This window comes from uncultured Campylobacter sp., from assembly GCF_938002845.1.
Taxonomy (GTDB): Bacteria; Campylobacterota; Campylobacteria; order Campylobacterales; family Campylobacteraceae; genus Campylobacter_B.
Genome location: NZ_CALKZP010000047.1, coordinates 1 through 57,671, shown reverse-complemented (window position 1 = coordinate 57,671; position 57,671 = coordinate 1). Strand labels below are relative to the sequence as shown.

Below are 57,671 nucleotides of genomic sequence, written 5' to 3'. Positions count from 1 at the left end.
CCTTTGCGGCTTGACTTAAAACGCAACCCGGGAAAAATGCAAATTCGTTATTCATCCTCTCCTCCTTATTCTATCTCGCCGCTAGCTTGAGCTTTGCGTGCGGCCTCTATCATCTTAACGAGCCCTGCATGTCCCTCGATCTCCTCGCCGCCGAAAGCATGAAGAGGATTCATCTTGCCCGCAGCCATTAAATTTGCCGCTACGTCCATCTTGCCCATATTTGCAAATACGCCTTCGCTTCTTAAAGCAAGCTTGATCTCGTTTAGCCTTCCGCTTCCCTCTACGATGTCTAGCAGGAATGCCTCTGCGTGAGCTGGACCGCTTCCTGCGGTAAGTCCTTTTTTCATCGCTAAGGCGCGAAGTGCGGTGATGTCGCTTTGAGCGCTTATGCCTTTAGGGCAGCGATCGGCGCACTCTTGGCAGTGTACGCATAGCCATAATCCGTTTAGAACCGCAGGCTTTAGATGAGGCATAGCGTCCCTGCTTCTTGAATCAAACGCGGCGCGGTTAGCATGCGTGAAAACAAAGGGCTGCATATAATCGCTCGCGTCCGCTCCAAGTTTATTGCATTCGCTAGCGCAACATCCGCAAAGTATGCAATCCCACTGCTTTTTAATTCGTTCCATCTGCTCCGGGCTTTGCTTACAGCCCTTATCGGCGCTAAATTCTTTCTTAGGCGTAATAGTAGGCTTGATCTTTCTTAAATTCTCGATACTAGGCTCCCAATCCACCACTAGATCCGAAATCACTCGGAAATTATTTAGCGGCGAGATCGTAAAACTATCAGGGTTTTCATACTCCGCAAGCAGAGCTTCCATCTTGGTATCGCAGGCAAGATATGAGTGTCCGTTTACCCTTACGGCACAGGCTCCGCATATCGCCATACGACACGCTGCGGTAAAATTTAAAGTGATGTCTAAATTTTGCTTTATAAACTGCAAAACTCCAAGCAGGGTCTTTCCTTTGATCTGCTCTAAACTAAGCTCGTAGGCTTGCTTATAATTTTTGCTTCCGTCGAAGCGGTCTATAATAAATTTCATTGAGGTTTCCTTCCGTCAAGAGAGAATTCCGTAACGACGACCTCTTTGTAGCCCAAGCTTAGCTCGCCTGCGTCGTTCATCGTCACGATACTGTGCTTTAAGAAATTTTTATCGTCGCGCTTCGGATAGTCCTCTCTGGTATGCGCGCCGCGACTTTCAAGCCTCTTTTGTGCAGCCAAACACGCACAGCGCGCAAGCAGGATCAAATTTCCAAGCTCGACGTAGTCGGTAAATGCGGTATTCATAACCGGATTTGCATCCGCAACATGCAGCTCGTCGTAGCGCGCTTTAATGCCCTCTAAATTTTGCGAAAGCAGATCTAGCTTCTCGCCTGTTCTAAAGATACCCATATTGTCCCAAAGCTGCGCGCCTAGCTCTTCGCGTAACTCATACATCTCGTTTGCCTTGCCCGAGCCGTTTGCGATCTGCTTAAATTTAGCCTGCCATTTTTGCGCGAGTTCGCTCGCTCTTTTGCCGTCACCGAAACTCTCCTGCTTCGCGGCATAATCCGCTGCGCTGAGCCCTGCGAGTTTGCCCGTTACGACTGCATCGGTTAAAGAATTTCCACCCAAGCGGTTTGCTCCGTGGATCGAAATACAAGACGCTTCGCCCGCGGTGTAAAGCCCCGAAATTTTAGTACTCATATCGTCAAATTTAGACACTTCGATGCCGCCCATCGAGTAGTGTGCGGTCGGACGAATCGGAATCGGCTGTTCAATAAGATCGATACCCTCAAACAAAATGGCGGTGTGTCTAATCTTAGGAAGGGCTTTTAAAATTTTATCTTTTCCGAGATGTCTTACGTCAAGTAGCACGTATGCGCCGAGTCCCTCGCCATATCCCCTACCCTCGCGAATCTCGGTTTCGATCGCGCGAGCTACTACATCGCGCGGCGCAAGCTCCATCTTTTCGTGGTAGTTTTTCATAAAGCGCTCGCCTTTGTTGTTGAGCAGATATCCGCCCTCGCCGCGCGCAGCTTCGGTAATGAGCGCGCCGCCGCTTTTGATACCGGTCGGATGAAACTGCACCATCTCCGGATCGCTAAATCCAAGACCCGCGCGCAGTGCCGCCGCGATACCGTCGCCGGTAGCGATATAAGGTACCGAGGTGCGGTTGTAAAACATCCTCGTATATCCGCCCGTTGCGATCACCAAGGCTTTGCAAAGCACCGGATAAAAATCGCCGGTTTGGATATTTCGAAGCACGACGCCCTCGCATCTGCCATCAGGTGCGCTGATCTCAAGCAACTCGTGATCGATTAAAAATTTCACGCCGTTGCTGACCGCATCGTCAAAACAGGCGTGCATCAAGATATGACCCGTCTTATCGGCGGAGTAGTTGCATCGTTTTTTAGACGCGCCGCCCATAAAGCGCTGTGCTACGCCGCCCGGGACGCCGCTTTCTTTGCCATCCACGCCGCCGCTAGCGTTTCTGGAAAACAGCGTGCCGATGTAATCCATCTCGGCAATTGTAGGGCCCGCAAGCTCACAAAATTTAATCGCGGCGTCCTGATCTACGAGATATGCGCCGCCCTTTACGGTGTCGTAGGCGTGGAGTTTATACGAATCGCCGCCACTGAAACTAGTAACGCCGTTGATACCGCCTTCCGCCATACAGGTCGCGTTGCGCGAAGGCATCATCTTCGTAGCCACGACGACGCTGAGATTTGGATTACTCTTTCTTACCGCCACGGCTGCGCGCAAACCCGCGCCTCCCGATCCGATAACGAGTACGTCCACACTAGGAAGGCCGCCTTCGTTGCCGCCGTCTGCGCTTTTACTCTTGTCGGTATCCTCACAGCCGCTAAGGCTAAGCGCGCCGACGCTGATACAGGCCGATTTTAAGAAATCGCGTCTGTTGAAATTTGATTCGCTCATTTTCCTCTCCATTTGAGAAATTCTTAGCTTAAGTTTAAAGTTCTAAACTAAAAGCGTAATTTTAGTTTCATTTTTAACATAAGTCAAATATTATTTAGTGTATCATTTCATAAGAATTAAATTATCAATTGGAGAGGCTAAATGAATTTGCATCGCATGGAGCTAGTATTAAAAGTAGCAGAATTCCGTAGCTTTACTAAGGCTGCCGAGGCACTTAAAATCCCGCAGCCGTCGCTATCGCAGAGCATTTTATCACTGGAACGCGAGCTTGGAACGCAGCTTTTTAACCGCACGAGTAATCCCATTTCGCTTACGCACGCGGGAAAAATTTATGCTAGTAAAGCAAAAGTCATTTTTGACGCCATAAACGACCTAAAAAGCGATATCTCTGAAATAAGCGGCGTAAAAAATGATAAAATTCGCATCGGTTTTTCGCAAAACGGCTATAATCTCCTACCGTCGCTACTGCCGATGTTTTGCAAGAAATTTAAGGATTCGGATCTACAAATCACGCAATTTTCTTCTGCGCTTAGCATTCGTGAAACGCTACTTCAGGGCGATCTTGATGTCGGTATGCTGATACTTCCTATCGATATGAGCGGGCTTGACGGGGTTAAAATTCTAACGCAAAAAACCTATGTCGCTCTAAGCTCCACCCATCCGCTCTCGCTTGAGTTTAAAAACGAATCTGTTCCTAAAATTGACATTTCGCGCTTAAAAGAGGAAAGATTCATCCTGCCTAATCAAAGCCTAAGAAGTGCCGAGCAGATAGATGCGTTCTTTACCGCTGCGGGATTTGTGCCGAAAGTGCTGTGTCGCACGGAGACTTTCGACATCGCCAATGCTATCGTCGCAAGCGGCGCAGGAGCGTGCTTTAGCATACCGCAGATGATAAAAGAGGATAAGGCAAGCAGGATAAAGCTCTTTGACGTAGGCGCGCGCGAGCTTGATAATACGCTGATAATTGCCTATAAAAAAGGCAAACGTCTAAACCATCTAGCGCAGGCGTTTATCAAAACTGCACGTAAAATTTCTAATGAAATTTAAAATTCATAGCTCGCAACGATAAATGAGAGATTGAGTTTTTGCAGCACTTTGCCTCTGCATTAGCTTTTGCATAAAAAATTTTAGAGCAGATTTTGCTCAAGTTTAGGTAAAATTTCAAACTAAGCTTAAATTAGAATTTTGCCAATAGAATTTTTTATTGCTAAAATTTCACTCACAATTTACGACGGAATTTAGAGCGAAATTCTAATTTTTCACTCCATTTAAAATATCCAAATCCTTGTTATACACCTTGGTATCTACTTCAAAAATTCCAAGCAGCGTGTGAAAAAGATTATCGTGCGAAAAAGCGTCGTCCTTATGCGATTTAAGTGCGCTTAGATCGTATCTTTCGCGCATTTTTCCCTCACCTAGCCAAACAATCGCACCGATATGCTTTTGCGCCTCGGGAGCGAAAAGATAGGGCATGCCGTGCAGATAAACGCCGCCCTCGCCGAGGCTCTCGCCGTGATCACTCATATAGATCATCGCCGTTTCGTACGTCTTAGAATATGGTTTTAAAAATTCTACAACCTTGCTTAAAAAATAATCCGTGTATAAAATCGCGTTATCGTAGGCATTTGAAATTTCTTGCTGCGAGCAGTTCTCAAGCTCGTTATCGCGGCAAACGGGGCTAAATTTTTCAAATTCTTTCTTATAGCGCTTAAAATATGCAGGCCCGTGATTGCCCATCTGATGCAGCACGATTAATACATCTTTGCCCGCGTTTTCGGCGATAAATTTATCAAGCCCCGCAAGCATCCCCTCGTCCCTGCACTCTACGTCGCAGATCGGATTATTTTGCGGAATTTTAAAATCCTGATATTTCACGCGCAGCGCCACACCTTTGGAATCGGAATTGTTATCGCGCCACAAAATCGCCATGTCATCAGCGCGGTTTAGTATGTCTAATACGTTTTGCTCCTCCGCAGCCTTTTCGACGCTAAATTCCTCGCGATTTAGCAGCGAAAACATGCACGGCACGCTTTGCGCCGTCGAAGTGCCGCAAGAATGGGTATTGCTTAGGCTTACGACACCCTGCTCTTTGGCTAGTAGCGGATTAGTATCTCGCTCGTAGCCGTTTAGCGAAAATCTATCCGCTCTTGCCGCTTCGCCCACGACTACGACGACGAGCTTTTTTGAGCTTGTAGAATTTTCATCGATATGCGCGTCCGTAGCGATTTGCATCAGAGGCTGTGAGCCCTGCTTTTTAGATTTTGCGGCAAATTTAACGCCGCTGTAGATCCAATATCCGGGATTTGCGTAGCTGCGTAAAATTTTATGCTCTCTGAAAAACGACGCGTAGTATTTGCTAAATCCAAAAAGCAGCGCCGCGATGATTATTATGCAAATGCCCGCTACTTTGAGCTTAGCTAAAATTTCAAATTTAAGCGGACGGTAGCTAACGCGCGAGCGAACAATCAGCACGCAGGGTAAGACGCCCAGCACCAGCACGTAAATCGCCAGTCGCAGACTGAAAAGATCCGCTGATTCGGCAAAGTTCGTTTGGGCTGCGTTACGGATCATCTCCGAATCGATTACGACGTTATAGCTATCCATAAAATATGCCGTAAACGACGAAATAAAAAAGCAGATCATCAAAATCGGCTTGGTTGTATAGCGCGAGCTAAAAATCGTAAAAAATAGCGTCAAAAAAGCGATCAAAGCCGCCGCGTCGCAGACAAGATAGATAAAATTTAGCCCCGAGATTCCGTAGGCATTTATGATATTTTTAAAAAACGAGAAGTTAAAAAACGCCACAAAAGCAAGCGAGCTTAGAAAAATAAGTTTCTGCTGCGACGGATTTTTAAAAAAGCTAGGCACGAAGCGTTCCTTGAGATAAAATTTCAAGTTGGAATTTTACGGCGTTTTGGTAAATACTCGGAAATTCCGCGCTTCGTATCTCACAAATCGCAGCAAAATTTTTGTGAAATTTTAAAATTCCGCGCGTATTCATCTTAGCTTCATCTTGGAATTTTAAAATTGCGCCATCCAAAATAAAATTTGGAAATAAAATCAAAAGGATTAAAGATGAAAAATCTTAAAGCTTTAGGCGCGCTCGCCGCTACATTCGCCCTTGTAGGCGCATTAAACGCAGGAAACTTTAGCGAAAAAGATGCTAAAGTTTCATTCGATCAAGCGATAGGGATCGCACAGCAAAACTTTGGTGACGCGACTATAAAAAGCGTAGAAATCGACGATGAGCACGGAAGGCTCGTCTATGAGATCGAGTCGCATAAAGAAGGTAGCGAAAACGAGATCAAAATCGACGCTCAAAGCGGCGAAATTTTAAAGACTCAAACGCAAAAGAAGCTAAAGCCTAGTAAAATTGATTATTCGCAGGTCAAAATCAGTGCCGCAGACGCTCGCGCCAAAGCACTTAGCGCAAACGCCGGCTGGGATTTTCGCGAGGTTGATTTAAAAAGTAACGGCGGTAAGCCTGCATACGAAGTGAAACTGCGCCAAGGCATGAGCAAAAAAGAGGTGCTAATCGACGCTGCTACGGGCGAGCAGATCTCGCAGCGTCAAAAATAAGCAAAGGCGTGAGATGAAAAATCAAAGCTTAAAGGGTGGAGCAGATAACTCCGCCCAAACTAGTGAGGCTTTGAACGCTATGGATTTTAGCATAAACGAAAACGTTGACTATGGTGCCCAAAATGCAGACGCAGCTAAAAATTTAGATGAAAATGCGCAGGATTTTTCGGCAAATTTAGCAAGCGAAACAAGCGAGCGGAATCTCGCGCCCTGCGAGCAAAATTCTAAAGATTTTTCCAGCGTGGAATGTTGCGAAAATCAAAAAATTTCTGCGGATGCGAAAGATTATAAGGACGAGCGGAATTCTTTGCAGACGCAAGACTTATCAAGTGTACGAAATTTCACTAGCGAGCAAAATTTCGCCGATACACAAAATTTTTCTGATACAAGTAATTTCGCAAGCGCGCGAGATTCTGCCAGCGCAGCAAGCTGCGCGGAGGTTTGTAATTCTTGCAAGCCAGTGCTTTGCAGCCACTGCAAACGCGAAATCGCTAAGCAAAATTTCAAGCTTGGCTGCGTAGGATTTGGGCTTTTTGCGCTAAATATCGCAGCAGGCGCACTAAATTTTTTAGGGCGGTTAGGAAGCGTAGCGGATAAAAAGGCAAGCGAGATTAGAGCTAGGCAAAAGGCGCCTGCGAATTAGCGCAGCTCCCAACGCTACTGAAATTTAGTGGTGCATAAAGCGAGCAGGTTTACACATCCAAGGCGCCGCAAAATTTATACGTTTTTGGCTAAAATGGCGGATTAGAATTAGCAAAATTTTAAAGGAGCACTTTGAGAATTTTACTTGTCGAGGATGAAAAAGATCTAAATCAAATCATCGCAAAATGTCTGAAAAAGGACGGCTACAGCGTAGATTGCGCCTTTTGCGGCAAGGAAGCGCTAGAGTTTTTGGATGTCGCGAAATATGACGCTATCGTGCTTGATGCGATGATGCCCGTGATGGACGGCTTTGAGTTTTTGAAGGCGGCGCGGGCACGCGGACTGGGCACGCCGGTTTTATTTTTAACTGCGCGGGACGCCAAAGAAGATATCATCGCAGGGCTTGATCTGGGCGCAGACGATTATATGGTTAAGCCCTTTGATTTTCGTGAGCTTTTGGCGCGGCTTCGCGCAATTATCAGGCGCAAAAACGCTACTGCGGATAACGAAATTATCATAAGGCAAGTGTGCCTAAATCTAAGCAAAAAATCGGTCGTCTGCGCGGGTGAGGTAGTGGAGCTAACGGGTAAGGAATATAGAATTTTAGAGCTTTTGATGCTAAATCGCGGTGCGATTTTAAGCCGCGAACAAATCGGCGAGAGCATTTGGGATTTTAGCGGCGAAGCAAGCTCAAATGTTATCGATGTTTTAATCAAAAATATCCGCAAAAAGCTAGGCGAGCACGGCGATATAATAGAAACGAAGCGAGGGCTTGGCTATGTCGTGGCAAAATAGCAAGATTTGTATCAAAATTTCGGCGATTGCGAAGCAGATTTTTGTCACTACGGCGCTTTTCATATTAAAATTCGTGCGAAATTTTAAACAGAATTTTACGCATAATTTTGCGTGTTTAAAGAAAAGCCGCAAGAAAAATCCCACGCAAAATATCGAGTTAAACCAGACGCTAAATTCTACTCAAAGCCAGGCGTCAAATTTTAAACGGAATTCCACGCAAAATCCGGCATCAAATTCCGCGCCAAATTTTTCTGTTACAAGCGCAACGCCTGATCTAGCGCAAAATTCTAATAGCGTCCTCGCGCAAAGTCAAGAACAAAATTTCGCGTCTAAAATCACAATACAAAATTTTGCTCAAGTTTTATCTAGAGTATTTACAACCGCTAAGGAGAATTTTAGCTCACGCGCGCTACCTATCAGCCTGCGTGTGACGCTTTATTACAGCGTATTTATTTTGGCACTTGCAGGCGCTATTATCGGCATTTGCGGATATATTTTAGACGAAGTATCAGGAAGCTCCGTCAGCCAAAAAAAGCTTGCCCGTCTAGTGCAAAAAGCCGCGCGCGAGGGAAAATTTAACAGCTTTGATGACGGTGTATTTTTCTACGAGCATGACGGGAAAGGCGGCGTGATCGCAGGGTTTGTGCCTAAAGGCTTCGATCCTGCGTCGCCGCTTTCGCCTCAAGGCGCGCGCGAGGTGGAGCTTGATGACGACGAGTTTTTCTATTACGACGCGCAGATCAAAGGGCGCAGTGCATGGATACGCGGCGTCATCGCAGTTAGCGAGTTTGAGCTTGCGATGAAGCGCGTGATGCTGATAGCTCTTATCCTATCGCCGCTATTTGTAGTGCTAGTCATCTACGGCGGCTACGCGATCATAAAAAGAGCGTTTAAGCCCGTGCGCACTATGTCGTGTACAGCTAGCGAGATCGGAGCTAGCGGCGATTTTACGCGGCGAATAGAACTACCGCGAGGCAAGGATGAGCTAAGCGCGCTCGCAGCTACGTTTAATGAAATGCTAGCATCGCTGCAAAGCGCGTTTGAGCGCGAGCGGCAGCTAAGCGCCGACCTTTCGCATGAGCTGCGTACGCCCGCTGCCGTCATACTGGCTCAAAGCGACTACGCCCTAGCCTACGAGCAAGACGCGAGCGAGGCAAAGGAGAGTCTCGTCGTCATCAACAATCAAGCGCGTAAAATTTCGGCGCTAATAGAGCAGATTTTAGAGCTTGCCCGCTTGCAGCGCGGCGTGTGTTTGGTACCCGCAAGCTTAAGTAAGATCGCAAGCGAGTGCGCGCAAGACTTTCAACTTTTGTGCGCACAAAAAGGGCTAAGTTTTAGCTCGCAGATAGCTAAGGGCGTGCGCGTAAACGGCGATGAGCTGCTTTTGATCAGGCTGATTAACAATCTTTTAAGCAATGCTTTAAAATTTACGCGCAGCAGCGTCGTTTTAGAGCTTTGCGTCAGTGCAGACGCGTGCGAACTTAGCATAAGCGACGATGGAGAGGGCATAGAGCCTGCTTTGCAAAATAAAATTTGGGACAAGCTCTATCAAATCGAGCGTTCCAGAAATCGCGAGCAAAATAGTGGCGCGGGGCTCGGGCTAGCCATCGCCTCGCAAATCGCAAAGATCCATAATGCGCAGATTTCGCTGCGTAGCGAAGTAGGACGCGGAAGCAAATTTAGCGTGGAGTTTAAGAAGGTTTAGGCAGTTTTGTGGGCTTGGTGGCGTAAAGAAATGCTGGGCGGCGAAATTCTTAAAATTTTATCGCCTATTGTTGCTTAAAATTTAACGACTATAGCCGTATATAGGGGCGATGGTGTAATTTTAAAATTAGGCCGGCGTCGCCAATAATATCGGATGATTTTTGCGATAGTCGTGCGCTTTTAAATTTAAATGGGCCAAATTTTAAAATTTAGTTTTACCGCGAAATTCCGCGGCGAATTAATAAGGCAAGGCGCAGCATTTTATCCTTGGGCGAAGTGATAAGGCAAGCGCTTTAGAGCTTAAGTGGGCCGGCGCGGGTAATTTAAGAATTTTGAGGTATGCGGCAAAATAAGCCTTCGCTGAAATTTCACGGCGCAGTATTACAGAATAAACCTTTGCTAAAATTCTAAGACGCCACATTCGGCTCTAGAGAATTTAAATTTAGGAGTATCTAGCGACCGAGTAAAAATTTAAATACGGAGCAAAAAAAAGACGGACTGAGATTTAAGGCCGCCTACATAAGCGAAATTTTGTATTTTTGCCTGCTTCGTCCTCGTAGCTTACGGCGATATAATCAAAGCCGTTTGCCTTAACCTCCTGTTACGCGAGGCAGCCCCGCCGTTTATTAGTATGACCCTACTACCGCGCTCGTCGGTCTCGTAGTCGTAGTGGGTGCTATAGCCAAATTTTACGCGGATCTTGCACAGCGGTAGGTTAAATTTCACTAGCTCGCGACGAGTTACTTTTCCTGCGCCATATTCGTTGTAAGACATCGCGCTTTAGCCGTGCGCAGTGCTATCAAAAAGTAAAATTTCCTCGCCCGTTTTTACGCATTTGATTGCTAGCTTGCATGGTATGAGCTCGTCCTCACAAGTCTGCGGCAATGGACTTTTCTAAATTTTTCGCCCTGCCTAGGATCGTAATCGCCTTGTGCTCGCATATATTTACGCACCTGTAGCAAAGCGTGCACTCATCGCCGAATTGCGCCTTTTTGCAAGCGAGCTTTATGTTACGCATCGGGCAGGGCTTGACGCAAGCCCCGCAGCCGCTGCATCGCGATGGATCGAGGCTCGGCTTGCGCTTAGCAAAGGGGCTTTTGTCCCAAATTTTCATCCAAAGCCGCTGTCCTAAAAACCCTGCGATACGACAAAGCGCGCTCAGCCCCTCTTGCGGCGGACGGCCTGCGCTAAGCGCCTCCACAACGCGTCTGACTTTAGCGTCCGCCTCTTTGATTATGCGCTCGTTTTTCGCTTGCGAGTAGCCAAAAATCGCCACGTCGAGGATGAACGCGGGCATTTTGATATGAGCGCCGCCCGTTATGTTTGCGCCGAATTGTTTTAAAATTCTAGCCGCGCACCCTGCCCCGTCGCCGCTGAAGATCTCCATCGTAGCGAGGATGAATACGTTTTTGCCGCTAAAGCTCGCGCCGTTTCGGTAGAGGAAGTCGCGCACGATACGCGGCAGGTCGCTAAAATAGACGGGATATGCCAAGATAACGTCATTGTGGTGCTTTAAAAGCTCATTGCAAGCCTTGCTCTCGATCGAGACGCAAACGCCGCCAAGATGAGCGATGAGCCTATCCACGCAGTGCTTCGTGTTGCCCGTGGCGCTAAAATAGATCGCTATCATGCCCGCCCCCCAAGCGTACTTTATGTGACGAATTTTAGCGAAATTTAGCGTCGTTGATTGTTAAATAGATGAAATTTTACGCAAAATGCGCATGAAATTTTAAAATTTGATCGTGCACTCATGCCGCTACGGCGTCATAAAAGCGGCGTTTAAATTTAGCTTTTACCTAGTGTGCGCGATACGCACAAAACAGGGCTTACGCAGCGCAGACTCGGGCGACGCCGCAGAGTTTTGGCGCTACAAAATTTAAAACTCCCGCGTTATGAAATTTTAAAATTTTATGATTTGAAATTTTACCGTCGCGCCGCCGCGGGCGGCGAACGCACTCTCGTCCTTAGGCGTTACGACTTGGGCAACAAAGCCTTTTATGCTGTACGCATTTTACTGCTTCACGTACCTAGCCTTGTAAACCGCGACAGACCCTGCCGCCGCTCTACGTAGGATTTACGGATTGTGATGTGTCCTACTTCGCGTGAGTCCTTCGTACATCAAGCGTTTCGGCGCAAAGCATGTATGGCTACTTCGTGCCGAAATTTCGCGGGCGTTAAATTTAAGCCCCGATTGTTTCGCCAGCGATCATTCCAAAAACCATACAATCAAGGATCGCGTAGGTTCCGAGCCTGCTCGCGCCGTGCACGCCGCCGGTTACCTCGCCCGCAGCCCAAAGCCCTGGGATCGGCTCGTGATTAAGGCTTGAGATGACTTGAGCTTTGGTGTTGATCTCAAGTCCGCCCATCGTGTGGTGCACCTTCGGCATCGTGCGGCTTGCGTAAAACGGCGGCTTGGAAACGTCGATGCCGTCCAGCTTATCGACAACCTTGCCAAATTCCGGATCTTTACCGGCTTTGACGTAAGAGTTATAATCCGCGACGGTCTTTAAAAACGGCTCCAGCGGCAGGTTGTAAGCCTTCGCAAGCTCCTCTAGCGTGTCAAATTTCTTCACGACGCCCGCTTCTAAAGGCCTTGATGTATAGACCGGATTACGCGCGGCGACGGCTTGAGAGTCGCAGACGTTTACCGGATAGTTGTCGTTTTTCTCGCTCTCGCCGATAACCTTAAAGCAGGCGTCCGCCTTGATCTTGCGCCCTGCGTGCTCGTCCATAAAGCGTTTGCCGGTCTTTGGATCGACGGTTAGACCGTAGGTGTTGCAGCAGTGGTTGGTGAAATTTACTGCAGCGCCGAAGCCCTTTTCGTCGGGCGAGCAATATGGAAGGAACTGAATCCACGATGTTAGAAGGGTAAAAGCGCCGATTCTATTTGCCGCAAGCATCGCTCCTGCCGAGCTTCCCGGATGGTTGGTACTGTCTATCGTAGGTACTACACGCGGATCTTGGATCTGGCGGTACCATAGATCGCGCCCGTATCCGCCCGAGGCTAGCAAAACGCCGTCTTTGGCTTTGTAACTCTTTTTCTCGCCGCTTTTATTTTCCAAATCGTCGCTAAAGAGCTTTGGATCAAATTTATACTCCTCGCGCGCTTCTACGCCCACGACGCGGCCGCTATCGTCTACGATAAAATCGTCAAATTTCGTGCGGGTCTTGATCGTGACATTGGAATCGTTTTGAAGCTTGTTCATCATCGGCTGGATGTAGCCAGAGCCCGAGCCGTTGGTTGATTGCAAGCTTCTTGCGACGCTGTGGCCGCTTTCAAAGATCAACTTATCGCTAAACTCCGCTCCGCAGCCTACCAAAAGATCCACCGCATCGTTGCTGCGATCAAACATCACGCCTAAAAGATCGGTGTGGTTAAGCCCTAACCCGTCTTTTACGGCATCGGCGATAAAAAGCTCCTTACTATCTTTGATGCCCTGCGCTACTTGAAATTTATTCATCGGAGCAGCCATATTTCCGCCGTTGATGACGGAATTTCCGCCCGCGCGACCCATCTTTTCGAGCACTAGCACCTTTTTACCGCGTCCGCTGGCTTTAATCGCCGCGGCAAGTCCCGCAAAACCGGTGCCGATGATGACGATGTCGTATTCCTCGTCAAATTTGACATCCTTGGCGTTTTGTGCCGCGCACGCGCTACTAGCTCCCAGCGCAAGTGCCCCCGCACCCACTGCGCCAATCTTTAAAAAACTACGTCTTGATACGTCTTGCATTTGCAACTCCTTTAATTAAAAGTGTATATTTAAAAGAAATGATAACTCGAATTTAAAGGTAAGTCAAATAGAATAACGTTATAAATAGATAGTAAAAAGCTATAAAATATGGGCGTTGATATAAAATTTTGAAATTCGGCAGGCGAGCGGAATTGAAATTTTAAAATTTTATCAGGCGTTCGTTTACAAATATCTGTCGAGCATAAAAGAGCTCGGCGCGAAAATCGCAATTAATGCAAAATCCGCGCCGAGCCTTAAAATCGCTAAGCCCTTAGCGAGCGACTTTAAATTTAAGCGTTTGCAGATCGTAGTTATTTACCTGCTCGTATTGCATATCCTCGATAGAGATCGCAGGAAGCGCGCACGAGCCAGCCATAATCACGTTTATCGGAGTATAGATGACGCCGCTGCTATTCTCTCCGTCTCGCGGATCATAATAGAAATAGCCGCTTTTTGGGAAGCGAAGCACTCGGTCATACAGATACTCCGTGTGTTCTAGTGCCACGCTATCTTGCATGCCCTCGACTCTAGTCTGCGCAGCCGAGCCCAGGCGCTCATTGACCGCTTCAAAGCAGCTAGGCATAGCCTCATCGATTACGAAATTATAAAGATAATAATTTGCTCGCCAGCTGATCTTAGAGTAAATTTTCTGCCCTACTTTAAGCTTGTTTAGATCGACTATGTTGCCGCGAGCATCGAGAAACTCGCGATAAATTTCAACCTTCTTATCTCGGTCGTTATCAAACGGTCTATTTATGCTAAGCGGATTGTGTTTGACCGCAGCGCTTTCATATCCAAATCCCAGCACCGTAAAAAACAGCTCGCCGTTGCCGCTCATCGGCGTAAATTCTATCGAGCCGTCTTTAACCGCAAGCTTGGTATCCAGCGGCGAATTAAAATTTTTCGTCTCGCCGTCGTATTTCAAAGCAAAGCTAATATCTTTTTTCGCGTCCTTAAAATACGCATCGAATCCGCGTATTACGCTTGCTCGCTCCTGCGTATTGTTTATATTTTTTAGATCGCGAATGATCGCATCGACCGTGCGAGCCGTGCTATCATCTTTGATGCCAACCTTGCCGAATGCGTAGAGCTTAAAGGCGGCGTCTCTTATGTCGCTGGCAAAGGTCAAGCCCGCTCCGTCTTCGGCGTAATCATAATCCATTTGGTTTATTTTTTCACGCATGAAGTTAAACTCGGTCGTCATATTGTGCTTTTTAAGTATCGCAGCCATAGCAATGCGAGCCATCGGCGAGTTATCATAAAGGCCGTTGTCGTAAATGAAATTTATCTCATCATCATCCAGCTTGCCGTATTGATCTAGCACGAAATCCGCGTATATTCGAAGCGTCGCTTGATCTTCGTAGTCTGATTTTAAGGCGCTAAATATCAGCGATCTTTGCTTATTGCTAAGGAATTTATAGCGCGCGTCAAGCTCTAGTAAAACGTCGCTTGCGTAAATCGAAGCGTAGTAATTAGTAACGCCGTGAGCACTCCAGTAGCCGAAACTGCCGCTAGGTTTGAGACGAGATAAAATTCTACTTGCATACTCGTTTACGCGGTTGGTTAAGGTTTTATTGGAGTCTTTGCGTGCGACATAATCAACCGCTACCATCTTTGAAGTAAGCTGCTCGGTGCAGCCGTAAGGATAGAGATATAGCTCGTCCGCTAGGCTAAAAGCATTAGGCGTAGCGCTGATGTGAGTATAAATTTCTTTATAGCTCGGATCGATTTTGAGCGTTACCGGCTTATCGCCATAGCTTACGTGAAATATCTTTGAGCGCGGGAACTGGCTGATTATGTCAAATTCTACATCGTTGCTAAATTTCTGCCCATTTGCGTCAAGATCAAATTTAATATTTGCATCTGCAATATCAAGCGCGCTCGCGGTGAAGTTCGTATGCTTGACCTCAAGCGGTTTGAGCGTGAAATTTGCCTCACCGCCGCTTATAGCAACCGAAGGAGATGAGCTGATCTTCAAGACCGCCTTTTGTTCTTTATCAGTCGTATTGATGAGCGTAAGCGGCACGGAAATTTCATCGCCGCGCACCATGTAGGTTAGATCGGCGGGCTTTATGATCACGTCGTCTCGGACCTTGGCTTCGACGTTTGCCGAGCCAATCGTAGCCGTCTCTCCGATAGCCATGGCGCTTAGTCGGATCGTTGAGTTGAAATTTTTCGGCATCGCAAGCTCAAATTTCGCCTCGCCGTTTGCATCCGCTTTTGCGATCAGCATTTTGATAAATTTTTTCTGCTTTTTGTTTTCGACCGGGCTTAAATTTCGTTTAGCTTTTGCCATAATGCCGTCGCCGCCGAAGCTTAGCTCTTTAGCAGTAGTTTGATACACGCTAAGATCGTCGTAAATGTCGAAGTATCGCAACGCAAAATACGCGCTAACGTCAAACGCCTTAAATGCATCAAGTTCCTCTTGTGAGACGATATCTAAAATTCCAAGATCGACCGCGTAGAGTATGACTTTGGAATTTGGCTCGCTTTTTACGCTGATCTGCGCGTTTTGCCCATTTTTGTAGCTTTTCTCGGCTAGGATTTGCACGTTAGCCTTGTGCGAGCCCGCATCTAGCGCCATCGGCACGTTTGCATAGGCTCTAAGCGGCATTGCAGCGGGTGTCGCGGCGCGCGCGATTACAGCGTTGATGTGTCCGCCGACGAAATTCTCCGGCACGCTAAGCTCAAATTCCGCGCTACCGCCTTTTATGGATAGAATTTTATAGTCGTAAACCTGCTCGCCTACGAGCGAGATATTTAGCACGCCGCTTTCTACCGGAGAATTGATGACGCCTTTAATTTTATCTCCGGCTTTAACCTTGTCGCTTGCGAGTTTGATTTTAGCGCTTTGAACGTCTTTAGCGTTTACCCGTCCATAATATCCCCAGCCGCTTACGTCCACGCGCACGCCAGCACTTGCGCCGCTTGAGTAATCGTTTGCGACGATTAGATAATTGCCGCCGTTTTGGAATTTGTACTCAAACTCGCGCGCATCGGTGCTAACGGCGCTTACGAGATTAAAGCTTTCTTGCTCGACGTATCTGTTGCCGTCATAAACGTAAGTAAAATCGTCGCGGTAAATTTCAACGTCGATCTTGCCTTTAACGTCGGTTTTGGTTTTGGAATCTAGCAGCGCAAAGCCGAATTTTACGCTATCTCCGCTTGAAATAAAATCCTTGCTCGCGCGAATTCCTACGATACGATCATAAGGCAGATAGCTCAGGTTGCGATATGCACTTACGTTTTTGCCCTCCTCGGTTACGCTGAAATTTAGTAGAATATTTATGGCGTTAGAGACATTAAGATCAGCTGCTGCCGGCGAGAGTGCAAGCTCCTTTTTACCGGCGGGGCTTAGTGTAAATTCCGCCCTGCGAAGCTGCGTAGCGCCCTTTTTCTTTAAGCGATCGTTTAGAAACGAAAAGCCCTCGTAGCCTTTAATTTTCAGCTCTTTTTCATAGGCGTTTGCTTCAAGCGAGCCTTTCAAATCTCCAGCCGGCGCGCCTGCAAGATAGTTTGAGCTTAGCTTTAAAGTTATGATCTCATCTGCGCCGTATTCATCTTTGGCAGTGAGAATTTCATTTTTAATGCGGTTTGGGACGAAATTTTCTACGCTGAAGTTTTTAGAAGCGATGATTTTATCCTCATAGATGAGATCCAGGCGGTAAGTGCCGCTTTTTTCACCCATCAGCTCGTCTATTTTAACGCTGCCGAACTCATCGGTGTTTTGCGCGCGCGTGATGACCGCAGTGCCGCTAGGATCGTAAATTTTAAATTTAATCGGCGTATTTTTTAAAGAGCTAAAATCGCGATTTTTCATCACGATCGTGCCTAAAAGCCGCTCATTCGGGCTTATCAGCTCACTCGCGAGATAAACAAACGGACGCTTTGCAGTAATCGTTTTCTCGACGCTTGCTACGGCGTTATTAAATAGCACGAACGCATGCTCATCGCCTTTACTAATCTCGATAGAGCGCGGATTTTTGGCTAGAATTTCCATATTTTCTAATCTTAAAATTCCATCTCCGTCCGTTTTATCCTCTACGATTAGCTCGTTTTTATCACTGTAAATTTTAACCTTCGCTCTACTTAGCTCCTCGCCATTACTAAGCCTAGAAGTATAAATTAGCGCACCGCGCTCAAGCAGCACCACTTGAGCCGTAATGTCGCTAAGATAAGCTACGCGCGAAATCTCTTGCATCTTTTCGCCCACTTTGTAAAACGCCGTGATTTTATAAATTCCATCCTCATAGCCTTTAAAATCCATCGCGATTTTATGCTCCGCGACGGCGTTTTTAGCGCCTCCTATATCAAAGCTCTTAACCGCGATCTCGCTAGCTAACCCACCTACGCTATCTTCGTTGCTTTCAAAGTTTAAAAAATACCTAAAATTTTGCTCAGGGACTTTGGCAATCGAAATTTTAACCTCATTTACGTTTGAGCTTTTAAAAGCTAACGAAGCGGATTTTGGGATGAAATTTTTCTCGTCGCTAAAGGCTACGAAAGGCAGCCTGTCGCCCATTTTTACGCTTTGTTTTATCTCGTCACGCAAAATATATGAGCTATCTCCGAAGCCCTTTAGCAGCCTAATCTCGTAGCTTTTATTCGGCATAAACTCGTCGCTTACTATATCTGCATAGTAGTAGCATGAAGGATCGTCGCTTTCGCCATCCTCTTCATCTTCGTCATAATAATAATATCGCGGCTGAGTGAGGCTAAATTTACTCACGCCTGCGATTCTTACGTATTTGGCGGACAGCTCGTCCATATAGTTAGGAAAACACACTCTAGCCGCGAGCGAGCCGTCTTTTAGAGCCGCAGGGCGGATCTGCACGCCGCTTAAATTTGAAGCGTTAATGCTATCATTAAAAGGCTCCTCGTCCGTGCGCAGCTCCACCGGATTTTGTAGCTTTGCGCCCGCTTTTGAGGTGAGGGATTCTATTTGCAATACGACGTTTTGCGCCTTAGGATCGAAGCTGAATAAAAAATTCCGATCATCGTGCGAGCTAAGCTCGTAGGATATGTCGTTTTGGGCTAAATTCTGCGCGCGGTAAATTCTAGTCGCTTGCTGTAGCACGTCCTTGCTAACCGCATCGTTAAATTTAATTGCCACTAGCCCCGGACGCAGAATCGCGATATGCTCGGTGCTAAAAGGCTCTGTCTCGAACTCAAAGCGCACCCCGCGCGCCTCGCACGAATAATTAACCCCGGCGCTAAGCATCGGCTTTGGATAGAGCCTGATTGAGCTCTCGCTCACGCTTTCGTAGGTGCCCGTGATTTTGGGAGTGCATTTTAAGATCTGCTTTTGCGTGACGCTAAATCCACTGCCGTCCACCCCGCTAATCTCGTAAGCCCCGCTAGCGTATTTGATCTCTACGCCCGCGGCAAAGCTAGCCAAAGCGCAAAATAGCGCTGCGCTTAGTAGTTTTGTCTTCATAAAATTCCTTTGCAAAAATTTTACGAAATTATATACAAATTAACCTTTTATTTTCTTTCATTTACTCTAAAATTTGCTTTAGCGAAATTTGCATTTTCGTCCAGACAGCCAAGCTCAAAATCCCCTGTTCCAAGACTTAGCGTAAAAGCCTCGCCGTTAGTGCGCGCAAAATATTCTCCCGTTTTAACTTTAGAATTTGCAGGCGCTAGGCTTTGCGTGGTAAAATCTCGTGCCGCAGAATTTTGCTGCGAGGAATTTTGATCTGTGAAATTTTTCTCTGTGAAATTTTGAGCCTCCGAATTCTGCTCTGTGGAATTTTGCAAGATAGAATTTTGCGACGCCAAATTCCGTGTGGCTGGATTTTTAGTTATAAAATTCCATCCCGCAGAATTTTGCTTCGTAAGATTTTGTGTTTTTACATTCTGTAACGCTAAATTTTGTCGCATAGAATTTTGTACCGCAGAATTCTGTTCTACAAAATTTTGCTGTGCTAAATTCTGCTTTAAAGTATCTTGCTGCGCCGCGCTAGAATGCTTGGAATCCAAATCCGCGGAATTCTCCCCCGTAAACGCAGTGGAATTTAGCGCTATAAACTCCCGCGAACCGCCGCTTAGCTTGATATATACCCGCTCGCCGAAAACCGCCGTGCACTGCACCTTTAGCCGCAGCGTGCCGTCCGCGCCGGTCTCGTAGGTTTTGGCGTTGATGTCGTTTAGTACGGGCTTTACGGCGGCAAATTTAGCCGCACACCTTCCTGTGCGCACCTTTTGCGGATCGACCAGCCCGTGTTTTAGCAGATAAAAAAGCTCGCTCGTGCCGTAAATTTCGCACTCCTCGTTGGGCTCAACCCCATCTATAGTAAGATCATCGGCGCTTTGAGCGCACTCCTTTTCGCGGTACGCGTCGGTGCATACCCGCCGCAAGCTCACGCCCGTGGGACGCGCAAACTCCGCCTCGCCCAGCATGCCCGATTTATCGAGGAAGGCAAACATATTAAACGCCACTTTCGCCGCACTCACACCGCCGCTAAGATCTCTAGTCTTGGAGCCGTCGAAATTTCCCAGCCAGACGCCGAGTGTAAATTTAGGCGTGAGCGCGACGGTGTAGAGATCGCGCGCATCGGCGCTCGTACCCGTTTTAAACATCAACGGCGGCGCGTTTAGGGTATTTTGCCACACCGAGCCGAGATAGGAGCGCGGCGCGTTTCTTAGCATCTGCGTTACGATGTAGGCGCTCTGCGGGGTTAAAATTTTGGCATCATCGCCGATCTCTGCGCCCGCTATTTCGAGCTTCCGCAGCTTGCCGCCATTTGCAAACGCGCTGTAAAGGCGAGCAAGATCCATTAGGCTCATCGAAATACTGCCCAGCGCGATACCTGCGCCGTAATAATCCTTGCTAAACTCCGCCAGATGCGCGCCGCTAAGCATCTCATACAGCCCGTCGTCACCCAGCATCAAATTTAGCTTCACCGCGGGGATATTTAGGCTCAGACTTAGCGCGTCGGTCGCACTCACCGCGCCCAAAAACCCCTGGTTGTAGTTGCGCGGCACATAGCCCGCGAAGGTTATCGGCGCGTCGATCAGCTTCTTTGAAGGGGTGATGAGCCCGTGCTCAAGGGCTTTAGCGTAGATGAAGGGCTTGAGCGTCGAGCCTACGTTTTTTTGTGAGCGCACGCCGTCGTTTTGCCCATCATTGGCGCTAAAATCGTGGCTGCCGACATAGGCGATCACGCTCATACTTTCGTTGTCGATAAGCACCGCGGCGCCGTTTCTAACGCCCTTGTCGCGTAGGGCGAGGATCTCGCTTTTCAAAAAACCCTCAAGCGCGATCTGGGTTTTTAGATCCAAGCTCGAATAAATTTTACCCTCGTTTAGACGCGCAAGCTCCTGCGCTCGCGCAGTTTGCTCTTTGGACTGCGCGCTCGCTTCGGAATTTGCGAAATTTCCCCGCGCCTTGGCGTTGGGAGCGGAATTTGCCCGCGATTCGGCGCTTGCAGCAGAATCCGTCTGCATTTTGGCGTCTGAAGTAGAATCTGTCTGAGCATTAGCGTTCGACGAAGCGAAATGCGTCTGAGCACTAGCGTCTGAAATGGAATTTGCCTGCGGATCAAAATTTACGCTCGGCCGCTCGCTAGAGTTTGCATCTGCCTGCGGATTTTGCGGCGGATGCGCAGCATCTTGCCGACTATTTAAATTTAGATTTTGCTGATTTTGCGAGTTTTGATGCGGATGTGCGGTACCGACGACATTCTGCCGCTTGTTTAAATTTATATCCGCACTCGGATTTTGCGGCAAATACTCGGTTTGTCGTTTATTTGAATTTGCATCTGCGCTAAAATTCTGCGGCGAATACGCAGCGCCTCGTTGCCCGTTTAAATTTAGACTTTGCGAGTTTTGCGACGGATGTGCGACATCAATTAAATCTCGCCGCTCATCTAAATTTGCGCTCTTTCGTTCATTTGGTTTTACGCTTTTTGGTTCATTCGGTTTTGCGCCTTCCTGCGATTCTACGCCTTCGCGCTCGTTTAAATTTAGCCTCGTTCGTCCGCTAAAATTTAAACTCTTTGGCGCGTCTGTTTTAAAATCCGCCTCTTTGGAATTCATTTCTTTCGAATCCGCTCCCGCCTTCGCGTTTGCGGCATTTGATAAATTTGACTCACTCCTTGTCGCAGCCGTAAAGCCTGATTTGGCACTCGCCGCGTCCGAAAAATCTGACTCTGCCCCCGCCGCGGTTCGGCGTGTAGACGAGCTTGCTTGCCCTGTCGTCGCGCCGGGCGTGCCGCCCTGCTTTAAATTTTGAGTGAAATTTACGTCATCTTTGGCGGTAAAATTCTGCATTTTATAATTGTTAAACGCCAGTAGCGCGTAATGCGGCGCATAATTGGGCGCTGCGTAGCGCCTGGGCGAAAACGGCTCGGCAAGAGCGCGCTCGTACTCACTCTGCGAGATCACGCCGCCCTCTCGCAGCTGCGAAATTAGGCGGTTTTTGAGCGCGTTGATGTTTGATCTGCGGTCTAGGCGGTTTTTGTTCGGGTTTTTCGGGATTACGCTAAGAAGCGCGATTTGAGCGTTGCTAAGCTCGCGCAGGTCCTTTTTGAAGTAAAAATACGCCGCGGTCTTGACTCCCTCGATGTTGCCGCCGTATGGGGCGAGGTTGAAATACATTCCTAAAATTTCATCCTTGCTGAAGTGCCACTCCAGCTGAAAGGCGTTGAAAATTTCGATGATTTTGTTCTTGTAGCTGCGCTGTTTGGGGCGCATCATACGCGCAACCTGCATCGTAATCGTCGAGGCTCCGACGCGCTCGACGTTACCCTCGCTTTTTTTAGTAAAATTTTGCGTAAAATTATACGTAGCCGCGCGCAGGATCGAGGCTGGATTGACGCCGAAATGGTAGTAAAAATAGCGATCTTCGAAGTAGATCGCGCTTTGTTTCAGCCGCGGCGGTATCTCGTCCGCGCTCGCGTAGAAGCGCCAAATTTGATCGTCGCTGATCTGCATATTTAAAATTTCTCCGTTTCGGTCATATAAAATTCTACTCTTCTGCTTATTTAGCATATCCAAATTTAGCGGATAAAGCGCGTCCAAGATCAAAAACATAGCGAATGCAAATGCGCAAAATAGCGCGATTTTTAACGTAAATTTTAGAAATTTCATCGCGCAATTATATCAAAGAATTTTAATGATTTTAGGCTATAATGGCGCCTTTTTGCAAAGGAATAATCTTGGACGCTCTAGCTAAGCTAAACACCGAACAATACGCCGCAGCAACCGCTCCTGCGGGGCACAATCTAGTAATCGCAAGCGCAGGCACGGGCAAAACCAGCACCATCGTCGCGCGCATCGCTCATCTGCTAAATCTCGGCACGAGTCCTAGAAAAATTTTGCTTCTTACTTTTACGAATAAGGCCGCGAGCGAGATGATAGCGAGGCTGCAGCGGCATTTTGATAAAAAAATCACCTCCGCAATCGTCGCGGGCACCTTTCACGCCGTATCCTACGCCCTACTTCGCGAGCTGGGCAAAGGCGTGATCTTAAAGCAGCCCGCCGAGCTAAAAACCCTGCTAAAAAGCCTCGTAGAAAGGCGAAAATTTTATCACGTAAGCGACGCGCGCCCCTACGGCGGGGCATATTTGTACGACGTGTACTCGCTGTATCAAAACAAAGAGATGAGCGCGGATTTTGCGACGTGGTTTAGCAAAAACTACGAGGATCAGGCGGAATTTGCCGAAATTTACGCAGATATTTTGCGCGAGTTCGAAGAGGAAAAGGCGAAATTTAACTACGCCGATTTCAACGACGTTTTGCTAAAAATGCGCCATGAGCTACGAAAGGGCGCGCCGCTGCGGTTTGATGAAATTTTAGTGGACGAGTATCAGGACACGAACTCACTGCAAGGAAGTCTCATCGATGCCTTTGCGACGAAAAGCCTTTTTTGCGTCGGCGATTTCGATCAGAGCATATACGCCTTCAACGGCGCAAACATCGACATCATCGGCAGCTTCGGCAAGCGCTTTGCGGACGCTCAAATTTACGCGCTGAATATTAACTACCGCTCAAGCTCGGCGATTTTGGCGCTTGCAAATCGCGTCATCGCGAATAATCCGCGCCTTTACGAAAAGAAGCTGATCGTGGGCCGTGAGGGCAAATTTAGCGCGCCTAGGCTGCATGTTTACGACGATACGGCGGCGCAATACGCCCACGTAGCCGCACAGATCGCGCAAAGCGGCACCCCGCGCGAAAAGATCGCCGTCATCTTTCGCAACAACTCCAGCGCCGACGGCGTCGAGGTCGCGCTTAAGGAGCTCGGCATCGGCGCGAAGCGAAAAGGCGGCGTGAGCTTTTTTGAAAGTCGCGAGATCAAGGCCTTTACGGACATCTTTGCGATGATAATAAACCCAAAAGATATGATGGCATTTATGAGCACGTGCGAATACGCAAGAGGCGTCGGCAGCGCGCTGAGCAAGGAGCTTTTCGACGCGCTAATCGCGCTTGGACACGGAAGCATTCACGCAGGGCTTTTGCGCCCCGACGAGAGCGTTAAAATTTTTGAAAAAAAGAGGAAAAACTATCAGCTAGGACTTTTTGACGATGTCGATATAATCGGCTCGGTATCGCGCTTTGAAGCTTTGGAATTTGACGAGTTTTTTCGCTCGCATCCGGTGCTAAAACACAATAAAATTACCGAGGGCGGCGCCGTATTTTTGCACGAAATTTATAAAATTTTTAAAAAAAGCGGCTCCGCTGCGAGATCCGTCACGCTGATCTCGCAGATCAAAGACTCGCGCCTTTTCGCGCTCGTGGCGGACTTTATCGCGACGAAACGCGCGACGCTGAAAAACGGCAAGATAGACGACGAGCGCAAAAAGGACGAGATCGCTCGCATCTACGATAAATGCGGCATTTTAGAGCAGATCGCCGGCAAATACGCGGATCCGCAGAGCTTTTATAACTTCATAACCCTGGGCGCAAAAGAGATGAGCGAGGGCGAGGGGGTAAATCTGCTCAGCGTGCACGCAAGCAAGGGGCTTGAGTTTTACAGCGTCTATCTCATCGATCTAGCGCAAAACCGCTTCCCAAACCTCAAGCTAATGGCGATGGGCGGCAGCCTGGAGGAGGAGCGGCGACTATTTTACGTGGCGGTCACCAGAGCGCGCGACGAGCTGGTGCTAAGCTACGCGAAATTTGATAAGATCAGAAAGATTAATTATGAGCCGAGCTGCTTTTTAAGGGAAGCGGGGCTGGTGAAGTAAGCAAATTTTGCTCGATAAATTTTGAAATTTCATTTTAGCGCGGGTGGATCGTTTGGGTAAGAATTTCACCCCTCGCATACGCCTGGCGCGCCGCCCTGACTTTTTTATCGGATCGTTGGGGTAAGAATTTCGCCGCACGATTTTTGCAAATTTTGCGGTTTGTAAATTTTTGCGGCACGGACGTTGTGCGATATTTTGCGGCTCGCTAAATTCTGGAGGTGGTGGCTGAGTTTTAAGCTGCTATGAAAAGCGTGACTGCTTGGAGTTTTTTTGCGAGCTGCGCGCGGGTTATGTGGCAGCGCGATCAGGGGCGGTCTGAAAATAGCAATATTTGCGGTGCGGGCGGTTGCAAAATTTCACGCCGTAAATGCGCGCTAAATTTTGAAATTTTGCTACCGCTTTGCAGAGAGTAGAGTTTTGACGCGGTAAATTCTCTGTGAAATCTCGCACGGGTCGAATTCTGCGGCAAAATTCGACGACAATGAAATTTCACCGCCCTATTTCGCCTTTCATTACTTTGAAATTTGCATGTTTTATACATCACGGAGCTCAAATTTTATTTAATAAATTCCAAAATGCCGCAAATTCTACGACGAGTTAAAATTTTAAAGCGCTTCAAATTTACAGCGCTGCGAAATTTAAAATTTCACTACGTATTGCGCGCGCTGTAAAAAATACGCGCCTTGTCAAATTTACCGCAGCGCGAAATTCCGAGCTGCCACAACCCGCATATTTGATAAATAGATTTCGCATCGCGTAAAATTCCATTGCCGGTAAAGTTTGCTGCCGATCAATTTATCGCCGCGCAAAACACTATCCCGCGCAAATTTAACGCAGCACAAAGTCCTTCGCCGCGTAATTTCACATCGTATTAAACACTCTATCTCCCGCGTCTCCGAGACCCGGCACGATATATTTTTGCTCGTTTAGTCTTTCGTCGATCGCCGCGGTAAAAACCTCGACCTGCGGGTAGATCTCGCTAAATCTATGAAGCCCCTCGGGCGCTGCGATGATGGAGATAAATTTGATCTTTTTGACGCCGTTTTTCAGCAGGAATTTCACCGCATCGATCGCCGTGCCGCCGGTCGCAAACATCGGATCGATGATGATTGCGGTGCGCTCTGCGGCATCTGCGGGCAGTTTGGCGTAAAAAAACTCCGCCTGTGCGGTCTTTTCGTCGCGCTGAAAGCCTAAAAATCCTACGCTGGCATCCGGTATGAGCTTGAAAACGCTATCCAGCATCCCCAGCGCGGCGCGCAAAATCGGGCAGATCATGATCTTCGTGGCGAGCTTATACGCGCTAGTTTGCGCCACGGGCGTATGCACGCTCACCTCGCGCAGCACCAGATCGCGCGTGGCTTCGAACATCATCAGGTAGCTGATCTCATCGACGAGCATGCGGAACTGAAATGGATCGGTCTCCCGATCGCGCAGGATCGTGAGCTTATGCTCGATCAGCGGGTGCTTGATCAGCCTCACGTTGGGCAGCTCGCACGCGGTTTGGTGCGTACATTTTTGGCTTTGGCTCATTTTCTCTCCTTAAATTTACTGAATTTTGCGCCCTTTTAGGCATTTTGATCGTATGTTTTAGCGCGAGCGCTCGCGTCATTTCGCTGAAATTTCGCCGATAACGGCAACGCGATTTTAAATTTAGCTCATTTTAGCTCACAATGCGCGCGTTACGTTTAAATTTAACTCGGCGGCTCGCTTTAAATTTAGCGCTTTTAAAAACGCAGTGCTTTAAATTTAGCTCGCGCGTGCCGCTTTTGATTTAGCCGCCATTTAAACAGGGCGCGCTTTCTATCGGCACGCCGGGCGCTACTTTTCGGCGAGCGCTCGCGGCGTAAATTTCATCTGCGAAATTATCGTCTGAGGCGGCTTTAAATTTACTTAATGCTCGCGCTCGTGAGCCAAATTTTAAAATTCCACGTTATCTTGCGCGCCGATAAAATTTTAATTTATGCACGCTGATTGCCCCGCAAACGAGCTGAAATAAATCTGGCATATCCTCAAATTTAGCCCGCCGCAAGCGGTTAAATTTGCCCTGCCGAAGCGATCAAATTTAACCGCAAAGCCCCTACTCCTTCACCACGCGCAGGAACGAATACACGTCCTGCACCCCAGGCGCGTGCGTCGCATACCAGATCGCGTGCTTTTCGTGCTCGATGTCGCTCACCACGCCGCTAAATACCACGTCGCAGCCCACGATCGCCACGCGCACCGCAGTGCCCGAAACGTCGGTGTCGGAAAAGAGATTTTTCTTTAAATTTGTAAAAATTTCAAACGAATTGCACGGATATTCGGACTTTTTGACGCGCAGATAGGTATGCACGCGCCGCACGCCTTCGGTTTGTCTAGCTAAAGCAAGCAGCGGCTCGCGCATCGCTTCGCTATCCAGCAGCCCGATGAGATAGACCTCGCCGTAGAAGCACTCGACCTCCAGATCCCAGCTGCTAAGGCCTTTGGTAAATAGAATTTTGCTTTGGATTTTAGTCTGGATGAGCTTGTCGCTAGCGACCTCGCTTACGCTGCGGCGGTCGCGTGCTACGGAGTAGATGTCGTATACGCTAAGCGCGTTACCAGCGGGCGCCAGCGGAGCCGCGCACGAGCTAAATAGCGCCGCGCAAGAGAGCAAAAACACCGCTAAAATCGCTAGAAACAAAACTCTCAAACCCTCTCCAATCTCGTTTAATTTCTAATTATCTCAAGCCGGCTGCCGGCGCCGCTTTTTAAATTTAACCCCGCAGGCACCGTTTTACCGCAGCTTAAAATTTTGCGCTGTGAGATTCCGACCAAACCGCACGCCGCAAAATTTTACAATATAAATTTTAAAATTTACGTTGTAATTCGCACAGCTTGCGGAATTCTGCGCTTTCTTCGCTGCGAAATTTCACGCGCAGTATTCATCGCTATAAAATTCTACCCGGTTAAATTTTTCATTGCAAAATTTGCCGCTGCGAATTCTACGGAGTAAATTTCTCGCGGCGGAATTTGCTGCCGTAAAATTTTATATTTCAAAATCCGCGCCCAAAATTCCGCCCAATCGCGGCTAATTCGTCGTAAGCCCGCCGTCTATCGCAAATATCGCGCCGTCCCCTATTTCGCCCCGTCCGACGCCAAAAACACCGCCGCCTCGCCGATGTCCTGCGCGCTGCCGATTTTGCCAAGTGGATAGATATTTTGCACCATTTGCAGGGGCGCCTCGCGTCCCTGAGGGCTAAGCGCACTTAAATTTCGCTCAAACTGCGGCGTTAGAACGCTTCCGGGCGCTATGGCATTAACGCGAATGCCTAGTTTGCCGACCTCGAAGGCAAGCGATTTGGTGAAAGAATTTAGCGCGCCTTTGGTGATTGAGTATGCCGTCGTGGTGCGCCCTACGAGCATTCGGTTCGCAAAATACGACGAGATATTGATCACGCAGCCTTTGCTAGCCGCAAGCGCGCCCAAAAGCCCCTGAGTAAGCAGATATGGCGCTTTGACGTTTAGGTTTAGATGAGCGTCCAGCAGCGCTTCATCGGTCGCCTCAAACGATACGAATTTTCCCAGTCCGGCGTTATTTACGAGAATATCTATCTTAAGAGATAGCGCTAAAATGCGCTCGCAAAGACCTTTTATCGTTTTACTTTGCGCCAAATCCGCCTCTATCGCGTAAGCTTTCACGCCGTAACCGCCCAAGGCCTCCTGCGCGATTTTTAATTTCTCCACGCTTCTGCCAAGCAGGATCAAATTTGCGCCCTCTTCGGCAAAACACTTTGCGATACCAAGCCCTATGCCGCCCCCGTAGTTACGGCGGTTTTACCCTCTAATCGTTTCATACTTTTCCTTTCAATGCGTAAATTTATACTCTAAAAATTTGAGCGAGACTTACGGATCTCGCAAACTTCGAAATTTTGCAGGTTTTAAAATTTTGCTCACTTTAAAATTTTGCGGCGAAGCGAAGTTTCGTCGATAAAATTTTACTAACTTTAAAATTCCATCGATAAAATTTCACGGCAAAATTTCATCGTAAAGCTCGCGGCAAAATTCTATCCATAAATCCGCCAAAATCCCGCCGCTCGGCTTACAGCACCTGTTTTACGCTGCTAGCCGTGATTTCAAGCAATCTCGTAGCAAACGGAAATTTCGCCTTCGTTTCCTCAAACTCCGCGCCACTATCAATAAAGCGCGCCGTGCCCTACGCCAAACCTACCTGCTAGCTCCTTTGTAGCGCTAAGCTCGACATTTGGATTAGCCTCCACGTTGCTTTGCGTCTTTTTCATACCCGCAGCGGGGATGAGGATGCGATCACCCTTAATGACGAGATATCTGTTCCACGTATTGCTGATATGAGCCTCGCCCTGCGCGCAGGTAGCGATACCCACGGCGCATTCATAATTCAGAATCTCCAAAAATTCCTTGCTAAACATTTTCTCTCCTTAAATTTACATTTTAAAGCTCGCGATTTTGGCTGACAAGCCCCGCGCGCAACTGAAATTTTAACTACCTCTGCCACTTTCCGTCTCGGTTAAATTTTATACTTCAAAAGCGCCTCCTTATCGGCTTTGCTTACGCGGAAGCTATCGCGGATCTTCGATATCGCCTTGTTTTGGATAAATTTAAACGCCCGCTTGCTCGCCAAAAACGCAAGCGTGATCTCGCGCTGTTTGATAAACATCTCGGCTATCGCCCACGCCGCGCCCATTTGCACGTAGTACCGCTCATCGCTTTCGGCGGCGCAAATTTCAAAAAACTTCTCGGGCGGGATCGCGTCCATATTTTGCATAAAATAAACGTAGAAAAATCGCCTCTCAAACTCGCTCACGCCGCTTTTAGCCTGCTTTAGTAGCGCGTCCGCGAAAGCAGCATCTCTGAATTTCGGAGCGAACATATCGCAAACCGCCCAATTAGGCATCGTTTTGATAAAACTGCTCGCAAGCGCAAATTTCGTCTCATCCTGCTTCAAAAGCATTATAAAAAAGCCTTTTAGCACGAACTCCTCGTGAAAAACGGGCTTATAATTTTGCAGCTCACGCCGCGCCTCGTCCGCTCCGCCCAAAGCGGCGAAGCTTTTGCGAGCAAGTGCGCGCAGTGCGGGAGTGCGCACGCCCAAAATCTGCGGCGTCGGTATTAGGCGCTGCGAAAATTGTGCAAACTTCTCCTCGCTTAGCGCCCGCAGCTGCCCTAGCATCTTTTCTCGTAAATCCATGGCTTTCCTTTAAATTTCATCGTAAATTTAATCGCGCGCAAGATTGCGATTTTATAACGGCGCGCTAAAATTTCGCCACACAGGGCTTTTATTTAAACAGATCGCGCCGCACGCTTAAACTAATCGCTCGATAGATCGCGTTTAAGTCGCTTGCCCCACTTGCTCAAAGTCTTTTGCCTAAAAATACGCCTGCCAAATCGCGCCGTATGCCGCTCCAGGCGAAACAAGCCGTATCGCCAAAGCCGCTTAAATGAAGCTCGGCGCGTCGTTTGAAAACAAAATCAGATCGCCGCTGTGCGTATTTTCGCTCAAAACCCGCTGCAAATCGCGCTTGTCTTTCAAAACGATAGTCTTTGCGGGGTCGATCCTGCTTTGCAGCACCTCGGAATTTAGTTCGCCCGTAATGATCGCGAGATCAAAAATTTCATCGATCTTAGCGCCTAACGTCTCGTTGTCCTCGCGCGTGCTCTCGACGATGCCCGGCGTGATGATGACCTTGCGCCCGCCGTAGCTTCGCATCAGCTCGTAGCTTTGCAGCATGCCGCTTAGATTGCCGTTGAAGCTATCGTCGATGATGATCTTGCCGCCCGCATCGAGCCGCGCGAGGCGGTGCTCGACGGCGCCGACGTGTGCGACGCGGCTTTTGATCTTATCAGTGCTAAGCCCTAAAAATCGCGCTATCTTTATGCATGCGGCGAGATTTGCAGCGTTGAATTTACCCAAAATCGGCGCGAAAAACTCATGTCTCTCGCATAGCTCTCTCTGCCCGTTTGAAATTTTATGCTCGTTTGAAGCCTCTTGCACGCCCCACTCTTTGACGTTACAAATTTTATCGTCGCTAGCGGCACGGGCGGTTTGTTCGTAAAATTCTTGCTCGCTTTGTTCGGCGCAGGATACGGAATTTGCTTCGTCAAAATCGACGCCGTAATTTTTAGAATTTTTGTCTTTTTTCGCGCATGCCGCACTGCTTGCATCTAGGCTTAAACCGCCCTGCCCTTCGCCACCTGCGGCGGATGTGTCTGCATGCAGCATGGAATTCTCTCCGCTTGCGAGGGGCTCATTCTCGCTCAAGCCAAGGCTAAATTTTATTCCGTCCAGATCTGCGCCGCAAATTTCCAGCCCCTCGTCGTAGATCGTGACGCGCTCGTCCGCGCTTTTTTGCGTGGAGCTGTGCAAAAACGCATGCTTTAGCCGCGCGCTTGTTAGCGCTTCCAGCTTTGTTTTACGGATGTTTTCGATGCTTTTGAAATACTCGATGTGTTGCGCGCCGATCTCGCCCACGACGACGATCTGCGGCGCCAAAAACTCGGTGATCTCGGCGATATCGCCGCTTAGCCTGGCGCCTGCTTCGGCGATGTATATCTGCGTATCTGCGGGTAGCGCCTCGTTTACGTCGCGCACTAGCCCTGCTAGCGTGTTTACCGAACGCGGCGTCTTATAGCAGCGAAAGTCGTTTTTTAAAATTTGATACAAGAAGTTTTTAATGCTCGTCTTGCCGTAGCTTGCGGTGATCTGAATGATCGTAAGGGATGGCATCGAGGCCAATTTTTTGCGTGCGTCGGCCTTAAATTTCGCAGCCTGCGCCCGCTCGTAAGCAAAGCTCGCCGTAAGGCCCGCACCAAGCGGTAAAAAGATCGGCAAAATCGGGCCTCCCGCGGCATAAAACGCGACGCTAAAGCCAAACGCGCAGAGCGCCAAAATCGCAAAAAATCGCTTCACGCGCGGCGTAAAGACAAGCTTTTTATCAAGCCTTCTTTGCCAAAAATAAAGCGCTAGCGCATAGGCCGCGACGATTAGAATTTTAGCGGCGTGCAAGGCATAAAGGCACTCGGCGCCGAATTTAGCCGCACAGAGGCTCGCCGCGATCTCGCAGCCAAAATACGCCGCTAGCGGCAAAATCAAAAAATAAAGGTGCCACACGGGTTTGGTGAAGTGAAAGATGATGCGCGCGGGCTTGTACGAAAACCACTGCAGGCAGGTGATCAGATAAAAGCCCAGCAGCAGGACGAATGCCGCGTGCGCGATCAAAAATATTATATTCATCTTTTAAAATTCCTTTTTATAAATTTGCGCGCCCGCTTTGCGAGCCTGTGCGGGCAAAAACGCGGCGAGCTCGAGCTAACCGACATTCGGCGTCATTTGCAAATTTTACGAATTTTCGCTTTGCAAATTCTATTTTTGCAAACTTGCACGCTCATAAATTCACGCCCTCGCGAAAGCTGCACGAGCCACGCTAGATAAATTTACGCTGCCGCGCGCCGCCCCCATTTTCGATACCGCACCGTATCTATCTTTCGCGACCTGAAATTTTCGCACGCTGCGTATCTTGCGACATCGCGCCCTATCTCGCGCGATGATTTGCATCATTTGTGGCACATAGACCTTTCGAGGCAAATACATGGCGCGGTTATGCGACTAAATTTAATCGTCCGTTTTGCGGTGCACGCACGCAGTTTTGTCGTCTATTGTATGGCTGCCGCAAGCGCGGAGCAGAAACTCCGCTGCCGCATTAAAATTTTAAAATTTAACGCGGCACGCCGCAATTTGAGCTTTGCGTTTTATACTGTGCGCCCAAAGAGCGGATTTTACGTTGCTAAATTTTAAATATGTGCCGCATACTTCGCGGCTTTATAATCTAAATTTACGCTTAGGTCCGCGATCTTTGCGCAAACAGATTGCAAAATTTTATAACGCGGGCGAGCCATATTAAAGCGCCGCAATGAAACGCTTTTTAAAATGCACTCGCTCTTGCCTTTCGCATGATCTGTTTTTGCATCTAAAGCGCGATTTTCGCGGTGCGGCGCTAAAATTTCGCGGCTAAATTTTAAAATTTACACCAAATCGCGTTTTGCTTTAAATTTAGCGCGGCGCCGAATCGTTAAATTTAGCTGCCGCCAAGCTCCTTTTCGATCTGTTCGCCGATAAAATCCGCGCTTTGCAAAAAGAAAAAGTGATCCCCTGCCAGCGGATAAAATTTGCTATTTTTGACGAGCGAGTGGATCAGCTCGCCGCTTTTTAGGCTAGTGGCGCGATCGTCCTTGCCCCAAAAGATGAGCGCATTTTGCGAGCTTAGCGCGGAAAAGATATCGCGGAAGTCCTCATTTACGACGTTTTTTAGCGTCTCATACATCGCCTTGCTCATACCTGCGGCGTCCTTGCTCGCAAACGCGCGCCAAAGCCCCGCCAGTCCAAATCTTTTTAAAATTTTAAAAATCACGATTTTGGCGCGCACGGCAAAGGGCTTGGGTTCGATGATACCAGCGCTGCTTAGCAGTATGAGATTGCGCGGAGCTAGCAATGCAGCGATCTTGCCGCCGAAGCTGTGCCCCATGATCGCTGCGGGCTGCTTGCCGAAGGCTGCGATAAAGGCGCGCATAATCTCTGCGTAATCCTTGCTGCCAAGGGCGCGCGCGGGCTGCGAGCTGGCGCCGAATCCAGGCAGATCGACGCACACTAACGCATAACGGCGGAACTTGTCCGCAAAAATCCGAGACATAAGCGCCTTGTTTGCGCCCCAGCCGTGCAGAATCAGGATGTATTGCTCACGCTGCAGATTTGAAATTTCGTAGCTGATTTTGTAGCTTTCGCCGCCGCAGACGAGCTCCTTACTCGCCACCGCCGCTCCTTTTGGCGTAAACGGCTTTGAGTAACTCAACCGCCTTTTCGAGCCGCTCAAACTCGCTCATACTAATCATTACGGCTTCGAATTTGTTGTTTTTGACGATCAGGGCTTTTTTGATCTCTTGGTTTTTAATCTTGTTTAAAACGGTGCTGAAGTTGCGCACGATCTCGGTAGCGGTGTAAATTTCGTCTTGATTTATCATAACTCGACCTTTTAGAGTAAAATTTTACGCAAAATTTAGCGTAAAATTTTAAACGATTGGCTACTTATTAGCGGTGATTTTAGTGATCAGCTCGTAGCTTACAGGGATCTGCCTCATCGGCGGCAGCGATGAAGCAAGAGCTGCTAAAACCTCGGAGAAATCATCAAATAGGTAGTTTGCGAGGCTGCCTGGGTTTGGATTTATCTCGTTTAGATAAATTTCGCCCTCTTTTTCAAAAAAATCGCAGCGAATTAGCGCGCCATCGAATGATCCTGCGTTATAAAGCCGCGTAAAGGCATCTTTCATCTTACCCTCTAGCAAAGCGCCAGGACGAGCGGGCTCGATCGCGTCACTACGCGAAAAATCCAAATATTTACGATCGAAATTTAAATAGCCCTCTTTTTTTGGCTCTTCGATGTTTGAAAATACGATTTTGCCGTCTATTTTAGCGCCTGCAAGGTTGAATTCCTTTACGTTTTCCCAGTATGGCTCTACGATCGCGCTGTCGTCCAGCTCAAAAGCCTGATCCAGCGCGTAGCTAAACTCGCTTTCGTTCTTGGCTATCGAAATTCCGATGCTAGAGCCCAAATGAGCGGGCTTAACGATGATCGGAAAATTAAAATTAGGCAGGCTGGTACGATTTACGATCTCATACGGCAAGGTTTTTACATTTGCGATTGCGGCTAGGTGCTTGGTTAAAATTTTATTATAGCTTAGCACACTAGCTTCGATGCGAGGTCCGATATAAGGGATGCCAAAAAACTCAAATAGCGCTGCCATTTTGCCATCCTCGCCATCGCAGCCATGGATTAGATTGATATATGTGCCGACTTCTAGCATGCTTTTGCTAAACATTCCGCTCTCAAAAAATCCGCCCGCACCGATACTAAGCTCTTTTGCTTTAGCATAGCCGCCCTGCTTAAAATATGCCGCGCGCATATTTTTATCCTCAATGCGGTAAAATTTACGATTTTTATCGCAAAATACAAACTCCAAGTCCCAGCCTTTTAGGGCATTTTTAACGGCAATTGCCGAGATGATACTTACTTCGTGCTCGTAGCTTTGAGCTCCAAAAACTATGCCAAATTTCATTGCTTTCCTTCAAATTTTATTTTCTACGCTAATTTTTTTAACGCCTCTTTGACAAGATCTGACGTATTCGTGCTGCTGCATCCCGCTAAGATTTGATTGATCTTATCGCGCTTAAATCCAAGGCTTTGTAGCGCGGACGCCGCTTCATTTTTATAAGTCTCGCTAGGACCGAATTCCATTAGCTTTGCATCGCATAGTTCGGCAATGATCCGTCTAGCGGTCTTTGGGCCGATGCCCGGAACTGAAGTTAGCGTCGCAGCATCCCCCGTAGCTACGCAACGCGCGAAATCCTGCGGAGCGAGCGTCGAACAAACCGCCATCGCCGTGCTTGCACCTACACCGCTAAGCTTGATTAGGGTTTCAAACATCCTTTTTTCACTCTCGTCTAAAAACCCATACAGCAAATCGGCATCCTCGCGCAGAATTTGCACGCACGCAAGCTCGGTCAGCCTGCCCTGCGTGAGCTTCGCGGAGGTATTTAATGACAATGAAAGAGCGTAGCTTACGCCGCTGGCGCATTTAATGACGCAAGCAGTGGGCTCTTTGCGCGTGATAATTCCTTCGATCGCCGCTATCATCTAAGAGCCTTTAAAATTTCGTTTATGCTCTCATTAAGCGCTACATTTAGGGCATTATAAATGCTTTGCGAGCTAGGATCAGGTACAAAAACGCGCTTAGTGACGATGCCTGATTTTATGCTTTCTAAAGAATTCAAAATTTCATACCCCATCGTGACGGTTGCTTGATCGTTATTGACCTGAAGCGCTACGATACTGGTTTTTAGGCGCAAATCCCGCTCTTTTGGCACGAAGATCGGATTTAGCGAGCAGGTGGAAAATGCCGCATCTAGCAGCGCTTTATATACCATTTCGCTAGGCATCGTGATAAATTTGGCGTCGCTTGCGAACCGCGTTCGGTTTCTAAAATCCACTATTAAAATATCCCGCCTATCTACAAGATCGGTCGCCGTGATGGTGTCGATAAAGATATTTTTGCGCGTACCGCTAGGATTTACGCAACGCTTTTGATCATAACGTAGCTCGTAGTAGGTGTATGGCTTAGCCTGCTTAGCTAAGCAGCCGCCTAAAAATATCGCCGCCAGCGTCGCAGCAAGCGTAAACTTTATAAAATTTTTCATCTTTATTCCTTTTTATCGTCGCGATCCGCGCCTTTAGAAGTGTCTTTGAAAAAGAAATCGTAAGGATTGTCCTCTAGCCTAAACATCGCACCTTGGAATTCTCTAAGCGATTTTTTTAGCTCACCAAGAGTGTTTTTTGCCTCCTCAAGTGTAGGATCCAAGATCGCTTTTAGATTGTACTCGCCGCGATCGATACGCTTAGTGATGATGCCTGCGGTTTTATCCAGTGAATTCGATAGATTGGCAGCACTCACGGCAAAGGTGTTTAGATTATCTAGCAGCGCGTCTAGCTCCTTCTCGCGCTCGTTTAAATTCGCTATGAGAGTATTTACGTTAGCAAGCAGCGCGTCTAGGCTTTGGAATTTTTTCTCATCACTTAGCTCGGCGCTAAATTTATCCATCGAAGATAGAATTCTATCCACTTTATCGGTATTTTGCTTCGACAACAGCCCATTAATTTTAAAGACCATCTCACTCACGCTATCGGTGATGACTTCAGCTTTAGAGCCGATTTTGTCAAGAAGTGTTTTGTCCAGCGCAATTATCGGCTTTTTATCATTCGGCGGGAAAAGCTTGCCGCTTCCTTTCGTGATATTTATAAACGCGATTCCGCTGATGCCTTGAGATTCTACCTTAGCGACGCTATCTTGCGAGATCGGTAGCTTGCTTTTTACCGAAATTTCAATCTCAATAATCGCATTTTCGATATCGGCAAAGTCGATACTTTTGATGATGCCCGCATTTACGCCGATAAATTTAACCTCGGAATTCTCCTTAATGCCTACGGGAAGCTCTTTTGTGTGGATATAGTAGGAGCGGTAGCTCTCGCCGCGGTCGGTCTTAGTAAGCATCCACCACATAAATGCCGTAAGAGCCGCGACGCAAATCATAACAAATGCGCCTACTATCGTGTATGAAGTTCTATTTTCCAATCTTTTCTCCTAATTTCAGAGCGTAAAATTTAAGCCCTGCGATATGGCTTAAAAATAGCCGTTTGAGCTTAAATTTTAAAACTTAGCACTTTCTCAAATAGTCGCAAAATTTGCAGAATCATCTGAGTTTAAATTTTAAAGCTTAGCGTGCATTTTGAAATTTCAAAATATCGCCACGTCATATTTTAGCGTAAAATTTTATCGCCCCGGTTTAAATTTAACGCCGTTTGCTTGTTAAAATTTTAAAATTTATGCACTATCCAATAAATGCACCCTTAAATACGACCCGCCTAAATTTTAAAATTTCGATTGAGCCGCTAAGGTCTAAATTTTAAAATTTAAGCCCTGCGGAGCCTGGAATTCCTCGCTAGGTTTAAAATTTAAAATTCTTCCGCTGCTATTTTAAAATTTCAGCTCCTACCTATCTAAATTTTACCCGATTTTACCCATCGCGGCATGTATTTCGGCTAGATAAATTTCAAAGCTCAATCTCTTTGCCGCATCTTAAATAGCTCTTCGAGCGGGTTGTTCTTTAGGCTTGAAATCTCCTCGATGTTTCCTTCAAAAGCGATTTTTTGATTATCCACGATCAAAAATCGATCCAAAATGTCAAAGATGCTATCCACGTCATGCGTGACCATCACGACCGTGACGCCGAGACTGTCTCTAAGCTCGCAAACAAGCCTATCAAGGGCTCTGGCGCTGAGCGGATCAAGCCCCGAGTTTGGCTCGTCCAAAAATAAAATTTCAGGGCTAAGTGCTAGCGCGCGAGCCAGTGCCACGCGCTTTTTCATACCGCCGCTAAGCTCGTTTGGGCTAAGCGCGGCGGCTTCCTTCTTAAGCCCCACCTTCTGGATCCAAAACATCGATAGCTCGTCTATCTCGCGCTCGCTAAATTTAGAGTATTCGCGCAGCAGCACGCCTACGTTTTCAAGCACGCTCATCGAGCTGTAAAGCGCGCCGAACTGAAACATTACGCCGCATTTTAGGCGGATCTCGTTTTGCTCCGCCTCGCTCGCGCTCCAAATATCGTGCCCGAAAATTTTAATCTCGCCGCTTTGCGGGCGCTTTAAAAATATGAGCGTTTTCATCAGCGTCGTTTTTCCGCTGCCGCTGCCGCCTAAAAAGCCGTAAATTTCGCCCCTTTTGACGCTAAAGCTCACGCAATCGTGCATAACGCGCGATCCGTACGCTGTAGTAACATCGCGCGCGACTATAATTTTAGCGCTTTCGCCGGATTGCGCCTGATCTTTCATAGCCCGATTTCCGAAAACAAAACCGCAAATACCGCGTCTATCGCGATGACCCAAAATATCGCATTTACGACGCTGATCGTGGTGTATTCGCCGATGCTTTGGGTATTTCCTTTTACTTCGAAACCCCGCATGCAGCCGATGATAGCGATAAATGCCCCGAAAAACGGTGCTTTAATCACACCTACTAAAAAATGCCTAAGCTCTACAGAAGCCTTAAATCTATCCAAATAATCGCTAAAGGCTATGTCTAAATACGCGTCACACACGATCATCTGAGCAAAAATACTTACCGAATCTGCGATAAAAATGACTAGCGGCATGATTAGTACCATTGCGATAATGCGCGGCATCGCAAGAAAATAAAACGGATCAAAGCCCATCGTCCTCATCGCATCGATCTCTTCTGTGATCTTCATCACGCCGATCTGCGCCGTAAAGCTCGAAGCCGAGCGACCCGCTATGACAATGGCGGCGATTAGAGGCGCTACTTCACGGAGCGTCAAAGCACCCATTATATCGATGATATAGATGCTAGCACCAAATTTAGAAAGCATATCAGAGCCTATGTAAGCAAGCACGATACCTATCAAAAATGCCGTCAATGAGACTATGAAAAGCGCGTCTATGCCGCTATCTTTGATGAAATTTACGGTTTCTTTGAAGCGGAATTTCATCGGATGAATTACAAAAGCCGTAAGTTTGGAGAAAAACTCGCCCAAAAAGCTTGCAAGGCTTAGCAAGCCTAGAATTCCAAGATGGCAATAAAGTCCGATCTGCGCTAAAAAATTTAGCCTACGAGACTCGGGTACGTAGCTAAAATCGATCGTTTTATCATCCATAAAGCTTAAAATTTTGGCAGCTTTGCTGCCATCCTCCACAAGGCTAACCCGCTTGCCGGCAAGGGCGTTTTTGATCATCAGCGCCATAAAATAGTCTAAATTTGAAATTTCGCTTAAGCTTAGCTCCAGCTCGTTTAGATTTTTTACCGCTTTTTTTAGTGCAAGTAGCTGGGAGCGCGAGCTTTTGTAGTTCCACTGCCCGCGTAGCGATAAGGTATTTTTCCCGCCCGAGCTTTCGAGCGAAAAGGCTAAATTCCGCAAAAATTTCTCTCCAAAATCAAAAAATAGGGGAAATTATAATATAATCAACCTTGGCATTTTATAAAATTTAATGGAGATTTATGCTCAGAGGCTTTTTTACAAATAGCGCAGGCACGCTGGTTTCGCGAGTTTTGGGTTTCGTGCGCGACCTGCTTACCGCATCGGTTTTGGGCGCAGGGATTTACAGCGATCTGTTTTTCGTAGCGTTTAAACTACCCAATCTTTTTCGTAGACTATTCGGCGAGGGAGCCTTTACGCAGGCGTTTTTGCCAAGCTTTACCGCCGCGCGCAAAAAAGGAATTTTTGCCGCAGCGGTGCTTATTAAATTTAGTATTTTCATCGCGCTTCTAACGGCGCTCGTGCTGCTTGCTGCGCCCGTTTTTACTAAAGTTTTGGCATACGGATTTAGCGCCGAGCAGATCGGTCTTGCCGTGCCATACGTGCGGATAAATTTTTTCTACCTCACATTTATCTTCGTCGTTACGCTCTTTGCCTCGCTGCTTCAGTATCGCGACCACTTCGCTACGACGGCGTTTTCGACCGCGCTTTTAAATTTAGCGATGATCGCGGCGCTTCTACTGGCTCGCGGCAAGGACGGTGCCACGGCGGTGCTTTATCTTAGCTTCGGCGTCGTAGCGGGCGGACTTTTGCAGCTTGCGGTGCATATTTATGCGCTGAAGTTTACCGGTATGCTGCGCGTCTTAGCCGGTGGCTTTGCGCAGCTTGCACGAGGCGATAAACCGCAGACGCAGGGCTTTTATAAAAATTTTTTCGCAGGCGTGCTCGGTGCTTCGGCGCTTCAGCTAAGCTCGTTTATAGATACCTTTTTTGCGAGCTTCCTTGCTAGCGGCAGTATCAGCTATCTTTATTACGCCAACCGCATATTTCAGCTGCCGCTCGCGCTTTTTGCGATCGCGCTTAGCACGGCGATCTTTCCGCGCATGAGCAAATTCGTAAAAGCTCACGACGACGCGCAGGCTCTGGCGCTCGTGGAGCGCGGATTTTACTTCCTTTTAGCGCTGCTCGGGCTCTCTGCGATAGGCGGCGTGATGCTGCGAAACGAGATCACACAGCTGCTATTTGAGCGCGGAGAATTTACCCGTCAAAATTCCATCGAATGCGCCGCGGTTCTTGGCGCATATATGGTAGGGCTCGTGCCGTTCGGGCTATCCAGGATTTTTTCGCACTGGCTGTATGCGAATATGAAGCAGAAGCTAAGCGCGAAAATTTCGATCTGGTGCGTCTTTATAAACGTCGCTTTGTGCGCGCTGTTTTTTAAACCCTTCGGAGCCGTGGGGCTTGCGTTTGCAAGCACGATAACGGGAGCGTTTCTGTTCGGCTTCAACCTCTATTTTTTTGGATTTAATAACTTTTTGGCTATAATCCGCGTAAAAAAAATTATTGCGATCGCGGCGCTTTGTGCGGGCGAAGCGGCGATTTTATACATTTTAAAAGGCTTGTATTATGGTAATTTATGATAGTTTGAGTAAAAAGAAGCTCCCTTTTAAGCCCATTAGCGAGGGGCTAGCGCGCATTTACGCCTGCGGCCCGACCGTTTATGACGACGCGCATTTAGGGCACGCAAAAAGCGCCGTGAGCTTCGATCTGCTGCGCCGCGTATTGCAAGCGGAGGGCTATGAGGTAAAATTTGCGCGAAATTTCACCGACATCGACGATAAAATTTTAAAAAAGATGGCGGAAACCGGCAAGAGTCTGGGGGAGATCACGGAGCTTTACACCCGCAGATATTTGCAGGATATGAGCGCGCTAAACGTCGCGGACGCGAGCATTTCGCCCAAGGCGACCGAAAATATCGCCGCGATCTGCGAGCTCATATCCTCGCTTCTTCAAAAAGGCTTTGCCTACGAGATCGCCGGTGACGGCATCTACTTCGACACGCGCAAGGACGGAGATTATCTAAGCCTTAGCGGCAAAAAAGAGGGTGCCGGCAAAAACATCGCCCGCGTCGCCTCAAACGATGCCAAGCACGACGAGAAGGACTTCGTGCTGTGGAAATTTGACGAGAATTGGTTTGATAGCCCGTTTGGCAAAGGGCGCCCAGGCTGGCACAGCGAGTGCGTCGCGATGATTTTGGCGCACCTTGATAGCGGCGATCCGAAATTTTGCATAGACATTCACGCAGGCGGCGCCGATCTGCTCTTCCCGCATCACGAAAACGAAGCCGCGCAGTGCCGCTGCGCCCGCCATAGAGCGCTAAGCAAATACTGGCTTCACAATGGCTTCGTGCAAGTAAATAACGAAAAGATGAGCAAGAGCCTGGGCAACTCGTTTTTCGTAAAAGACGCCCTAAAAATCGCACCGGGCGAGGCGCTGAGATTTTATCTCTTAAGCTCGCATTACAGGGCAAATTTTAATTATTCGGTGACCGATCTGCTTGCGAGCAAAAAGAGGCTAGATAAAATTTACCGCCTTAAAAAGCGCGTGCGTGACGTTTTAGCTCCCGCTGCAGGGCAAAATTCCACGTCCGAGCTACCTGCTGCGGAGGCTAAATTTAGATCGGAGATGATGGAGTTTTTAAGCGACGATCTCAACACCTCAGGCGCGCTCGCGGTGCTAGGTAACTTCGTAGCAAGCGCGAATGAAGCGCTAGATCGCGCGCCAAAAGACAAGGCGCTAAAGGCTCGAATCGCTGCAAATTTGGAGTTTGCGAAGCAGACGCTCGGAATTTTATACGAGGATGAGACCGAATACTTTCGCTTCGGCGTGAGCGAGCAGCAAAGAGCGCAGATCGAGGAGCTGATAGAACAGCGCGCGCAGGCGAAGGCGGAAAAGAATTTTGCGAGCGCAGATGCTATCAGAGCGCGTCTTACGGATATGAAAATCGAAGTTATGGATACGCCTGGCGGCACCGTTTGGGAGGTCGCAGCAGAGTAAAACGTAAAATTTAACGCAAAATTTTACGTTAAATTTTATGATTTTACGATACAAAACGTAAATCAGGACGCTAATCCGCGCGAAAATTTTAGCGTGATTTTTATCTAAAGCATTGCTATACCGCGGCGTGATTTTATTTAGCGATACAGTGCAGGAGCGAGCGGCGACAGAAGCGCGAGGCGGATCGCTATTTTCATTCGTCGGCGCAGCTGATACGGCGGCGCGATATAGCCGTGGCAAAATGGAGTAACGCTACGGCTCGTCTGCGCGTATTTACCGCGTTTTATCGGCAATGGACGATACGGCGGCGCGATATAGCGCGGTACAGCGGTAGCACTACGGATCGTCTGTGCGTAAATTTCAGTGCGATTTTATGGCAATTGGCGATGCAAAGTTGCGATGCAGCGCAGTGAAAGCAGCGCTGCGGCAGCCTGTGCGTAAATTTTAACGCGACTAGGTGCAGTGGAACATGCTGTGGTAACGTGCAAATTTTGGCGCGATTTTTATTCGGCGATATTCGTGGGTGCACACAGCAACGAAAGTCACGATTTCATTCGGTAATGTTGCTGATATAGTGGCGAATGCGCAAGGCAGGTCGCGATTTTATAGTTAGTGCGGTGGTGCAAAAGAGCAATGCAGCGCGACGATGCGAAGTCGCGATAAACGCGATGTTATATTATGATACGGCATTTGTGAGCGCTTTATGGGCACCTTAAAGAGCTCAATGTTTTAAAAATGGCTTTCGAAAGCGAAAGATCGCGATAAATAAAAACTCGCTCGCTTTAAGCGCTTAACGCTTTAAAAGCGGCAAACAAAAAAGCTAAATCTCGGCGTCGTTCGCACGATCGCCGCATGCAAGCAGCAGATTTAGCGAGCTTGCGAAGTGCAAATAGGTCTTGCGCTACCTCGTAAATTTCGCGCCACCTCGCAGCCGAAATTCTGAAATTTTAAGGAATTTTAAAATTTCAGAATTTTTGAGATTTTAAATTTTAAAATTTCAAGAATTTTGAAATTTCATAAATTTTAGGATTTTAAATTTTAAAAATTTTATAAAAAAGGATTGCATTTGAACGGCTTTAAAACTTTACTATCGCGCTTTAAGCCCTATTTTAGGGATTACAAGCCGCAGTTTGCATTGGCGATTTTGGGTATGGTGATGACGAGCGTGGCGACTGCTGCGAGCGCGAAGCTGGTCGAGCCCGTTTTAAATAAAATTTTCGTCGAAAAAAACGAGCCGTATCTCTACACGCTTCCGATCGCGATCATCGTGGTTTTCGCGATGAAAAGCGGCGGCGCATTTATGCAAAACTACTTCACCGCCTTCATCGGTCAAGACACGGTGCGCCGCTTCCGTGATAGGCTCGTCGCAAGCCTCGTGCGGCTGGACGTGGATTTTTTCAACCGCTTCCGCACGGGCGAGCTCATCAGCCGCACGATCAACGACATCGAGCGTATCCGCGTCGTGGTTTCGAATATGATCCCCGATTTTTTCACGCAAATCATTACGATTTTGGGGCTTTTAGGCGTCGTGATCTATCAGAGCCCAAAGCTTTCGTTTTTCGCGCTCGTGGTCTTTCCGTGCGCGATATATCCGCTCTCACGCCTTGCAAAGCGGATGAAAAAAATTTCGCGCGAGTCTCAAGAGAAAACATCCGATATCTCCTCGGCGCTTAGTCAAATTTACTCCAACATCGAAATCGTTAAAGCAAGCAACGCCGAGAGCTTTGAAGTGGAGAAATTTAACGCCGAAAACAGGAAATTTTTCGGTCTAAATTTAAAGGCGGTCATAACGACGTGTCTGGTAAGCCCGATCATGGAGATGCTAGGCGCAGTGGGCATCGCCGTGGTGATCATCGTCGGAGGACAGGAGGTCATCGCGGGCCAGATGAGTATCGGCAGCTTTTTCAGCTTCCTTACGGCGCTTTTTATGGTCTACACCCCGATAAAAAAGGTCTCATCGCTCTACAACAACATGCAAGACGCCATCGCAGCGAGCGAGCGGACGTTTGAGCTCATAGATTTGGAGCCTACGATCGTCGGAGGCGGAAAGCAGATGGGCGAGATCGGCTCGGTGAGCTTTTGCGACGTGTCGCTAAACTACGGCGACAAGGCGGCGCTGAAAGATATAAGCTTCAGCGTCAAAAAGGGCGAAATTTTAGCGCTCGTCGGAAACAGCGGCGGCGGCAAAAGCTCGGTCGTGAACCTTCTGATGCGCTTTTACGACGCAAGCAGCGGTAAAATTTTATTCAACGGCAACGACGAGATCGGCGAGTTTAGCATCCCTAGCCTGCGCGAAAACATCGGCCTCGTAAGCCAGCGCGTCTATATTTTCAACGACACGATCGCGCAAAACGTAAGCTACGGCGCGGAATTTAACGAGCAGCGCGTCATAGAAGCGCTCAAGCTAGCCAACGCCTATGAGTTCGTAAGCTCGATGAAGGATGGAATTTACACCGTGCTTAGCGAGTTCGGCGCAAATCTTAGCGGCGGGCAGCGCCAGCGTATCGCCATCGCGCGCGCGCTGTATAAAGACCCGCAAATTTTAATATTCGACGAGGCGACTTCGGCGCTGGATAACGCAAGCGAAAAGGAGATCTCAAACGTCATCGAAAAGATCAAACAAAGCAAAATCGTCTTTGTAATCGCTCACCGCCTCTCCACGATCGAGCGCGCCGATAATATCGCCGTGATGAAAAACGGCCGCATCCTCGCTATCGGCACCGACGCGAAGCTAACTGGCGAGTGCGAGGAGTATCGCAGCCTAAAGGGGATCATGCAAAACGGCTAGAGCTTTAAAATTTTGCCCCTTTTACGCCCCGGTTTTACGCCCCGGTTTTGCTCTATGAAATTTTAAAATTTTATCTTTGAAGCAAGTCGCATAAATTTATCCGCAAAGATTGAAATTTTGCCTTGAAATTTAGCCGCGCGGATCGCCGCTTCGGCTGCAGTGCTTTTTAATAAAGCTCATCTCTTTGATGCGACGAGGCACGACTACTAGAGCTTTAACGTTTGGATTAAAATTTTATCTTAAAATTTCAGCGCTTCGTTACGAGCCGCCTCTAAATTTAAACGCTCGCGCCGTTTTAAAACCGCTGCGGTAAAATTTTATCGCACACTGGGCTTTTCGGCGCTACCTGCACTTGATCTTAGGCATCTGCGGTAAAATTTTAGCTTTATTTTCCTTTATAAATTTTCGCATCTTTTTAAAATCCCTATCCGAATCGAAATTTTTCGCGTATTGCACAAGTACAAGTCCGCAGCTTTGCATATCTGCAACCATTAGATCGACTTCATATTTATTGAAATTAGGATCTCCGGGGGCGGGCGGATTGAGGAGTACTATTATAGCTTGCGTATGGTTGGTCTTTAAAATGCCGAAGGAACGTCGATCCTCTTGTTTTTTTCCCGCATTGGCCTCTTCGATCGCTTGATATATCCCATACGCATACTCATCGATATTTTTTACGTCGTTGAAATATGATATAGATACGAGCTTACTCCAGCCAAATCCTTCCTCACCGTTTAAAAAATAATATGCCGCCGCAAGATTTTTATACTTTCTGGTAAAAGTTTCTCCATCTATCTTAATGCTATACGGTAACTCTATCGCGCTATATGCTTCCTTTACCTTGGGATCCTCCAATATATATACCTTGCCTCGAAACGCCGCGCATCCGCCAAATATCGCCGCCAGTAAAAATGCGGTTAAAATTTTTAATCTCATACCCGCTCCTTCAAAATTTTTTCAAATATTTTGCTATAAAAACCGAGCTTTAATCAATAAAAGGCTACAATAACGCCAAATTTAATTCCAAGGGAAAGTCATTGTTTGAATCTATGCGCGCAGCACGCTCGCTAAGCCCCCTATTTCTGGGGATTTTCTTTATGTTTATCGGCGACGCGCTAGTCATCGCAAGCGCGGGCATCATGCTAAAAGAATCCGGCCACAGCGAGCTTGAGATCGGAGCGATTTCGGCGTTTTTCTTTTTAGGTGCGATCTTTAGCGGCTTTTTCGTGCCTTCGATAATCGGCGCGCTCTCGTACGTGCGGGCATACGCTGTCTTTACGGCGCTTTTCGGAATTGCTGCAATGCTGCACGATCTAGGTTCAAACCTCGTGTATTGGGCGATTTTGCGCTTTATTTTAGGCTTTTGCTACTACGCGCTTTTGATGATAATCGAAAGCTGGATCAACTCAAAGATCACAAACTCCATCCGCTCCCGCGTGCTGGCGATCTACGAAGCGGTTTTTTACGGCGCGTTTGCGATAGGAGTTATAATTTTGGCGCTAAATTTCGGAACGATGAAGGTCTTCGTGCTAAGCGCATTTTTCATCATCCTAGCACTACTGCCGGTAAATTTAATCCGCTTCAACCCTCCCAGAGTTCCCGCTCGCATGCGCATCTCGATGCCGCAAATTTCGATCGTGCCGCCGCTTGCATTTGCGACGGTGGTTTGCGCGGGCATTTTGATTAACGGCTTTTTTTCGATGGCGAGCGTTTTCGTGCTAAGCGCAGGGCTTGGAGTGGGCTCGGTGGGCGCATTTATGGGATCGGCGATGGCAGGAGGCTTCTTAGCGCAGCTCGTCTGTGGCACTATTTCAGATAAGTTTGGTCGCAAACGCGCCATAATGATAGTTTGCGTCGTGGGCCTTACTTCCTGCGCAGCGCTATTTTTTGCTAAAAGCTTCATCCTAACGTGCGCACTTGCGTTGATGTTGGGATTTGGCGCCTTTCCTTTGTATTCGCTCGCCATCGCGCGCGCAAACGACTCCATCACCGGCGAGGGTGCATCTCGCGTGCAAATTTCGGCGGCGATGCTTTTTATCTATTCGAGCGCGTCGCTCTGCTCGCCTTTGATCATCGGCGCGATGATGAAATTCTTAGGCGCAAACGGCTTTATCTGGGTATTTTTCGCGGCGATGAGCTTTTTATTTATATTTGCTATCTTCCGCCCCGAGATTGCGCCGAAAAGATAACGGGCCTGATTTTAAATTTTTTCGTAGATCAAAAATTTATAATAAAACGCCGCGATTGCGAACATAAAGCCCATGTCGAAGGTGATTTGCGAAAGCGAAAATCCAAGCTCGAAAAAAAATCCGATCGCAGCCGACACGAGCGTCGCGACGATGAAATACGCCATATCGTTGTAAGCGATGACGCGCCCAAAAAACTCCCTATCGACGTGGCTTTGCAGCTGCGTAAAAGAATACGACCACACCGTCGTGATGAAAAATCCCGCCGCGATCATGCCCGCAAACGAAAGCCAGTAGTTAAACTCTAGCACCGCCCACAGCCCGATGCCCGCAAACTGCCCCAGCAATAGCCAAAAAAACGTATGTTTATTCACGATCTTGCTTAGCCATATCTGTCCGAAAAACGCAGCCGCCGAGCGCGACATATTCATAAGCCCGATGACTAGCGATGCGCTTAAAATTTCTTTGTATTTGTACTTCGCAAGAAGCGCGATGAGATTGTCGTAGGTGGTGACGGCGACGAAGGCGTGAAGGACGATGAGATGCACCACCAAAGGGTGCGAGCGCAGGTAAGAAAAGCCCTCCTTTAGCATCTTAAACACGGGCTCTCGCGCGTTTCTTGCAAGGTCTTTAAAATTTAGCCGCAGCAGGATGAAAAACGAAAAAACGTATAAGCAAAAATCCAAAATAAACGCCGCTCGCACGCCGAAATAGTGGATAAAAACGCCTGCACTCGCCATGCCGAAAGTATATGTGATCGTCCAAATAATGCCCGTCATCTCGTTAGCAAGCTTTAAATAGGGGCGGCTTAAAAATTTCGGCAGCGTGGAGGATTCGGTCTGAAAAAACAGCGTGCCTGCGACGCTGCGCACGACCACGATCAAAAGCAGCAGCCACAAATAATCCAAACTATCGATAAAAATCAGCATGAAAATACTGATCATCTCGGTTATAAACATCGCCGTCATCAGCGGCTTTGGTTGAAATTTATCCACGATGATACCGTTAATGGGCGCTAAAAAAACATTCGGCACGAACGAAACGACGCCCACCGCCGTAATCGCCCATACCGGCGCGCCAAGTTCAATCAGCAGCGTAGCGACCCCGACGACCGAAAACCACAAGCCAAACATACATATAAAACCCGCCGAAAAGAGTAGTCGGTAGTTGCGCGAATGGCGAAGCAGCACGATGTATCTGATCATAAAATTTTATCCCGTAAATTTAATATAAAAAATCTAGCGAAATTGTATCACGGCGCGCCTTAAAAGCCAAAATAAGCTAAAAATGCTATAATTGCGAAATTTTAATTCAGGAGTGAAAATGGAAGGGTTCGTAACTACGGTAATAGTATTTTGCGTCCTCATCGCGGCAATTCTAAAGATGGGGGTCAAGATCGTCTCTCAATCGGAAATTTTAATCATCGAGCGGCTGGGTCGCTTTCACAAGGTGCTCGACGGCGGCTTTCACATCATCGTGCCGTTTTTTGACGCGGTACGCGCGAAGATGAGCGTGCGCGAGCAGCTGGTGGACATCAGCAAGCAGCAAGTCATCACCAAAGATAACGTCAACATAAGCGTCGACGGTATCGTGTTTTTAAAAGTCATCGACGGCAAGATGGCGCTTTACAACGTCGAGGATTATCGCCGCGCGATTTCAAATTTAGCGATGACGACGCTACGTAGCGCGATCGGCGAGATGAGCTTAGACAGCACACTTAGCTCGCGCGATCAGCTAAATTCCAAGCTACAAATCGCTCTGGGCGACGCCGCGGATAACTGGGGCGTAAAGATCATGCGCGTGGAGATTTCCGAAATTTCGGTACCGCACGGCATCGAAGAGGCGATGAATATGCAGATGAAAGCTGAGCGCAAAAAGCGCGCGATCGAGCTTAAAGCTGAGGCCGAAAAAGCGGCTCTCATCCGAAACGCCGAAGCGCTAAAGCAGGAGAAGGTGCTCGAAGCCGAGGCGATCGAGCGTATGGCGGATGCGAAAAAATACGAGCAGATCGCGCTCGCGCAAGGTCAAAAAGACGCGATGGATAGCATAAATTTAGCGATGAGCGCTTCTAGTTTTGCGGCGGAATACCTGCTCGCGCAGGGTCGCGTAAACGCCTTCAGCGAGCTGTCCAAAAACCCGAGCAAGGATAAAATTTTGATCCCTTACGAAACGAGCGAGCTTATCGGCTCTCTTAGCGTGCTTAAAGAATTCCTCGGCAAAAACGGCGCAAAGGATGCTAAATGAACGCGCTGATTTTTATCATAATCGGCGTGATTTTGGCGATCGTCGAGCTTTTGGTGATGGATTTTACCTTTATATTTTTCAGCGCCGGATTTTTCATCACGGGGCTTTTGAGCTTCGGTTTTCATCTTGATTGGGACGTGCAAATTCTGCTTTCATTCGTGCTTTCGTTCGTACTTCTGATCGCACTTAAAAGACCGCTAAAATCGCGCTTTTTCAAACCGGAAGAGAAGCATGAGGATAACTTTTTAGACGAGAGCGGCACCGGCACCGTCAAAAACGGTATGGTCTATTTCAAAGGCACGTTTTGGAAAAGCGATGAAATTTCAAATCTTAACGAGGGCGACCGCGTCGAAATTTTAGGCGTAAAAAACGGCCAGATCGTGGTTAAAAAAGATAACAGTCGAAATTCTAGCGGCGCAGGCGACGTAAATTTAAATGACGGCGATGCAAATTTAGGCGGCGCGGACAGCACGAGTGCCGACGATAAAAATTCTAACGCCGACACGAGCAAAGACGCGCGGAGCTCTGGCGCTAAAGAAGAAGCGCCCGAAGATCCGAAAGAGGCGTAGAGTGAGCGCTAAAACCGCACCGAAAAAAGCGATAAACAGCAAAGATGAAATTTTAAAATTTTTATCGTCACAGAAAAAGAGGCTTTTTGCAGTTGGCGTTACCGAGCTAGGGCTTTTCGGCAGCTACGCCAAAGATAGCGCCGACGCGTTTTCGGACATCGACATCGCGATCGAAACCGATGGGGCAAAAATGGTAGAAAATTTAGGAAACCCATTTTCAGCGCTGGTTTTTTTAGACGATTTTAAAAAAAAGCTATCCAGTAAATTTAATGCAAATGTCGATCTGTGCGATACTACCTCTTTAAGTCGCGAAGAAAAAACAAAGCTGCTGCAAGGAGCGATTTATGTTTGAAAGATCAAGCGTCGAGCGATTAAAAAAGATATCTGATAAAATTTCATCCATCCTAAAAAAATGCGAGGGCGGCGTAGCGCAGGCTCTTGCCGACGAGGACGTTTTGCAGCCTGCGATAATGATGCAGTTCATCAATATCCACGCCCTGCTAAAAGGGCTGCAAGAAAGCAACGATTTGCAGGCTTTGGCGATCTTTAGCAAAGATGAAATAAGAGCTATCAACGCCACGAGAAATATTGCTTCGCACGAATACGAACGGCTAAATTTTGAGCTGATAGAGATAGCCATCAAGGACTATCTGCCGACGCTAAATCAAAAAATCATAGACGCACTAAAGCCGTATCGCAAAGGCAAATCGGAAGGATAAATTTGAAAAGACTAAGTATAGATGAAGCCCTAAATTTAATTGAACACGCCGATCTAAACGAGCTTGGGCGCGCGGCATTTGCGCGCAAGCGCGAGTTGCACCCGGAGCGCGTCACGACCTTCATCATCGATCGAAACATAAACTACACCAACGCCTGCATGGTGGATTGTAAATTTTGCGCATTTTACCGCCACGCAAGCGACGCGGATGCCTATGTGCTGAGCTTTGAGCAGATCAGCGAAAAGATCGAGGAGCTCATCGCCGTGGGCGGTACACAAATTTTATTTCAAGGCGGCGTCCATCCGAAACTGAAAATCGAATGGTACGAGGATCTGGTGGAGTTCATCCACAAAAAGTACCCGAGCATCACGATCCACGGCTTCTCGGCGATCGAGATCGATTATATCGCGCGTCTTAGCGGCATCAGCACGCTTGAAGTACTTCGCAGGCTGCAAGGTAAGGGGCTCTACTCGATGCCTGGAGCTGGAGCTGAAATTTTAAGCGACCGCGTGCGAGAGCTAGTAGCGCCGCGCAAAAGCGACAGCGCCACGTGGCTTAGAGTGCACGAGGAGGCGCACGGCATCGGCATGAAAACGACCGCCACGATGATGTTCGGCACGCTTGAAAGCACGCGCGAGATCGTAGAGCACTGGGATAAAATCCGCGAGCTGCAAGACCGCACGGGCGGCTTTCGAGCGTTCATTTTATGGAGCTTTCAGGGACAAAACACCCGCCTTTTGCGCGAGCATCCCGAGATCAAAAAGCAAAGCCCGAACCGCTACCTGCGCCTGCTCGCCGTCTCGCGGCTATTTTTGGATAATTTCAAAAACATCCAAAGCAGCTGGGTTACGCAGGGCAGCTACATTGGGCAGCTGGCACTGAAATTCGGCGCGAACGATCTTGGAAGTACGATGATGGAGGAAAACGTCGTAAAGGCGGCGGGCGCGAGCTTTCGGATGAGCAAGGACGAGATGATAGCGCTGATCCGCGACGTGAACGAAATACCCGCCAAGCGCAACACCAACTACGATATTTTGGAGACTTACGCTTAGGGCGTGAGCTTTTGCGTGTTTGCGGCGGGAATTTTGTTCGCTTGCGGCTAGAATTTAGCGGTAGAATTTTATCTTAAAACAGATGGCGAATTTTTGCGATCGCGAGCGTGGAATTTTGCAACGGAATTTAAAATTTTGATATCGGTATGGATTTAAATTTACAGGCGCAAGCGGAATTTGCACGGTAAAATTTCATTTCGCTATGGAATTTCGCCTTAAAATTTTTTGGACGCGAAATTTCACGCCGCAAGATCAATGCGGCGAAGACGGCGCACAGAAGGCATCTCGTGAATGCTCTTGCCGCGTTTGCGGCGACAAAACATACTGTGGCGATTCGATACGCCGCAGAGCTGTGTGGTGTTTGAGCAGCAATACGCCCCGTTTAGGCGTTAGCGAATACATTTCGCCTCGTAACTAGAATGCGTTGCGGCGGGAAGCCGTTTAGGGCGCTGAAATTTTACAAAACGTGCGGCGCGATTAAATTTTAAAATTTTAAGCAGGACGGGCAAAACTGCCCTAGCGCGAAATTTTAGAAGCGAGTTTGAACTAAATTTTGAAAACTTGTTTTAGCGAAATTTTAAAAGTGAGCCCCGGCGTAAATTTCAAAAGCGGCGCGGCTGCGTCAAAATTTTAAAACCGCGCCTGAAAGAACGATGAAATTTAAAAATTTTATAAAGGAAAACGATGAAAAAAAAAGAGATTTCACTTAGAACCAAAGGCGGCAAGAGCGCTAAAATCGACTTTTTGTATCAATTCGACGATTCGCTGCCGGTGGCGAGCTTCAAGTTAATTTTTAAAGCAAGCGGCGCGGTGAGCGAGAAGATAGCGGGGCTTGCGCGCATCTGCGCGGGCGTTTTGGGCGAGGGCTCAAAGACGCTAGGGGTGAGCGAATTCCACCGCAAGCTCGATATCCGCGCGGTCGAGATCAGCGCTGCGAGCAATTTTGAAACTTTCGGTATCCAGCTAAACTGCCTAAAAGAGCACTTCGATTTCGGCCTAGATATGCTACGAGAACTGCTTAGTGAGCCAAATTTAACACCCTCGGTGCTCGAAAAGCTAAAAATGCAAACCATAGGCGAGATCGCTGTGCTAAAAAGCGAGTTTGATTACATCGCGACGTGCAACCTAAAAGCGCTTCTGTATCCGCGCACGAGGCTCGCTCAGCCGCTCATAGGCGACGAGGCGAGCATAGAGCGGATCACGATGAAGGATGTGCGGGAGTTTTTCTCCTCGCTGAGTTTAGAGAATTTATACGTCGTTTTATGCGGCGACGTGAGCGATAAAAACCCGAAAATCGCGGAAATTCTAAGCCTCTTTGCAAGCGGAGAAAAGCGCGAGCTGCCTTTTTTCGTGCCGAGCGATGCGAAAAAAATAAAGATCCAAAAAGAGCAGACGCAGCAGGCATACATCTACTTCGGCGCGCCCTTTACGCTGCCAAAGGAGCAGGAGTTTATCGCAAACACCGCGCTTTTCGTGCTCGGAAGCAGCGGTTTCGGCAGCAGGCTGATGGAGCGCATCCGCGTCAAGCACGGGCTTGCGTATTCGGTCTATGCGCGCGGCGATTTCGAGCTTAGCCGCCGCGAGTTTTGGGGCTATCTGCAGACCAAAAACGAAAATTTGCAAAACGCCGCCGCGCTCGTAAAAGAGGAGATCGCGAAATTTATCGCCTCGGGCGTGAGCGAAGCGGAGCTAAAAAGCGCTAAAAAATTCCTAATCGGAAGCGCGGTGCTGCAAAAAGAGACGATGTTTAAGCGCGCGGCGATCGCGCAGAGCGAGTATTACAAAGGCTACGCATTCGGCGAGTTCGAGCGAAATTTAAAGCGCATCGAGACGCTAAAACTCGGGGCGCTCAACGATTTCATCAAGTCGCACGACGAGATCATGAACCTAAGCTTTTCCGTCATTTGCGACGAGGCCGCCGCGAAAAAGGGGCTTGAAATTTAGCCCGTCGCGGCGCGTATCCGCGATCGGCATAAATGAGTAAATTTTAAATTTATAAAGTGGCGCGGACGATATTAAGGCGCGAGCGGCGCTAAATTTTACTTTTGCGCTGCGTTTGCGGACAGCTTGTGCGTTTAAATTTAAAACCGCGCCTGCGTTGCGCTAAAATTTGCGGGGCTTTGTAGAAGCGGTTAAATTTGCGAGCCTTATAAGAGCGGCTAAATTTAAAGGCGCCGTGTACGGCTCGGTAAAATTTCAGCGCGCAAAATCAAAGCTCGATTTCGCACGCCGTCTGTAAGCCGCGCCGTGAAATTTAAAACGCGCACTCGGCTAAAGCTCGGCCTCGCGTACGTCGTTTTCCAGCCGCGCCGTGAAATTTAAAAAGGCGCGCGGTGGCGGCTGCCGTAATTGAATTTTTGCGGTTCGCAAATCGCGCCGTGAAATTTCAAGCACTCGCGCTATGTTTCAAAACCCGGTGCGCGCCGCAAAGGCATGGCTGCCAAGCAAAATACGCGCAAGGCGGGTAAAATTTATGGGCGAAGCCGGCGAGTAAATTTGCCGCAATGGGCGAAATTCCGAGCAAATTTAAGCAAGCGTTCGATGCGGCGCATAGAATTTCGATCAAATTTCGGCGAGCGATCTGCACGGCGCATAAAATTTCGTAGCGCGAGGGCTTAACCGCCTATTAAAATTTAAAGGATGAAAATTGATTTTTGAAGCAAAAGACGCGGCGACGCTGCAAAAGGCGGGCATTACGACGCTTTTGGATCTGGCGCTGCTTCTGCCCAAAAGCTTCGACGATCTAAGCGTGGGGGATGCGCCCTGCGCGGGCGAGAGCACGGCGGAGGTCGAGTGCCTCTTCCAGCACAGGCGCGGCTCGATGCTCATCGTCACGGCGCACTGCCTCAGCTGGGAGCGCGAGATCAAAATCGTCATCTTCAACGCCAAAAGCTGGCACTTCGGCGCCTTTAAGCGCGGCAAAAAATTTTTCATCCACGGCAAATGCGACGAAAGCTTCGGCTCGTGGCAGTTCGTAAACCCAAAAATCGTAAGCGAGCCGGGCAGGATCGCGCCCAAATACAAAGCCGCGCTGAGCGACGCTGCGGCGCAAAAGCTGATCAAAAAATATCTAAGCGCGTCCGCGCTTTTAGGCTGTGGGCTGCGCGCGGACGAGGCGGCGGTACTGCTTGCGCTACACGAGAGCTCGCCGCGCAGCGTGCGAATGCTAGCCGCGCTAAATAGGCAGCTCAAGGAGGGCGGCGCGGAAAATTTCGGCGAGCGCGACGACATTTCAAACAGCGACAGAATTCCGAGCGGCAGTGAAATTTTAAGAGGCGAAATTTCAAGCAGCGATAAAATTTTAAATGACGACGGAATTTTAGATAACGGCGAAATTTCAAGCTCGCAAAGCTTCGCCGCTGAAATTTTAAACGGCAGATCGCAAAATGATGAGATTTTGGGCAACGAAATTTCAAACTATCCTCAAAGCAGCGGAGCTCTTGCCTGCGAGGCAAGGCGCGGCGCGGCGAATGAAATTTTAAGCGACGGAATTCCAAATGGCGCAGAAGCCTCGCCCAGCCAAAATATCCACAGCGGAGAGGCTGTGAGCGATAAAATTTTGGACGGCGAGGAACCTCAGGCGCGCGGCGCGAAGATTTATAACGACGAAAATTTTAATATCCAAAGCGACGAGGATTTTCTTGCCGCATATGGCGCGAAGGCGCGCAGAGATGAAATTTCAGATGATTTTAAAACCGACAATAATACAGCTACAAGCGGCGATGAAATTTCGGACGACCTAGTATCCGATGTCCAAGCAGCACGACCAGCAGACACTCAAGCCGCGACCGCGCAATCCATGCTAGAGCATGTCGCGACCGAGCAGTCCATAGCCGAGCAAGCCGCACAACAAAATTTAAGTATCCAAGACGTAGATACGCAATCCACAGCAGTTCAAGCTTCAGATGTTCGAAGCGCAGATTTGCAACCCGTAGCCCCCCAAACTCAAGACGCAGGTGCGCAACCCGCATCAATCCAAACTTCAAGCCAAGTAGCGAGCGCGCAAGCCGCGACTACCCAAACTTTGAGTGCACAAGCTACGGGCGCGCAGGCTACAAGCGATCAAACCGAAAATTTTCAGACGGTAATAGCTGCACAGACCGCAACCGCAGAGCCCACGATCGCTCAGACCGCAAGCGCCGCCGAAGCTATTCAAAACGCGCTCGCCGCACCGATGAGCGCTTCGCGCGATTGTGCCACGCAACCTACGCATTATCAAACTGAAACTATCCAGACCGCAGCCGCACAAGCTACAACCGCTCAAATTGCAAGCGACGCCGGAACTGTCCATGCCGCCGAGACCGTCCGAGCCGCAGCCGTCACGCAGATGAGCGGTACTATGATTTTACGCACGCTGAAATTTGTCGAAATTCTAAACTACCTGCAAAAGCTAAGCGCGAAAAAAACGAGTTTCCCGGCGCAAATTTATCCGCTGCGCGACATCTCAGACTGGCTTGCTTCGCTTCCTTTTGAGCCTACGCGCGATCAATTAAGCGCGATAAAGGATATCGCTAGCGATCTGCAAAGCCCTATAGCGCGCCGCCGCGTCGTCATGGGCGACGTAGGCAGCGGCAAGACGCTCGTCATTCTCGCGAGCGCGGCGATGAACTATCCGCGCATCAGCTATCTGATGGCGCCTACAAGCATCTTGGCCGAGCAGATTTACGCCGAGGCGCGCCGTCTGCTGCTGCCGCAGATTAAGGTCCTGCTCGTAAAAAGCGGCGATCGCGAGCCCGATTTCGCAGGCGCGCACCTTATCATCGGCACTCACGCCCTGCTCTACCATGAGCTTGCGCCGTCAAATCTAATAATGGTCGATGAGCAGCACCGCTTCGGCTCCAACCAGCGCGAAAAGATCGCGCGCCTCACAGGGAGCGGCGAGTTTAGAGCGCATTTCATTCAGTTTAGCGCCACGCCGATACCGCGTACGCTAAGCATGATCCAATCCGAGCTCGTGAGCTTCAGCTTTTTAAAACAGCTGCCGTTTGAAAAGCAGATCAAAACCAAAATCCTGCAAAACGATGGATTTGCGGGCTTTATGCAGGATCTGCGCCGCGAGCTCGCCGCGGGCAATCAAGCGATCATCGTCTATCCGCTAGTGCAGCAAAGCGAAAGCTCGGTCTATCAAAGCCTTGAGGAGGCGGCGCCGTTTTGGAAGGCTCAGTTTGCGGACGTGATGATTACTCACGGCAGCGACAAGGACAAGGAGGAGATCCTGCGCCGCTTCCGAGACGAGGGGCGACTGCTGATAACCACGACGATCGTCGAAGTGGGCATATCGCTGCCACGGCTTAGCGTCATTTTAATCGTAGGCGCCGAGCGGATGGGGCTCGCGTCGCTTCATCAGCTGCGCGGACGCGTCGGTCGCAAAGGCCAGGCGGGGCGCTGCTACCTCTACACCAAGCTCAAATCCCCGCCGCAGCGCCTGCGCGAGTTCGCAGCGACGCTGGACGGATTCAAGGTCGCAAATATCGATCTGAAAAACCGCCAGGGAGGCGATCTGCTGGGCGGCTCGGTGCAGCACGGCGCGATGTTTGCGTGGTATGATTACGAAGAGGACATAACGGCGGCAGCAAAGCAGCGACTGAAAGACATAGGACGGGGTGCATGAAATTCTACGAGATGCGATAGAATTTAAACGTAATTTTAGTCGCGGCAAAATTTTACGAAGCGAATGCGATTATGAGGTAATGGGCGATCTGATATAAAATTTGAAATTTCACGGCGCAGATTGCATCGGATAAAATTTAGAGCTTTACCGAGCGTCGTTTGCTTTTAATTTCTAAAATTTATGCAACTTAAAGTCCAAAAAAAGGAGAACAAAATGGCTTACGTGACCTACGACAAGGCAAAATGGCACTGGGGCGCGAAAAATGCGCCGACAGATATCCCGCAGGAAAACGGCGCGACGCACATCGCGTTTTTCTTCCGCTGGTGCATGAAGCGCAAGCTCTATTCCAAGGACTTCGCGGCGGACTTTGCGGACGATATAGCGCGGATGGTCGATAGCTTTGATTACCGTCAGTATTTTTTCGACGCCATGGACGGCGTGCTAGGCAGCGACGAGCTAAACACCGCGGGCAAGGCCTTTGCGAAGGCCTACTACACCACGGACCGCACGAAATTTGCCAAAA

Annotated in this window: 44 protein-coding genes and 1 pseudogene (1 of these 45 running past the window's edge); 19 read left to right on the top strand and 26 right to left on the bottom strand. The window is 48.4% G+C overall.

Going from position 1 to position 57,671, the window contains the following annotated elements; genetic code table 11:
• The 3 genes in view from sdhE to sdhA are tightly spaced (at most 10 nt apart) and all read right to left on the bottom strand, a layout consistent with a single transcriptional unit that may run on beyond the window.
• Positions 1 to 55, bottom strand: partial view of an 8-methylmenaquinol:fumarate reductase membrane anchor subunit gene (sdhE, locus tag Q0224_RS07035; RefSeq protein WP_297950139.1) — the 5' portion only. 803 nt of this gene lie to the left of the window's left edge; only the first 55 of its 858 coding nucleotides appear in the window; it begins with the start codon at positions 53 to 55; the stop codon falls past the left edge of the window.
• 10 nt (positions 56 to 65) lie between these two features.
• Positions 66 to 1,040, bottom strand: coding sequence for an 8-methylmenaquinol:fumarate reductase iron-sulfur subunit (gene sdhB / locus Q0224_RS07030; protein ID WP_297950137.1), 975 nt, complete (start codon positions 1,038 to 1,040; stop codon positions 66 to 68).
• A complete protein-coding gene (gene sdhA, locus Q0224_RS07025) occupies positions 1,037 to 2,917 on the bottom strand; it encodes an 8-methylmenaquinol:fumarate reductase flavoprotein subunit (RefSeq protein WP_297950136.1) in 1,881 nt (626 codons plus the stop codon). The genes sdhB and sdhA overlap by 4 nt, the downstream gene beginning before the upstream one ends.
• A gap of 156 nt (positions 2,918 to 3,073) precedes the next feature.
• Between sdhA and Q0224_RS07020 the strand changes: the two genes are divergently transcribed.
• Positions 3,074 to 3,964 (top strand): LysR family transcriptional regulator, encoded by an 891-nt coding sequence (locus tag Q0224_RS07020; RefSeq protein ID WP_297950135.1) that lies wholly within the window; start codon positions 3,074 to 3,076, stop codon positions 3,962 to 3,964.
• 204 nt (positions 3,965 to 4,168) lie between these two features.
• Here Q0224_RS07020 and Q0224_RS07015 read toward each other — a convergent pair whose 3' ends face one another.
• Entirely contained in the window at positions 4,169 to 5,785 is a 1,617-nt protein-coding gene (locus tag Q0224_RS07015; RefSeq protein WP_297950134.1) for a phosphoethanolamine transferase, read from the bottom strand.
• A 207-nt stretch (positions 5,786 to 5,992) separates the two neighbouring features.
• On the opposite strand from Q0224_RS07015, the gene Q0224_RS07010 reads away from it, so the two are divergent.
• The 4 genes from Q0224_RS07010 (at position 5,993) to Q0224_RS06995 (ending at position 9,638) form a co-directional block, all read left to right on the top strand.
• A complete protein-coding gene (locus tag Q0224_RS07010) occupies positions 5,993 to 6,496 on the top strand; it encodes a PepSY domain-containing protein (protein ID WP_297950133.1) in 504 nt (167 codons plus the stop codon).
• 13 nt (positions 6,497 to 6,509) lie between these two features.
• Complete coding sequence (locus tag Q0224_RS07005; RefSeq protein ID WP_297950132.1) at positions 6,510 to 7,139, top strand: hypothetical protein; 630 nt, start codon at positions 6,510 to 6,512, stop codon at positions 7,137 to 7,139.
• Positions 7,140 to 7,270: 131 nt separating this feature from the next.
• A complete protein-coding gene (locus Q0224_RS07000) occupies positions 7,271 to 7,933 on the top strand; it encodes a response regulator transcription factor (RefSeq protein ID WP_297950131.1) in 663 nt (220 codons plus the stop codon).
• Complete coding sequence (locus tag Q0224_RS06995; RefSeq protein WP_297950130.1) at positions 7,917 to 9,638, top strand: HAMP domain-containing sensor histidine kinase; 1,722 nt, start codon at positions 7,917 to 7,919, stop codon at positions 9,636 to 9,638. Before Q0224_RS07000 ends, Q0224_RS06995 begins: the two co-directional genes overlap by 17 nt.
• Before the next feature lie 560 nt (positions 9,639 to 10,198).
• Here Q0224_RS06995 and Q0224_RS06990 read toward each other — a convergent pair.
• From Q0224_RS06990 to Q0224_RS06970, 5 genes are all read right to left on the bottom strand, one after another.
• Positions 10,199 to 10,411: a hypothetical protein gene (locus tag Q0224_RS06990; RefSeq protein ID WP_297950129.1), complete on the bottom strand. Its 213-nt coding sequence runs from the start codon at positions 10,409 to 10,411 to the stop codon at positions 10,199 to 10,201.
• Between the two features lie 94 nt (positions 10,412 to 10,505).
• The gene (locus Q0224_RS06985) at positions 10,506 to 11,267 is read right to left on the bottom strand and encodes an EFR1 family ferrodoxin (protein WP_297950127.1); all 762 of its coding nucleotides are present in this window, start codon (positions 11,265 to 11,267) and stop codon (positions 10,506 to 10,508) included.
• Between the two features lie 550 nt (positions 11,268 to 11,817).
• Positions 11,818 to 13,368: a flavocytochrome c gene (locus Q0224_RS06980; protein WP_297950126.1), complete on the bottom strand. Its 1,551-nt coding sequence runs from the start codon at positions 13,366 to 13,368 to the stop codon at positions 11,818 to 11,820.
• A 271-nt stretch (positions 13,369 to 13,639) separates the two neighbouring features.
• A complete protein-coding gene (locus Q0224_RS06975) occupies positions 13,640 to 18,805 on the bottom strand; it encodes an alpha-2-macroglobulin family protein (RefSeq protein WP_297950124.1) in 5,166 nt (1,721 codons plus the stop codon).
• 47 nt (positions 18,806 to 18,852) lie between these two features.
• A complete protein-coding gene (locus Q0224_RS06970; protein WP_297950122.1) occupies positions 18,853 to 22,461 on the bottom strand; it encodes a transglycosylase domain-containing protein in 3,609 nt (1,202 codons plus the stop codon).
• A 41-nt stretch (positions 22,462 to 22,502) separates the two neighbouring features.
• Between Q0224_RS06970 and Q0224_RS06965 the strand changes: the two genes are divergently transcribed.
• Positions 22,503 to 24,557 carry an ATP-dependent helicase gene (locus tag Q0224_RS06965; protein ID WP_297950121.1) on the top strand — a complete coding sequence of 685 codons (2,055 nt, stop codon included), beginning with the start codon at positions 22,503 to 22,505 and terminating at the stop codon, positions 24,555 to 24,557.
• A gap of 861 nt (positions 24,558 to 25,418) precedes the next feature.
• Here the strand turns inward: Q0224_RS06965 and upp are convergent.
• The 7 genes from upp to Q0224_RS06930 all read right to left on the bottom strand — a co-directional run bounded on the left by upp (position 25,419) and on the right by Q0224_RS06930 (position 32,109).
• Positions 25,419 to 26,045, bottom strand: a complete 627-nt coding sequence (gene upp, locus Q0224_RS06960) for a uracil phosphoribosyltransferase (protein ID WP_297950153.1) — start codon at positions 26,043 to 26,045, stop codon at positions 25,419 to 25,421.
• A gap of 589 nt (positions 26,046 to 26,634) precedes the next feature.
• A complete protein-coding gene (locus tag Q0224_RS06955; protein ID WP_297950120.1) occupies positions 26,635 to 27,228 on the bottom strand; it encodes a BON domain-containing protein in 594 nt (197 codons plus the stop codon).
• Between the two features lie 425 nt (positions 27,229 to 27,653).
• Complete coding sequence (locus Q0224_RS06950) at positions 27,654 to 28,283, bottom strand: SDR family oxidoreductase (protein ID WP_297950119.1); 630 nt, start codon at positions 28,281 to 28,283, stop codon at positions 27,654 to 27,656.
• A gap of 428 nt (positions 28,284 to 28,711) precedes the next feature.
• Positions 28,712 to 28,963, bottom strand: a complete 252-nt coding sequence (locus Q0224_RS06945) for a pyridoxamine 5'-phosphate oxidase family protein (RefSeq protein WP_297950118.1) — start codon at positions 28,961 to 28,963, stop codon at positions 28,712 to 28,714.
• A gap of 98 nt (positions 28,964 to 29,061) precedes the next feature.
• A complete protein-coding gene (locus Q0224_RS06940; RefSeq protein WP_297950117.1) occupies positions 29,062 to 29,742 on the bottom strand; it encodes a DNA alkylation repair protein in 681 nt (226 codons plus the stop codon).
• Between the two features lie 246 nt (positions 29,743 to 29,988).
• Positions 29,989 to 31,785: a Mur ligase family protein gene (locus Q0224_RS06935; RefSeq protein WP_297950116.1), complete on the bottom strand. Its 1,797-nt coding sequence runs from the start codon at positions 31,783 to 31,785 to the stop codon at positions 29,989 to 29,991.
• Between the two features lie 159 nt (positions 31,786 to 31,944).
• Positions 31,945 to 32,109 (bottom strand): hypothetical protein, encoded by a 165-nt coding sequence (locus Q0224_RS06930; RefSeq protein WP_297950115.1) that lies wholly within the window; start codon positions 32,107 to 32,109, stop codon positions 31,945 to 31,947.
• Between the two features lie 42 nt (positions 32,110 to 32,151).
• Here Q0224_RS06930 and Q0224_RS06925 point away from each other — a divergent pair, with 42 nt between their 5' ends.
• Positions 32,152 to 32,346, top strand: coding sequence for a hypothetical protein (locus tag Q0224_RS06925; protein ID WP_297950114.1), 195 nt, complete (start codon positions 32,152 to 32,154; stop codon positions 32,344 to 32,346).
• Between the two features lie 280 nt (positions 32,347 to 32,626).
• Here the strand turns inward: Q0224_RS06925 and Q0224_RS06920 are convergent, their stop codons facing one another.
• From Q0224_RS06920 to Q0224_RS06885, 8 genes are all read right to left on the bottom strand, one after another.
• Positions 32,627 to 33,358 carry an alpha/beta fold hydrolase gene (locus Q0224_RS06920; RefSeq protein WP_297950113.1) on the bottom strand — a complete coding sequence of 244 codons (732 nt, stop codon included), beginning with the start codon at positions 33,356 to 33,358 and terminating at the stop codon, positions 32,627 to 32,629.
• A complete protein-coding gene (locus tag Q0224_RS06915; RefSeq protein WP_177389042.1) occupies positions 33,348 to 33,566 on the bottom strand; it encodes a type II toxin-antitoxin system Phd/YefM family antitoxin in 219 nt (72 codons plus the stop codon). The genes Q0224_RS06920 and Q0224_RS06915 overlap by 11 nt, the downstream gene beginning before the upstream one ends.
• Before the next feature lie 60 nt (positions 33,567 to 33,626).
• Positions 33,627 to 34,658 carry a D-alanine--D-alanine ligase gene (locus tag Q0224_RS06910; RefSeq protein ID WP_297950112.1) on the bottom strand — a complete coding sequence of 344 codons (1,032 nt, stop codon included), beginning with the start codon at positions 34,656 to 34,658 and terminating at the stop codon, positions 33,627 to 33,629.
• A 23-nt stretch (positions 34,659 to 34,681) separates the two neighbouring features.
• Complete coding sequence (gene ruvA / locus Q0224_RS06905) at positions 34,682 to 35,236, bottom strand: Holliday junction branch migration protein RuvA (protein WP_297950111.1); 555 nt, start codon at positions 35,234 to 35,236, stop codon at positions 34,682 to 34,684.
• Positions 35,233 to 35,796, bottom strand: coding sequence for a hypothetical protein (locus Q0224_RS06900; RefSeq protein ID WP_297950110.1), 564 nt, complete (start codon positions 35,794 to 35,796; stop codon positions 35,233 to 35,235). The genes ruvA and Q0224_RS06900 overlap by 4 nt, the downstream gene beginning before the upstream one ends.
• Before the next feature lie 2 nt (positions 35,797 to 35,798).
• Positions 35,799 to 36,728 (bottom strand): MlaD family protein, encoded by a 930-nt coding sequence (locus tag Q0224_RS06895; protein ID WP_297950109.1) that lies wholly within the window; start codon positions 36,726 to 36,728, stop codon positions 35,799 to 35,801.
• 485 nt (positions 36,729 to 37,213) lie between these two features.
• Positions 37,214 to 37,984: an ATP-binding cassette domain-containing protein gene (locus Q0224_RS06890; RefSeq protein WP_297950108.1), complete on the bottom strand. Its 771-nt coding sequence runs from the start codon at positions 37,982 to 37,984 to the stop codon at positions 37,214 to 37,216.
• Positions 37,981 to 39,084 (bottom strand): ABC transporter permease, encoded by a 1,104-nt coding sequence (locus Q0224_RS06885; protein WP_297950107.1) that lies wholly within the window; start codon positions 39,082 to 39,084, stop codon positions 37,981 to 37,983. The genes Q0224_RS06890 and Q0224_RS06885 overlap by 4 nt, the downstream gene beginning before the upstream one ends.
• 80 nt (positions 39,085 to 39,164) lie before the next feature.
• On the opposite strand from Q0224_RS06885, the gene murJ reads away from it, so the two are divergent.
• The 3 genes from murJ to Q0224_RS06870 all read left to right on the top strand — a co-directional run bounded on the left by murJ (position 39,165) and on the right by Q0224_RS06870 (position 44,767).
• Positions 39,165 to 40,562 (top strand): murein biosynthesis integral membrane protein MurJ, encoded by a 1,398-nt coding sequence (gene murJ, locus Q0224_RS06880; protein ID WP_297950106.1) that lies wholly within the window; start codon positions 39,165 to 39,167, stop codon positions 40,560 to 40,562.
• Positions 40,549 to 41,979, top strand: a complete 1,431-nt coding sequence (gene cysS / locus Q0224_RS06875) for a cysteine--tRNA ligase (protein ID WP_297950104.1) — start codon at positions 40,549 to 40,551, stop codon at positions 41,977 to 41,979. Before murJ ends, cysS begins: the two co-directional genes overlap by 14 nt.
• A 1,066-nt stretch (positions 41,980 to 43,045) precedes the next feature.
• On the top strand, positions 43,046 to 44,767 hold the full coding sequence (locus tag Q0224_RS06870) for an ABC transporter ATP-binding protein (RefSeq protein ID WP_297950102.1): 1,722 nt from the start codon (positions 43,046 to 43,048) through the stop codon (positions 44,765 to 44,767).
• Between the two features lie 342 nt (positions 44,768 to 45,109).
• Here Q0224_RS06870 and Q0224_RS06865 read toward each other — a convergent pair whose 3' ends face one another.
• A complete protein-coding gene (locus Q0224_RS06865; RefSeq protein WP_297950100.1) occupies positions 45,110 to 45,703 on the bottom strand; it encodes a hypothetical protein in 594 nt (197 codons plus the stop codon).
• A 101-nt stretch (positions 45,704 to 45,804) separates the two neighbouring features.
• Here Q0224_RS06865 and Q0224_RS06860 point away from each other — a divergent pair, with 101 nt between their 5' ends.
• The gene (locus Q0224_RS06860) at positions 45,805 to 46,956 is read left to right on the top strand and encodes an MFS transporter (protein WP_297950099.1); all 1,152 of its coding nucleotides are present in this window, start codon (positions 45,805 to 45,807) and stop codon (positions 46,954 to 46,956) included.
• Positions 46,957 to 46,967: 11 nt separating this feature from the next.
• Here the strand turns inward: Q0224_RS06860 and Q0224_RS06855 are convergent, their stop codons facing one another.
• Positions 46,968 to 48,158, bottom strand: coding sequence for an MFS transporter (locus Q0224_RS06855; protein WP_297950097.1), 1,191 nt, complete (start codon positions 48,156 to 48,158; stop codon positions 46,968 to 46,970).
• A gap of 118 nt (positions 48,159 to 48,276) precedes the next feature.
• Here Q0224_RS06855 and Q0224_RS06850 point away from each other — a divergent pair, with 118 nt between their 5' ends.
• The 8 genes and pseudogenes from Q0224_RS06850 to Q0224_RS06815 form a co-directional block, all read left to right on the top strand.
• Positions 48,277 to 49,197, top strand: a complete 921-nt coding sequence (locus Q0224_RS06850) for a stomatin-like protein (RefSeq protein WP_297950095.1) — start codon at positions 48,277 to 48,279, stop codon at positions 49,195 to 49,197.
• Complete coding sequence (locus tag Q0224_RS06845; RefSeq protein WP_297950093.1) at positions 49,194 to 49,766, top strand: NfeD family protein; 573 nt, start codon at positions 49,194 to 49,196, stop codon at positions 49,764 to 49,766. The genes Q0224_RS06850 and Q0224_RS06845 overlap by 4 nt, the downstream gene beginning before the upstream one ends.
• A 1-nt stretch (position 49,767) precedes the next feature.
• On the top strand, positions 49,768 to 50,118 hold the full coding sequence (locus Q0224_RS06840) for a nucleotidyltransferase family protein (RefSeq protein ID WP_297950090.1): 351 nt from the start codon (positions 49,768 to 49,770) through the stop codon (positions 50,116 to 50,118).
• Entirely contained in the window at positions 50,111 to 50,485 is a 375-nt protein-coding gene (locus Q0224_RS06835; protein ID WP_297950088.1) for a HepT-like ribonuclease domain-containing protein, read from the top strand. Before Q0224_RS06840 ends, Q0224_RS06835 begins: the two co-directional genes overlap by 8 nt.
• A 2-nt stretch (positions 50,486 to 50,487) precedes the next feature.
• Positions 50,488 to 51,537: a dehypoxanthine futalosine cyclase gene (locus tag Q0224_RS06830; RefSeq protein WP_297950086.1), complete on the top strand. Its 1,050-nt coding sequence runs from the start codon at positions 50,488 to 50,490 to the stop codon at positions 51,535 to 51,537.
• Between the two features lie 684 nt (positions 51,538 to 52,221).
• Positions 52,222 to 53,481: a pitrilysin family protein gene (locus Q0224_RS06825; RefSeq protein ID WP_297950084.1), complete on the top strand. Its 1,260-nt coding sequence runs from the start codon at positions 52,222 to 52,224 to the stop codon at positions 53,479 to 53,481.
• Positions 53,482 to 54,358: 877 nt separating this feature from the next.
• Complete coding sequence (gene recG, locus Q0224_RS10985) at positions 54,359 to 57,148, top strand: ATP-dependent DNA helicase RecG (protein WP_366939506.1); 2,790 nt, start codon at positions 54,359 to 54,361, stop codon at positions 57,146 to 57,148.
• A gap of 213 nt (positions 57,149 to 57,361) precedes the next feature.
• Positions 57,362 to 57,671: pseudogene (locus tag Q0224_RS06815) on the top strand (hypothetical protein); the annotation flags it as partial.

What these genes read in the sequence shown, in the direction of transcription:
- Q0224_RS06890 (WP_297950108.1), bottom strand. Translation starts at nt 37,984, where the DNA reads ATGAAAGATCAGGCGCAATCCGGCGAAAGCGCTAAAATTATAGTCGCG.
- recG (WP_366939506.1), top strand. Translation starts at nt 54,359, where the DNA reads ATGCTCATCGTCACGGCGCACTGCCTCAGCTGGGAGCGCGAGATCAAA.
- Q0224_RS06845 (WP_297950093.1), top strand. Translation starts at nt 49,194, where the DNA reads ATGAACGCGCTGATTTTTATCATAATCGGCGTGATTTTGGCGATCGTC.
- sdhB (WP_297950137.1), bottom strand. Translation starts at nt 1,040, where the DNA reads ATGAAATTTATTATAGACCGCTTCGACGGAAGCAAAAATTATAAGCAA.
- Q0224_RS06825 (WP_297950084.1), top strand. Translation starts at nt 52,222, where the DNA reads ATGAAAAAAAAAGAGATTTCACTTAGAACCAAAGGCGGCAAGAGCGCT.
- Q0224_RS06900 (WP_297950110.1), bottom strand. Translation starts at nt 35,796, where the DNA reads ATGAAAAATTTTATAAAGTTTACGCTTGCTGCGACGCTGGCGGCGATA.
- Q0224_RS06930 (WP_297950115.1), bottom strand. Translation starts at nt 32,109, where the DNA reads ATGATGCAAATCATCGCGCGAGATAGGGCGCGATGTCGCAAGATACGC.
- Q0224_RS06980 (WP_297950126.1), bottom strand. Translation starts at nt 13,368, where the DNA reads ATGCAAGACGTATCAAGACGTAGTTTTTTAAAGATTGGCGCAGTGGGT.
- Q0224_RS06965 (WP_297950121.1), top strand. Translation starts at nt 22,503, where the DNA reads ATGGCGCCTTTTTGCAAAGGAATAATCTTGGACGCTCTAGCTAAGCTA.
- cysS (WP_297950104.1), top strand. Translation starts at nt 40,549, where the DNA reads ATGGTAATTTATGATAGTTTGAGTAAAAAGAAGCTCCCTTTTAAGCCC.
- Q0224_RS06995 (WP_297950130.1), top strand. Translation starts at nt 7,917, where the DNA reads ATGTCGTGGCAAAATAGCAAGATTTGTATCAAAATTTCGGCGATTGCG.
- Q0224_RS06865 (WP_297950100.1), bottom strand. Translation starts at nt 45,703, where the DNA reads ATGAGATTAAAAATTTTAACCGCATTTTTACTGGCGGCGATATTTGGC.
- Q0224_RS06975 (WP_297950124.1), bottom strand. Translation starts at nt 18,805, where the DNA reads ATGAAGACAAAACTACTAAGCGCAGCGCTATTTTGCGCTTTGGCTAGC.
- Q0224_RS07020 (WP_297950135.1), top strand. Translation starts at nt 3,074, where the DNA reads ATGGAGCTAGTATTAAAAGTAGCAGAATTCCGTAGCTTTACTAAGGCT.
- Q0224_RS06940 (WP_297950117.1), bottom strand. Translation starts at nt 29,742, where the DNA reads ATGGATTTACGAGAAAAGATGCTAGGGCAGCTGCGGGCGCTAAGCGAG.
- sdhA (WP_297950136.1), bottom strand. Translation starts at nt 2,917, where the DNA reads ATGAGCGAATCAAATTTCAACAGACGCGATTTCTTAAAATCGGCCTGT.
- Q0224_RS06985 (WP_297950127.1), bottom strand. Translation starts at nt 11,267, where the DNA reads ATGATAGCGATCTATTTTAGCGCCACGGGCAACACGAAGCACTGCGTG.
- Q0224_RS06990 (WP_297950129.1), bottom strand. Translation starts at nt 10,411, where the DNA reads ATGTCTTACAACGAATATGGCGCAGGAAAAGTAACTCGTCGCGAGCTA.
- Q0224_RS06945 (WP_297950118.1), bottom strand. Translation starts at nt 28,963, where the DNA reads ATGTTTAGCAAGGAATTTTTGGAGATTCTGAATTATGAATGCGCCGTG.
- Q0224_RS07005 (WP_297950132.1), top strand. Translation starts at nt 6,510, where the DNA reads ATGAAAAATCAAAGCTTAAAGGGTGGAGCAGATAACTCCGCCCAAACT.
- ruvA (WP_297950111.1), bottom strand. Translation starts at nt 35,236, where the DNA reads ATGATAGCGGCGATCGAAGGAATTATCACGCGCAAAGAGCCCACTGCT.
- Q0224_RS07010 (WP_297950133.1), top strand. Translation starts at nt 5,993, where the DNA reads ATGAAAAATCTTAAAGCTTTAGGCGCGCTCGCCGCTACATTCGCCCTT.
- Q0224_RS06910 (WP_297950112.1), bottom strand. Translation starts at nt 34,658, where the DNA reads ATGAAATTTGGCATAGTTTTTGGAGCTCAAAGCTACGAGCACGAAGTA.
- Q0224_RS06850 (WP_297950095.1), top strand. Translation starts at nt 48,277, where the DNA reads ATGGAAGGGTTCGTAACTACGGTAATAGTATTTTGCGTCCTCATCGCG.
- Q0224_RS06855 (WP_297950097.1), bottom strand. Translation starts at nt 48,158, where the DNA reads ATGATCAGATACATCGTGCTGCTTCGCCATTCGCGCAACTACCGACTA.
- Q0224_RS06935 (WP_297950116.1), bottom strand. Translation starts at nt 31,785, where the DNA reads ATGAATATAATATTTTTGATCGCGCACGCGGCATTCGTCCTGCTGCTG.
- Q0224_RS06970 (WP_297950122.1), bottom strand. Translation starts at nt 22,461, where the DNA reads ATGAAATTTCTAAAATTTACGTTAAAAATCGCGCTATTTTGCGCATTT.
- murJ (WP_297950106.1), top strand. Translation starts at nt 39,165, where the DNA reads ATGCTCAGAGGCTTTTTTACAAATAGCGCAGGCACGCTGGTTTCGCGA.
- Q0224_RS06915 (WP_177389042.1), bottom strand. Translation starts at nt 33,566, where the DNA reads ATGATAAATCAAGACGAAATTTACACCGCTACCGAGATCGTGCGCAAC.
- Q0224_RS06835 (WP_297950088.1), top strand. Translation starts at nt 50,111, where the DNA reads ATGTTTGAAAGATCAAGCGTCGAGCGATTAAAAAAGATATCTGATAAA.
- Q0224_RS06925 (WP_297950114.1), top strand. Translation starts at nt 32,152, where the DNA reads ATGCGACTAAATTTAATCGTCCGTTTTGCGGTGCACGCACGCAGTTTT.